The 56,131-nt window shown below is 69.0% G+C and carries 50 protein-coding genes (2 of these 50 cut by a window edge); 30 read left to right on the top strand and 20 right to left on the bottom strand.

The features are described from left to right. Window positions 1–1,618 carry the 5' portion of a DsbA family protein gene (locus G4D83_RS42185; protein ID WP_163870607.1) on the bottom strand. 347 nt of this gene lie to the left of the window's left edge, so the window shows 1,618 of its 1,965 coding nt (coding positions 1–1,618); its start codon is at window positions 1,616–1,618; its stop codon lies beyond the left edge, outside the window. Window positions 1,619–1,844: 226 nt separating this feature from the next. On the opposite strand from G4D83_RS42185, the gene G4D83_RS42180 reads away from it, so the two are divergent. Beyond that, window positions 1,845–2,075, top strand: a complete 231-nt coding sequence (locus G4D83_RS42180; protein ID WP_163870606.1) for a sulfurtransferase TusA family protein — start codon at window positions 1,845–1,847, stop codon at window positions 2,073–2,075. Window positions 2,076–2,085: 10 nt separating this feature from the next. Here G4D83_RS42180 and G4D83_RS42175 read toward each other — a convergent pair whose 3' ends face one another. Both G4D83_RS42175 and G4D83_RS42170 read right to left on the bottom strand, forming a co-directional pair. Next, on the bottom strand, window positions 2,086–2,994 hold the full coding sequence (locus G4D83_RS42175) for an ABC transporter ATP-binding protein (protein WP_163870605.1): 909 nt from the start codon (window positions 2,992–2,994) through the stop codon (window positions 2,086–2,088). Continuing rightward, a complete protein-coding gene (locus tag G4D83_RS42170; protein WP_240357121.1) occupies window positions 2,991–3,878 on the bottom strand; it encodes an ABC transporter permease in 888 nt (295 codons plus the stop codon). The genes G4D83_RS42175 and G4D83_RS42170 overlap by 4 nt, the downstream gene beginning before the upstream one ends. A gap of 154 nt (window positions 3,879–4,032) precedes the next feature. Between G4D83_RS42170 and G4D83_RS42165 the strand changes: the two genes are divergently transcribed. Further along, the gene (locus G4D83_RS42165) at window positions 4,033–5,553 is read left to right on the top strand and encodes a penicillin-binding transpeptidase domain-containing protein (RefSeq protein WP_176435763.1); all 1,521 of its coding nucleotides are present in this window, start codon (window positions 4,033–4,035) and stop codon (window positions 5,551–5,553) included. Window positions 5,554–5,650: 97 nt separating this feature from the next. Here G4D83_RS42165 and G4D83_RS42160 read toward each other — a convergent pair whose 3' ends face one another. Beyond that, a complete protein-coding gene (locus G4D83_RS42160; protein ID WP_163870603.1) occupies window positions 5,651–6,811 on the bottom strand; it encodes a DUF4388 domain-containing protein in 1,161 nt (386 codons plus the stop codon). 21 nt (window positions 6,812–6,832) lie between these two features. Between G4D83_RS42160 and G4D83_RS42155 the strand changes: the two genes are divergently transcribed. The 8 genes from G4D83_RS42155 to G4D83_RS42120 all read left to right on the top strand — a co-directional run bounded on the left by G4D83_RS42155 (window position 6,833) and on the right by G4D83_RS42120 (window position 16,482). After that, window positions 6,833–7,111 (top strand): glutaredoxin family protein, encoded by a 279-nt coding sequence (locus G4D83_RS42155; protein WP_163870602.1) that lies wholly within the window; start codon window positions 6,833–6,835, stop codon window positions 7,109–7,111. 120 nt (window positions 7,112–7,231) lie between these two features. Then, window positions 7,232–8,185, top strand: coding sequence for a GGDEF domain-containing protein (locus G4D83_RS42150; RefSeq protein ID WP_240357122.1), 954 nt, complete (start codon window positions 7,232–7,234; stop codon window positions 8,183–8,185). 44 nt (window positions 8,186–8,229) lie between these two features. After that, window positions 8,230–9,876 carry a sigma-54-dependent transcriptional regulator gene (locus G4D83_RS42145; RefSeq protein ID WP_163870601.1) on the top strand — a complete coding sequence of 549 codons (1,647 nt, stop codon included), beginning with the start codon at window positions 8,230–8,232 and terminating at the stop codon, window positions 9,874–9,876. 51 nt (window positions 9,877–9,927) lie between these two features. Beyond that, the gene (locus G4D83_RS42140; protein ID WP_163870600.1) at window positions 9,928–11,241 is read left to right on the top strand and encodes a GNAT family N-acetyltransferase; all 1,314 of its coding nucleotides are present in this window, start codon (window positions 9,928–9,930) and stop codon (window positions 11,239–11,241) included. Window positions 11,242–11,426: 185 nt separating this feature from the next. After that, window positions 11,427–12,242, top strand: coding sequence for an ActD protein (locus G4D83_RS42135; protein WP_163870617.1), 816 nt, complete (start codon window positions 11,427–11,429; stop codon window positions 12,240–12,242). Further along, the gene (locus G4D83_RS42130; RefSeq protein WP_163870599.1) at window positions 12,242–14,479 is read left to right on the top strand and encodes a caspase family protein; all 2,238 of its coding nucleotides are present in this window, start codon (window positions 12,242–12,244) and stop codon (window positions 14,477–14,479) included. The genes G4D83_RS42135 and G4D83_RS42130 overlap by 1 nt, the downstream gene beginning before the upstream one ends. A 145-nt stretch (window positions 14,480–14,624) precedes the next feature. Next, on the top strand, window positions 14,625–15,191 hold the full coding sequence (locus G4D83_RS42125) for a tetratricopeptide repeat protein (RefSeq protein WP_163870598.1): 567 nt from the start codon (window positions 14,625–14,627) through the stop codon (window positions 15,189–15,191). Between the two features lie 172 nt (window positions 15,192–15,363). Beyond that, window positions 15,364–16,482, top strand: a complete 1,119-nt coding sequence (locus G4D83_RS42120; protein ID WP_163870597.1) for a 3-deoxy-7-phosphoheptulonate synthase — start codon at window positions 15,364–15,366, stop codon at window positions 16,480–16,482. Between the two features lie 5 nt (window positions 16,483–16,487). Here G4D83_RS42120 and pheA read toward each other — a convergent pair whose 3' ends face one another. From pheA to G4D83_RS42105, 3 genes are read right to left on the bottom strand one after another with little or no spacing between them, the layout of a single operon-like run. Further along, window positions 16,488–17,321, bottom strand: coding sequence for a prephenate dehydratase (gene pheA / locus G4D83_RS42115; RefSeq protein ID WP_163870596.1), 834 nt, complete (start codon window positions 17,319–17,321; stop codon window positions 16,488–16,490). Next, window positions 17,314–18,453 carry a bifunctional chorismate mutase/prephenate dehydratase gene (locus tag G4D83_RS42110; protein WP_163870595.1) on the bottom strand — a complete coding sequence of 380 codons (1,140 nt, stop codon included), beginning with the start codon at window positions 18,451–18,453 and terminating at the stop codon, window positions 17,314–17,316. The genes pheA and G4D83_RS42110 overlap by 8 nt, the downstream gene beginning before the upstream one ends. Beyond that, on the bottom strand, window positions 18,450–18,911 hold the full coding sequence (locus G4D83_RS42105; RefSeq protein WP_163870594.1) for a GNAT family N-acetyltransferase: 462 nt from the start codon (window positions 18,909–18,911) through the stop codon (window positions 18,450–18,452). The genes G4D83_RS42110 and G4D83_RS42105 overlap by 4 nt, the downstream gene beginning before the upstream one ends. Before the next feature lie 72 nt (window positions 18,912–18,983). Here G4D83_RS42105 and G4D83_RS42100 point away from each other — a divergent pair, with 72 nt between their 5' ends. Genes G4D83_RS42100 through G4D83_RS42085 form a run of 4 tightly spaced genes read left to right on the top strand, consistent with a single transcriptional unit; the run spans window position 18,984 to window position 22,299 of the window. Continuing rightward, on the top strand, window positions 18,984–19,538 hold the full coding sequence (locus G4D83_RS42100; protein ID WP_163870593.1) for an RNA polymerase sigma factor: 555 nt from the start codon (window positions 18,984–18,986) through the stop codon (window positions 19,536–19,538). Then, window positions 19,535–20,155 (top strand): hypothetical protein, encoded by a 621-nt coding sequence (locus tag G4D83_RS42095; protein WP_163870592.1) that lies wholly within the window; start codon window positions 19,535–19,537, stop codon window positions 20,153–20,155. Before G4D83_RS42100 ends, G4D83_RS42095 begins: the two co-directional genes overlap by 4 nt. Further along, window positions 20,152–20,742 carry a periplasmic heavy metal sensor gene (locus G4D83_RS42090; protein ID WP_163870591.1) on the top strand — a complete coding sequence of 197 codons (591 nt, stop codon included), beginning with the start codon at window positions 20,152–20,154 and terminating at the stop codon, window positions 20,740–20,742. Before G4D83_RS42095 ends, G4D83_RS42090 begins: the two co-directional genes overlap by 4 nt. 51 nt (window positions 20,743–20,793) lie before the next feature. Next, window positions 20,794–22,299, top strand: a complete 1,506-nt coding sequence (locus tag G4D83_RS42085; RefSeq protein ID WP_240357120.1) for an amino acid permease — start codon at window positions 20,794–20,796, stop codon at window positions 22,297–22,299. Here the strand turns inward: G4D83_RS42085 and G4D83_RS42080 are convergent. Beyond that, window positions 22,262–22,690 carry an EVE domain-containing protein gene (locus G4D83_RS42080; RefSeq protein WP_163870590.1) on the bottom strand — a complete coding sequence of 143 codons (429 nt, stop codon included), beginning with the start codon at window positions 22,688–22,690 and terminating at the stop codon, window positions 22,262–22,264. The two genes, G4D83_RS42085 and G4D83_RS42080, sit on opposite strands and share 38 nt — an antisense overlap. Before the next feature lie 104 nt (window positions 22,691–22,794). Here G4D83_RS42080 and G4D83_RS42075 point away from each other — a divergent pair, with 104 nt between their 5' ends. Continuing rightward, window positions 22,795–23,589, top strand: a complete 795-nt coding sequence (locus G4D83_RS42075; RefSeq protein ID WP_163870589.1) for an SDR family NAD(P)-dependent oxidoreductase — start codon at window positions 22,795–22,797, stop codon at window positions 23,587–23,589. A gap of 93 nt (window positions 23,590–23,682) precedes the next feature. Here the strand turns inward: G4D83_RS42075 and G4D83_RS42070 are convergent, their stop codons facing one another. Further along, on the bottom strand, window positions 23,683–23,880 hold the full coding sequence (locus G4D83_RS42070; protein WP_163870588.1) for a hypothetical protein: 198 nt from the start codon (window positions 23,878–23,880) through the stop codon (window positions 23,683–23,685). A 379-nt stretch (window positions 23,881–24,259) separates the two neighbouring features. Between G4D83_RS42070 and G4D83_RS42065 the strand changes: the two genes are divergently transcribed. The 9 genes from G4D83_RS42065 (at window position 24,260) to G4D83_RS42025 (ending at window position 34,496) form a co-directional block, all read left to right on the top strand. Continuing rightward, window positions 24,260–24,832: a polysaccharide biosynthesis/export family protein gene (locus G4D83_RS42065; RefSeq protein WP_163870587.1), complete on the top strand. Its 573-nt coding sequence runs from the start codon at window positions 24,260–24,262 to the stop codon at window positions 24,830–24,832. A 65-nt stretch (window positions 24,833–24,897) separates the two neighbouring features. After that, a complete protein-coding gene (locus G4D83_RS42060) occupies window positions 24,898–26,049 on the top strand; it encodes a hypothetical protein (protein ID WP_205522848.1) in 1,152 nt (383 codons plus the stop codon). Window positions 26,050–26,082: 33 nt separating this feature from the next. Next, on the top strand, window positions 26,083–27,492 hold the full coding sequence (locus tag G4D83_RS42055) for a GumC family protein (protein WP_163870586.1): 1,410 nt from the start codon (window positions 26,083–26,085) through the stop codon (window positions 27,490–27,492). A 28-nt stretch (window positions 27,493–27,520) separates the two neighbouring features. Next, window positions 27,521–28,261: a CpsD/CapB family tyrosine-protein kinase gene (locus tag G4D83_RS42050; RefSeq protein WP_163870585.1), complete on the top strand. Its 741-nt coding sequence runs from the start codon at window positions 27,521–27,523 to the stop codon at window positions 28,259–28,261. Between the two features lie 105 nt (window positions 28,262–28,366). Then, entirely contained in the window at window positions 28,367–29,734 is a 1,368-nt protein-coding gene (gene exoE / locus G4D83_RS42045) for a polyisoprenyl-phosphate hexose-1-phosphate transferase ExoE (RefSeq protein ID WP_163870614.1), read from the top strand. 95 nt (window positions 29,735–29,829) lie between these two features. Then, window positions 29,830–30,921: a gluconeogenesis factor YvcK family protein gene (locus G4D83_RS42040; protein WP_163870584.1), complete on the top strand. Its 1,092-nt coding sequence runs from the start codon at window positions 29,830–29,832 to the stop codon at window positions 30,919–30,921. Window positions 30,922–30,956: 35 nt separating this feature from the next. Next, window positions 30,957–32,075, top strand: coding sequence for a GNAT family N-acetyltransferase (locus G4D83_RS42035; protein ID WP_163870583.1), 1,119 nt, complete (start codon window positions 30,957–30,959; stop codon window positions 32,073–32,075). Next, entirely contained in the window at window positions 32,063–33,241 is a 1,179-nt protein-coding gene (locus tag G4D83_RS42030; protein ID WP_420826703.1) for a DegT/DnrJ/EryC1/StrS family aminotransferase, read from the top strand. Before G4D83_RS42035 ends, G4D83_RS42030 begins: the two co-directional genes overlap by 13 nt. Before the next feature lie 52 nt (window positions 33,242–33,293). Further along, window positions 33,294–34,496 carry a GNAT family N-acetyltransferase gene (locus tag G4D83_RS42025; RefSeq protein ID WP_163870582.1) on the top strand — a complete coding sequence of 401 codons (1,203 nt, stop codon included), beginning with the start codon at window positions 33,294–33,296 and terminating at the stop codon, window positions 34,494–34,496. Between the two features lie 84 nt (window positions 34,497–34,580). On the opposite strand, the gene G4D83_RS42020 is transcribed toward G4D83_RS42025, so the two are convergent. Next, a complete protein-coding gene (locus G4D83_RS42020; protein ID WP_163870581.1) occupies window positions 34,581–36,272 on the bottom strand; it encodes a cysteine peptidase family C39 domain-containing protein in 1,692 nt (563 codons plus the stop codon). Window positions 36,273–36,460: 188 nt separating this feature from the next. Here G4D83_RS42020 and G4D83_RS42015 point away from each other — a divergent pair, with 188 nt between their 5' ends. From G4D83_RS42015 to G4D83_RS42000, 4 genes are read left to right on the top strand one after another with little or no spacing between them, the layout of a single operon-like run. Next, entirely contained in the window at window positions 36,461–37,909 is a 1,449-nt protein-coding gene (locus G4D83_RS42015) for a hypothetical protein (protein WP_163870580.1), read from the top strand. Continuing rightward, window positions 37,899–40,100 carry a hypothetical protein gene (locus G4D83_RS42010; protein WP_163870579.1) on the top strand — a complete coding sequence of 734 codons (2,202 nt, stop codon included), beginning with the start codon at window positions 37,899–37,901 and terminating at the stop codon, window positions 40,098–40,100. The genes G4D83_RS42015 and G4D83_RS42010 overlap by 11 nt, the downstream gene beginning before the upstream one ends. After that, window positions 40,097–41,431 (top strand): hypothetical protein, encoded by a 1,335-nt coding sequence (locus tag G4D83_RS42005; RefSeq protein WP_163870578.1) that lies wholly within the window; start codon window positions 40,097–40,099, stop codon window positions 41,429–41,431. Before G4D83_RS42010 ends, G4D83_RS42005 begins: the two co-directional genes overlap by 4 nt. A gap of 45 nt (window positions 41,432–41,476) precedes the next feature. Beyond that, window positions 41,477–42,049, top strand: a complete 573-nt coding sequence (locus G4D83_RS42000; protein ID WP_163870577.1) for a tRNA-uridine aminocarboxypropyltransferase — start codon at window positions 41,477–41,479, stop codon at window positions 42,047–42,049. Between the two features lie 88 nt (window positions 42,050–42,137). On the opposite strand, the gene G4D83_RS41995 is transcribed toward G4D83_RS42000, so the two are convergent. From G4D83_RS41995 to G4D83_RS41950, 10 genes are all read right to left on the bottom strand, one after another. Further along, a complete protein-coding gene (locus G4D83_RS41995) occupies window positions 42,138–43,112 on the bottom strand; it encodes a tetratricopeptide repeat protein (RefSeq protein WP_163870576.1) in 975 nt (324 codons plus the stop codon). A 3-nt stretch (window positions 43,113–43,115) separates the two neighbouring features. After that, a complete protein-coding gene (locus tag G4D83_RS41990; RefSeq protein ID WP_163870575.1) occupies window positions 43,116–43,631 on the bottom strand; it encodes a cytochrome c-type biogenesis protein in 516 nt (171 codons plus the stop codon). Between the two features lie 116 nt (window positions 43,632–43,747). After that, window positions 43,748–45,334, bottom strand: a complete 1,587-nt coding sequence (locus tag G4D83_RS41985; RefSeq protein WP_163870574.1) for a hypothetical protein — start codon at window positions 45,332–45,334, stop codon at window positions 43,748–43,750. After that, on the bottom strand, window positions 45,331–47,430 hold the full coding sequence (locus G4D83_RS41980) for a hypothetical protein (protein WP_163870573.1): 2,100 nt from the start codon (window positions 47,428–47,430) through the stop codon (window positions 45,331–45,333). Before G4D83_RS41980 ends, G4D83_RS41985 begins: the two co-directional genes overlap by 4 nt. A 10-nt stretch (window positions 47,431–47,440) precedes the next feature. Then, the gene (locus tag G4D83_RS41975; RefSeq protein WP_163870572.1) at window positions 47,441–48,034 is read right to left on the bottom strand and encodes a peptidoglycan-binding domain-containing protein; all 594 of its coding nucleotides are present in this window, start codon (window positions 48,032–48,034) and stop codon (window positions 47,441–47,443) included. A gap of 247 nt (window positions 48,035–48,281) precedes the next feature. Then, window positions 48,282–51,422: an efflux RND transporter permease subunit gene (locus G4D83_RS41970; RefSeq protein WP_163870571.1), complete on the bottom strand. Its 3,141-nt coding sequence runs from the start codon at window positions 51,420–51,422 to the stop codon at window positions 48,282–48,284. A gap of 5 nt (window positions 51,423–51,427) precedes the next feature. Beyond that, entirely contained in the window at window positions 51,428–52,984 is a 1,557-nt protein-coding gene (locus G4D83_RS41965) for an efflux RND transporter periplasmic adaptor subunit (RefSeq protein ID WP_163870570.1), read from the bottom strand. Then, on the bottom strand, window positions 52,985–53,260 hold the full coding sequence (locus G4D83_RS41960) for a hypothetical protein (protein ID WP_163870569.1): 276 nt from the start codon (window positions 53,258–53,260) through the stop codon (window positions 52,985–52,987). A 159-nt stretch (window positions 53,261–53,419) separates the two neighbouring features. Beyond that, entirely contained in the window at window positions 53,420–53,722 is a 303-nt protein-coding gene (locus G4D83_RS41955) for a hypothetical protein (RefSeq protein WP_163870568.1), read from the bottom strand. A 35-nt stretch (window positions 53,723–53,757) separates the two neighbouring features. Further along, window positions 53,758–54,222, bottom strand: coding sequence for a TlpA family protein disulfide reductase (locus tag G4D83_RS41950; RefSeq protein ID WP_240357119.1), 465 nt, complete (start codon window positions 54,220–54,222; stop codon window positions 53,758–53,760). 193 nt (window positions 54,223–54,415) lie between these two features. On the opposite strand from G4D83_RS41950, the gene G4D83_RS41945 reads away from it, so the two are divergent. Beyond that, window positions 54,416–55,882 carry a serine hydrolase domain-containing protein gene (locus G4D83_RS41945; protein ID WP_163870566.1) on the top strand — a complete coding sequence of 489 codons (1,467 nt, stop codon included), beginning with the start codon at window positions 54,416–54,418 and terminating at the stop codon, window positions 55,880–55,882. 56 nt (window positions 55,883–55,938) lie between these two features. Beyond that, window positions 55,939–56,131, top strand: the 5' portion of a protein-coding gene (locus G4D83_RS41940; protein ID WP_163870565.1) for a hypothetical protein. It continues 86 nt past the right edge of the window; the window shows 193 of its 279 coding nt (coding positions 1–193); its start codon is at window positions 55,939–55,941; its stop codon lies off the right edge, out of view.

Here is a 56,131-nt window from a genome sequence, read left to right as displayed (position 1 = left end):
TGGCGTTGGCGTGCATGGGCAGCGGCTGGTTCTTGAAGGCGACCTTCACCTTGCCGCCGTACTGGTCCTCAATCTGCTTGAGCGTCGGGACGACGCGGCTGCAGAAGGGGCACTCGAAGTCGGAGAAGGCGACGATGGTGACGGGCGCGTTCTTCGGGCCCTTCACCGGGGCGTTGCCCACGTCCACCTTCTGCACGGGCGGCTCGGAGGGAGCGGCGCCCGGGGGAGGCGCGGCCGGGGCCTCGGCGACGTTCTGCGCGTTCAGCTTCGCGTACAGCTCCTCGGCCTTGGTGCCGGAGGCCAGCAGCTTGTCGGCCTTGGCGATCTCCTCGTCGATGAGGCGCTTGAAGGAGTCGAAGGGCTGCGCGCCCACCAGCTCACGGCCGTTGACGAAGAAAGTCGGGGTGCCACTGGCGCCCACGGCGCTGCCGGCGGCGCTGTCCGCCTCGACCTTCGCCTTGAACTTGCCGCTGTCCAGCGCGGCCTTGAACTTGGCGGTGTTCAGACCCAGCTCCTGCGCGTACTTCTCCAGGGAGGCCCGGTCCAACGCCTTCTGGTTGGCGAAGAGCTTGTCGTGGAACTCCCAGAAGCGGCCCTGCTCGTGCGCGGCCTCGGAGGCCTCGGCGGCCAGCTTCGCGTTGGCGTGGAAGGGCAGCGGCTGGTGACGGAACACCACGCGCACGTCCTTCGGGTAGTCCTTCTTGATCTGCGCCAGCGTGGGGCCGGCGCGGCTGCAGAAGGGGCACTCGAAGTCGGACCACTCGACGATGGTCACCTTGGCGGTGGCGGGGCCGAAGGCGGCCGCATCGGCCGGCACGTCGATCTTCTTCACGGACGGGGCCTGCTGCTGCGGGGCGGCCTTGGGCGCGGCGCGCTCGGCGCCCTTCTCGATGATCTTCGCGTAGACCTGGCTGGCGGGGACGCCACCCTTCACCAGGGCCTCCGCCTTGCCCATCTCCTCGTCGATGAGGGCCTTGAAGTTGTCGATGGGCTGCGCGCCGGAGAGGAAGCGGCCGTTGATGAAGAAGGCCGGGGTGCCGCTGGCGCCGAGCTGGCTGGCCAGGGCCTGGTCCTGCTGGATGGCGTCCGCCAGCTTGGGGCTGGTCAGGTCGGCCTTCCATTTGTCCAGATCCAGACCAATCTCCTGCGCGAACTGCTGCAGGGAGGCGTCATCGAGCTTCTTCTGGTTGGCGAAGAGCTTGCCGTGCATCTCCCAATACTTGCCCTGCTCACCGGCCGCGAGGGCGGCGAGGGCCGCCGGCTTGGCGCGGGGGTGGAAGGACAGCGGGTTCTGGCGCATCACCACGCGCAGCTTCTTGCCGTAGTCCTCTTCCAGCTTCTCCACCGTCACGTTGGCGCGGCTGCAGAAGGGGCACTCGTAATCCGAGAACTCCACAATCGTGACAAGGGCATCGGCGCTACCCCGGGTGGGGGAGCCTTCGATGGGAACCTTGAACACGGTGGGGTCCACCGGGCGGCGCGCGGCGGGGTTGGCCTGACCAGCAGCTTGCGCGGCGGGCTTGGCATCAGTCTTCGAGGACGGGCCGCTGTACACACGGCCGCCAACGAAACCAAGCACCAGGCCGACCAGCAGGGCCACGATGATATTGGGCTTCATGGGTGGGTTCTGCTCCTTCGCCATAGGTCCGACTCCGGCCCCGAGCGTGGATGTACGAGAAAGATTGAGAGGGCCGGGGTACTTAACAGAGGGATTTCCAGACACGCAAGCCGAGTGGAGGCACGCTCCGCTCGTCAAACAGTCCCCTCAGCGGCCCGGAAACTGGGCGGTTCTCGGAAAAATTCCGCATGCTCGGATCTGCGTGGTGCAGGAGAGAACAAACCCGATGGAGAACGCAGTGCGAGTGGACACCTCTGGGGCGTATTGCCCCATGCCCATCCTGGAGATCGCCAAGGTGATGCGACGCCTGCCCGCGGGGGCCCTGGTGGAGCTCATCTCCACGGACCGGGGATTGGAGGCGGATCTGCCCGCATGGTGTGAGGCCACCGGCCATGAACTCGTCCGCCTGGAGCGCCGGGGGACGAGCTACGTGGGCTGGGTGCGCAAGGCGGGCTGAGAGGCCCGCGCTAGAGCAACTGGAGGACGCGGTCCTCGAGACGACGGCCCCGACTCACGCCGAGGATGAGCACGCCGCTCTGGAGCAGGTGCGCCACCACGCGGCTGATGACCTGCTCCGGCTTCGCCTGACCGCCGAAGCGCACCACGAGGATGCTCTCGCCTTCCATGCGCGCGTCGGTGACGTCGGGCAGGGTGGTCAGCTCCGGGGGGATGACCGTGCCGCTGGCGATCTGCACGCGGAACTCCGCGCCCTGGCCCGTGAGCTCGGACATGGAGCCCGCCTGCGCCAGCGTGCCCTTGTCGAGGATGGCCGCCGCGTCGCACAGCTCTTCCAATTCCTGGAGGTTGTGGCTGGAGACCACCACCGTCTGTCTGCCCTTCATGTCCTTGATGACCTGACGCACCTGCGCGGCGATGCGCGGGTCCAGGCCCGCGGTGGGCTCGTCCAGCAGCACGAGGGGAGGGCGACCCATCAGCGCCTGCGCCATGGCCGTGCGCTTGGCCATGCCGTGGCTGAGCGCCTGCGTCTGGACCTTCCAGGCGTCCAGCAGACCGACCTGGTCCAGCGCTTCGCGGGCCTCGTTCTCGGGAGTGGCGAGGCCCGACAGCTTCGCCCAGTACGTCAGGAGCGCGCCCACCTCCCAGCCCGGGGGCAGCACCGCGTCCTGCGGCAGCGCGCCCACCCGGCCCTTGAGGGCGCCAGGCGTGGAGGGGTCCACGTCCATGACCGTGAGCGTGCCCTCGGAGGGATAGAGATAGCCACACATCATGGAGAAGGTGGTGGTCTTGCCGGCGCCGTTGGGGCCGATGAGGCCATACACCGCGCCGCGTGGCACCGAGAAGCTGACGCCGTTGACGGCGACCTTGGGGCCGAAGCGCTTGGTGATGCCGAACAGTTCAATCGCCAGGTCGCTCACAGGTCCCTCGCGCGCAGGGCGCCGTAGGCACCGAGGAGAAAGAGGGTCGCGAAGGCCGCGTAGGCCGCGCCGCTGACGCCGAACTCGGTGATGTTCGGGTGCAGCAGATCCCCCGCGTAGTTGGAGGGAGACAGGTAGCGCAGGAAGCGCAGCGCGCCCGTCTCTCCCGAGGCCCGGCCCACGGTGTCCATCAGCCAGAAGACGAACAGGAGGATGAAGTTGAAGACCAGGCTCACCCCGGGCGTGCGGAAGACGCTGGAGCACAGCGTCGTGAGGGCCACGTACGCCAGCGAGAAGACGATGGCGGCCAGCCAGAACTTGAGCAGGTTGAGGCTCATCGCCGCGAAGCCGAAGTCCGGGTTGGCGATGCGCGCGTAGACGAAGATGGCCAGGTCGATGACGAGCACCAGCCCCACCAAGAGCGCCGCCTGCGTCAGGAACTTGCCCAGCAACACCGAGGAGCGCCGCGCCCGCACCGTCAGGTAGCGCATGGAGCGGGGGGCGACCTCGCCGCTGATTTGATCGAACCCCATCAGCGCGACGTAGGCGGGCAGGAAGAAGAGGGTGACCTTGAAGACGAGGAGCACCTCGATGGGGACCTGCGCGAGCGCCTCCATCATCGAGGTGTCGTTGCTGGTGAGGAAGCCCAGCACGCCCTTCCGCGTCTCCTCCATCATCCTCGCGGTCGACTCCGCGTCGGCGCCGGCACCGGCCAGTCGCTCGTTCATCGTCGCGCGCAGGTCGCTGGTCAGCTTGCCAATCACCAGCAGCACCAGCGCGGAGAACATGCTGTAGAGCCCGAGCAGCACCACCGCGCGACCACTGCGCACGGCCCGGCGGAACTCGGCGCCGAAGATGACCAGGGTTTCTTTCAGTCCGTCCAAAGTGTGGGTGACCCTATCGGACTTGCACACTCCGTCGCCAAGTTTCTGACAGGAGCGGCAACCAGGCGGACGGGGAAGCGTCCATGGACAGCGAGCCTCCAGTCGGTAGGATTCGCGTGCAGCCCTTGCCCCCTCAGCCCCCCTCGCGCCGCACATGACGATTCGCCGCCGCCTCCTGTCCGCCGCAGCGCTGCTTCCCCTCGCCCTGCTGTTGGGGGCCCAAGAACCGGTGCCAGGTGGTGCCACTCCCGAGGTACCGGCCGCGAGTGATTCCGGCGCTGTCGCTCCCGAGTCGGCGCTCCCGGCGAAGGACTCCCTCGTGGTCGCCTCCGGAGCCGAAGGGGTCGCCGACGGGGTCGGGGATGCGGGCCATGCGCCGGGGGCTCATGCCGGTGGTGGAGGCACCCTGGCATCCCCAGCTTCCATGGGTGGGGCGGATGGGGGGACGAGCCCGGAGGCCGACGCGGTGGCGGCCGCGGCGGTGCAGGGCGGGACGGATGCGGGGTTGGTGACGCTGGTGACGGTGCCGGGGCTGGTGCCTCCCGCGCCGGTGCCCTCGCGACTGACGGCTCCTCCCATGGCGAAGCTCCAGACGATGCCTCGCGCGGCGGACCTGCTGGCCCGGGCGAAGCTGCAGGGCGAGCGGTTGGTGGTGAAGGAGAAGGACGGCCACACGCGTGCGCTCACCGTGGACCCGGTGCTCCAGGCCTCGTTGACGAAGATCCTGCGGGACTACGAGGTGCCGTATGGCGCCGCCGTGGTGCTGGAGCCCTCGACGGGGCGGGTGCTGGCGCTCGCGGAGCACTCGCAGGCGCAGCCGGAGCTGCGCGGACTGCCCTATCGCGCGGTGTTCCCCGCCGCGAGCATCTTCAAGATCGTCACCGGCAGCGCGCTGCTGGAGGCCGGTGTCACCCCGACGATGGAGGAGTGCTTCCACGGCGGCAAGCGGCGGCTCACCGAGAAGCACCTGGAGGACAGTGAGCGCGATGGTGCCTGCTATTCGCTGGCGCTCGCGATGGGCAAGAGCGCGAACGTCATCTTCGCCAAGCTGACGCAGAAGCACCTCACCGCGGATGTGCTGCGTCGCATGGCCGCGCGCTTCCACTTCAACCGCGAGATTGATTTCGTGGTGCCCACGGACGTGTCGCTCGCCGCCGTGCCGGAGGATGGCTTCGCGCTGGCCAACACCGGTGCGGGCTTCGGAGATGTCTATATGTCGCCGCTCCACGGCGCGCTGGTGGCCGCGGTGGCCGCCAATGACGGGCGGTGGGTGGACCCCGTGCTGGTGGAGCCGGAGCAGGGTTCGCTCTTGCCTCCCGAGGGCGAGCGCGTGCTGACGTCCGAAGCGGCCAAGGCATTGACGGACATGCTGGAGGCGACCGTCACGCACGGCACCGCGCGCGGCATCTTCCGGGAGCGCAACTTCCGCGTGGACAACGCGGTGGGCAAGACGGGCACGCTCGCGGACCGCAATCCCTTTCGGGACTACTCGTGGTTCGTGGGCTTCGCGCCCCGGGACAACCCTCGCGTCGCGGTGGCCGCGCTCATCGTCAACGACCCGAAGTGGCGCATCCGTGGCACGTGGCTGGGCCGCGAGGCGCTTCGGCTCGGACTGGAGCGCGTGCCCGCGCCCGTGGAGCTGACCGCGCCGGCCTCGGCTGCGGGCAAGCACTGAGCTGACGCGAGGACCGAAGTGCGAAGCGCTTCACCGGCGCCAGGAGCCAGTCGGTGCTGGCCCACCGCACCACCAGGGACGACCCCTCGACGCGCCGCTACCTCGCGGTGAGCTTCACCAGTCCCATGTCCACGAAGCCGTGGAAGAACTTCAGCGCGTCCAGCTCCTGCAACGGCGACACGTTGACGATGGCGGCGATGTCGCGGCGCCCGTCGACGCGTGAGAGCAGGTAGCGCTCGGGCGCGGTGAGCTGGAGCGTCTTCAGGTGCGACGGCGCCACCTGGAGCGCTGGCACCTTCGAGGCATCCATCAGCTCCCGCCGCAGCTCCTTCAGCAGCTTCTCCTGCGCGGTCTTCAACAGCGCCGCCGAGCGGGGCGACGGAGACATCTCGTGCGCCTGTCGCGCCAGGGCCTCGCCGTCGCGCACGTTGCCCGCATCGATGAAGAGCTGCGCCGCCTGGAGCACCTCGTCCGACGACGACTCCGAGCCGATGACGCCCGCGTCCTCCGGCTTCTCCTCCTCAATCACCGCGGACGTCACGGGCACCGGCGCCTCGTCCGACACCTTCACCGCGTCCAGTCGGTAGAGCGCGTACAGGCGCTGGTAGAGGAAGAAGTCCGTGGCGTGAAGCGCCCGGGCCAACCCATCGATGCTCAGCCCGTCCTGGATGAGCTGGACGATTCGCTCGTCCATGCTGCCGGGCTTGCGCTCGGGCAGCTTGCGTTCATCCACGGACAGCCGCACCCCGCCGGAAGGGAACACCGCGCGGATGGCCTCCCACGCCGTCTCCCGGAACTCGCCCTCGCGGTGGATGTCCATCAGGTCCACCTCGACGTCGAGGCCGGCGATCTCCGGCGCCGTGTCCGATGCCTCGAAGGTGAACTCGCCTTCCCGCCAATGGAAGGCATCCAACATCATCTCCCGGAACTTGTGGCTCAGCGTCGAACGCGCCGTCGCCTCCTGCACCACCCCCATCGTCACCAGCACCTTGCCCAGGAAGACTCGCGTCTGGGCCTGCGTGCCGAACGCCTTCTCGAGCTGGGCCTCCGTCACATGCCCCATGGTGATGAGGAATTGACCGAAGTACTCCCGCGGCTGATTGGAGCTGGCGCAAATCACCTGGCCATCGCGGAGGACCCATTGCTTGCGGACCTCCCCACGCTCCACCTTCAGCGAGCCGGTGGCTCGACGGTTCCCGAGGTAGACGACGAGGTCCTTGAGGGGCATCGTCGGAAAGTCACCAGTCAGACCGCGCATCGACCGTCCATCCTGCCCGCCATGAGAGTCGAGATCTACTCGAAACCCAAATGCTCCCTCTGCGACAAGGCCGCCGACGTCGTGGACGCCGTCCGCGCTCGCATCCCCTTCGAGCTGAGGCTCATCTCCATCCTGGAGGACCCGGCACTCTTCGAGCGCTGGCGCTACGACATCCCCGTGATCGTCATCAACGACGTGCCCGCTTTCAAACACCACGTCACGGAGGCCGAACTGGAGGCCCGGTTGCGTGAGGTCCAAGGTGGCATGTCCATTGCTAAAACCGGTGCCCAAGATGGGTAGCCGAGTGCCCTTCCCTTGGAATTCCGGGGGGATGAAGAGAGCGGGGAAGGGCTTGGGACTGTAATTCCGGGCACGTGCCGGGGGAGTGGTGGAGAAAATTCTGGTGGGGAGGCTGACGTGGTGGGCGTGAGACGCAAGCGGGTGGGGAAGGCGGCGCAGCCGCCCACCGTGCTGCTCATCGAGCCGCGGGCGGACGACCTGGAGCGGAACCGGATGCTCCTCGGGGAGGCCGGCTTCCGGGTGGTTCCGGTGACGCGCTTCGACGCGGCGGTGCCGCTGTTCGAGGTCATCCGTCCGGACGCGGTGCTGCTGGCGGTGCAGGCGCCGGATTATGGCGCCGTGCAGGTGGCGAGGAGGCTGCGGCAGATCAGCCGGGGCACCGTGCCGTTGCTCTACATGGTGGACCCGCACGACGTGGGGGCCTACCAACACTGTCTGGAGAAGGGGCAATGCGTGGACGTGGTGCCACGCTCGGGCAGCGGCTCGGAGCTGGCGGTGAAGCTGCACGCGCAGCTGCGGCTGAAGGCGGCCGTCCTGCGGGCGGCGTCAGGTGAGGAAGAGGACACGGCGCTGGCGCTGCATGACCCGGTGACGGGCCTGTACAACAAACCCTTCCTGCTCTCGTTGCTCGGGCTGGAGGTCCGCCGGTGCGAGCGGTATGGCGGGTCCTTCTCCGTGATCTCCGCGGAGGTCGGTGGCTGGAGCTCGATGCGCAAGGAGTACGGGCGCGGCATGGCGGAGCGTCTGCTGGTGTACAGCGCGGTGGTGCTGGGGCAGACGGTGCGGGAAGCGGACGCGGTGGCCCGGGTGGACGAATGCCAGTTCGCGTTGATGTTGCCGGGGACTCCGGCGGAGGCGGTGCCGGTGATGCTGTCGCGGGTGGCCGCGCGCTTCGAGTCGGCGCGTTTCCAGGTGGACGGTCGGGTGGTGCGCACCACGCTGGAGCTGGGGGCGGTGAGCTTCCCGGACACGGTGGGGACGCCTCAGCAGCTTTTGAACGCGGCGCAGCAGGACATGCGGCGCACGCGTGAGTTTCGTCGGATGACCGGGTCCATGGCCCGGCTCTCGGTGTGAGGATGGGCGGAGGTTCGATGCAGAGGGCGAGCGGAGGCGAGGGGATGGATCGGATCGCGGTGCTGGTGGTGGATGACGAGGAGTCGGTTCGCACCTTCATGTCCGAGTTGCTCGGCAGCGCGGGTTATCAAGTGCGCTCGGCGGGGAGTGGCGCGCAGGCGCTGGAGATGCTCGCGGGGGGCTCGTTCGACGCGGTGTTGCTCGACGTCGTGATGCCGGAAATGAGTGGCCTGGAGGTGCTTCGTCGCTACCGGGCCCAGGGGGGTAATGCCCCCGTCGTCGTCCTCAGCGGCCTGACGGGCGCGGATGACGCCGTGCGCGCCATGAAGATGGGCGCCACCGACTATCTGTCGAAGCCCCTGGGCAACGACGAGCTGCAGGATGCCCTGGCCCGTGCGCTCGGCACGCGCGTGCCGGACCGTCAGGTGGTGCCTCCACCCCTGGCTCCGCGTCCGGCGGCGGACCCCGCGGGGGATGCCCGGGTGCTCATCTCCTCGTCTCCGTCCATGCGACGGGCACGGGCGCTGGTGGAGCGCATCGCGAACGAGAACGTCCCGGTGCTGCTCCTGGGCGAGTCCGGCACGGGCAAGGAGGTCATCGCGCGGGAGATTCACGCACGCAGCCAGCGTCGCGGTCGGCCGTTCATCAAGGTGAACTGCGCGGCGCTTCCCGGCGAGCTGCTGGAGAGCGAGCTGTTCGGCCACGAGCGCGGCGCCTTCACGGGGGCCACGGCGGAGAAGCCCGGCAAGTTCGAGCTGGCGGACCAGGGCACCATCTTCCTGGATGAGATTGGCGAGATGGCCATCCGCCTCCAGGCCAAGCTGCTCCAGGTGCTCCAGGACGAGGAGTTCTTCCGCGTCGGTGGCAAGAAGAGCGTCCGTGTGGACAGCCGCGTGGTGGTGGCGACCAACCGCGACCTCGAGAAGGAGATCGCGCTCGGCAACTTCCGCGAGGACCTCTACTACCGCCTCAACGTGGTGGCCATCCGCCTGCCGCCCCTGCGCGAGCGTCGCGAGGACGTGGTGCCGCTGACGGACCACTTCCTCAAGAAGTACGGCCGCCAGTACATCTCTGGCATCGCGGAGCTGCCCACCGAGGTGCTCCAGGCCTTCGCGGACTACGACTGGCCGGGCAACGTGCGCGAGCTGGAGAACATGGTGCGCCGGCTGTGCGTGCTGAAGGACCCGACGCTGGTGCTCGACGAGCTCAACGCGGCGGGCCGCTCTCCGGCGAGCGCGCCGTCCCTGCCCACGTCGTACGCAGGTGACGACAGCGGCTACAACCACCGCGCGGTGGAGGAGCACGTCCGCGCGCCCGCGTCCTCGTCCGTGCAGGTGCTGGAGATGCCCTCTCGTGGCGTGTCTCCCACGACGGCGGCGGCGCACACCCAGGCCCATGCGGGCGCGGTGATGGAGCCGTTGAACTCCGTGATTCCGGCGCCGCGCTACATCAATCCGTTCGATGTGCCGCAGCCTCCGCCTCCTCCGCCTCCGGCCGGGGAGCCTTCGCTGAAGGACATCGGCAAGCGCGCGGCGATGCTGGCCGAGCGCGAGGCCATCCTCGCCATGCTCCAGCGCACCGCGTGGAACAAGCGCCGCGCGGCCGGCAAGCTGCGCATCAGCTACAAGGCGCTGCTCTACAAAATCAAGGAGTGTGGAATCATCGACCCGCGCTCCAGCGCGGAGCTGTAGCCCGACGTCACTGCTTGCCATCGCCCCCCGGCTTTCGCTATCGCGGGGGGCATGACAACGCCCCTTGTCCTTCTGGGCTCTGGTTACACGCTGACGCGGCTCGCGGTGGCGCAGGCGCAGGCGGGACGAGAGGTCCTCGCCTCCACGCGCGACACCGCCCGCCGCGAGGAGCTGACACGCGCGGGCGCCCGCGTCGTCTCGCTGGAGGACGCACTCCTCCAGACGCAGGGCGCGCACGTGGTCGTCTCCGTTCCACCCGAGGCGGGGCTGGATGGCGCCATCGCCAGCGCGCTCGTGGCCCGGCCTCCCGCGCGGCTCATCTACCTGTCCTCCACCGGCGTCTACGGCATTGCCCGCGGCGAGGTGGACGAGGACACGCCGGTGGATGTCACCTGGCCTTCGTCACTCCCTCGGCTGGAAGCGGAGTCGCGCTACCTGCCGCTCGGCGCCATGGTGCTGCGCATCGCGGGCATCTACGGCCCCGGGCGCGGTGCCCACTCGCGGCTGCTGTCCGGCAACCTTCGCCTTCCCGAGAAGGGAGGACGCATCTCCCGCGTGCACGTGGACGACCTGGGCGCGGCCATCCTCGCCGCGCTGGAGCAGGGCTCGCCTGGCGCGCTGTACTGCGTGGCGGATGACCGGGCCGCTCCGCTGGAGGAGACCGTCACGTGGCTGGCGCATCGGCTGGCCATGTCGGTCCCCCCGCGGGTGCCCCTGGAGACGCTGCACGAGTCCCTGCGAGGAGACCGCGCCATCTCCAACGCGCGGCTCAAGGAGCTGGGCTGGGTGCCTCGCTACCCGGATTTCACCGTGGGCTTCGCCGCGGTGCTGAAGGAAGAAGGCCGCACGAGCGGGGAGGGCGACATCGTCATCCGCCCCGTGTTTCCCGACGAGATGGAGGCCTTCCGGGCGATGCGGCTGCGCTCGCTGACGGAGCACCCGGAGGCCTTCGGGTCCTCGTTCGAGGAGGAGTCTCAATTCGGGCTGGAGGTGTTTCGCGGGCGGCTGGAGGCGACGGATTCGCAGCGGGTTCTGGGCGCCTACGACGGGACGCGGCTGGTGGCCGTGGTGGGCGTGCGGCGGGAGCCTCGTCTCAAGTCCGCGCACAAGGCCTTCGTCTGGGGCATGTACGTGGCCGAGGAGGCGCGCTCGCGCGGTGTCGGCCGACGACTGCTCGTCGCCATCCTGGCAGAGGGCCGAAAGCTCCCCGGCGTCGAGCAGCTCCTGCTGGCCGTCGTCTCCGGCAACGCAGCCGCCCACACCCTGTACCGGTCCGTCGGCTTCCAGACATATGGCGTGGAGCCTCGGGCCCTGAAGATCGGCGGGGCCTACGTCGACGAGGAGCTGATGGTCCTCACGCTCTGAGCTGGCCCCGGACGCACACCGTCGCACCCGGGCCTGGCGCTTCGTATCGGGCCCGCGACGTCCGGTTTGTTTGCGCCACTTGGGATGGGTGGGTGACAGATCCACGACGCCCGGGTGTTCCAGGCAGCGGAGGACGCGTCGCTGGCCTGGGTGGCCGTGCCGACCGCGCTGGAGGCTTCGTGAGCATGGCCCTGTGCACCCCTGACTGGCTGCTGGAGCGAATCGCCCTGGGCGAGCTGCCCTCGGACGCGTTCACCGCCGCCCGCGCCAAGCTGGAGCAGGAACCGCACGGGCTCGCGCGGCTGGCCCGGCTGGAGACGGACTCGGTCGAGACGCTGGCCCGCCACCCTCCCGAAGCGGTGGCCCGGGAAGTGGCCCGTCGGCTGCGGACCTCCGCGCACATCGAAGCCCACTTGGCGCGGCAGCCGGAGCGCCAGGGCTGGCACGGGCTGTCGATGGGCATGCCGGTGGCCGCGTGCCTCGTGCTGCTGTTCCTGTCCACCCAGCAGGAGCTGGCCGTGGAGCCGCCCTCGCTGGTGCCCGTGCGTGTCGAGCTGCTGGAGACGGTGGGCATCAAGGGCGATGCGCGGCTCATGGTGTACCGCCAGGACGAAGGCGAGGCGGAGCTGCTGTCGGACCACTCGCCCGCACGGCGTGGAGACCTGCTCCAGCTCAGCTATATCTCTGGAGGCCGCCGCCACGGCGTGGTGGTCTCCGTGGACGGACGAGGCGCTGTGACGCTGCATCACCCCACCACGTTGGTGGGACCCACGAAGCTTCAGTCGGGAGACGCGGTGTCCTTGACGCATTCCTATGAGTTGGACGACGCCCCGGGTTTCGAGCGCTTCTTCCTCGTCACCGCGGATTCACCGCTGGATGTGAGCACCGTGCTGGAGGCAGCGCGCCTGCTGGCTCGTCACCCCACCGAGGCAAGCACCCGGCCGCTCCCGCTTCCGGGTACCGTGGCCCAGACCTCCTTTACGTTGGAGAAAGTGCCGTGATGCCGCGGTCGCTCCTGTTCCTGTCCCTGCTTCTTCCCTCGCTCGTCCTGGCGGCTCCCGCCACGCCCGCGCCCGTCGCCGTCCGCCGCTTCGCGCTGCTGGTGGGCGTCAACGATGGTGGCCCTGGCCGCGCGCGGCTTCGCTACGCCGTCACCGACGCGAGCTCCTTTGGCAACGTGCTGGAGGAGCTGGGCGGGGTGTTGCCGCAAGACCGGCTGATGATGCTGGAGGGAGACCGCGCGGCGCTGGAGCAGGCGCTGGCGCGCTTCAAGGCCATGGTCGCCGCGGCGAAGTCGCCCGGCTCGCGCACCGAGGCGCTCATCTACTACTCGGGCCACTCGGACGAAGAGGGCCTGCTGCTGCACAAGGACCGCTTCGGCTACCGCGAGCTGCGCCAGGCGCTGGAGCAGCTCCCCGCCGACGTGCGCATCGCCATCCTCGACTCCTGCGCCTCCGGCACGCTGGCGCGGCAGAAGGGCGGCGTGCGCCGTCCCGCCTTCCTCGTCGATACGTCCTCCGCCGTGCGCGGCCACGCCATCCTCACGTCCTCCTCCGAGGACGAGGTGTCGCAGGAGTCCGACCGCATCGGCGGCTCGTTCTTCACGCACAACCTGGTGTCGGGCCTGCGCGGCGCCGCCGACTCCACGGGCGACGGGCGCGTCACGCTCCACGAGGCGTACCAGTTCGCCTTCCACGAGACGCTCGCGCGCACCGAGCGCACGCGCGCCGGCGCGCAGCACCCCGCCTATGACATCGAGCTGGCCGGCACGGGCGAGCTGGTGATGACGGACCTGCGCACCACATCCGCCGTGCTGGTGGTGGGCGAGGGCGTCGAGGGACGCCTCTACGTTCGCGACGAGCCCGGGCGCCTCGTCGTGGAGCTGAACAAGCTGGCCGGCCGCGCCACGGAGCTGGGCCTGCAGCCGGGCCGCTACACGGTGATGCGCGAGTCGCGCGGCGCCTCCTCCCAGGCGGTGCTGATGGTGGGCGACGGCGCGCGCACGGTACTGGCCGATGCCGCCTTCGTGCCGGTGATGGGCGAGCTGACCGCGATGCGCGGCGGCGCTCCTCTCGCGGGCGCGGGTTCGCAGCCGATGGTGATGCCGATGGACGGCTCGGGGCGCCCCTATCGCTTCCTGAACCTGGGGCTCATTCCGAAGCTGCAGACCAACGACCTCTTCGGCCCGAATGGCGAAGTGGACAACGCCCTCTCCGTGTCGCTGGGCGTGGCGAGCCTCGGGCGGCTGAATGGCTTCGCGGTGGCGCTGGGCGCGAACTGGAACTCGGCCTCCATCCGCGGCGTGCAGATGGCCATCGGCGGCAACGTGGTGCGCGGCGAGGTGAGCGGCATGCAGCTCGCCGTGGGTGGCAACTGGGCCAGCGGACGGGTGGGCGGCGTGCAGGCCGCGGTGGGCGTCAACGTCGCGCGACAGGGCGGAACGGTGGGGCAGCTCGCCGTGGGCGCCAACGTGTCCAGCACGTCCATGTCCGGCCTGCAGATGGCGGTGGGCTCCAGCTGGGTGGATGGCGACTTCGACGGCTACCAGGCCGCGGTGGGCCTCAGCATGGTGCGTGGCAACATGTCCGGCGTGCAGATGTCGGCGGGCATGAACTGGGCCGACTCCGCGCGCGGCGCGCAGCTCTCGCTCATCAACATGGGCGGTGACGTGGAGGGCATGCAGTTGGGCCTCATCAACATCGCCGGGAAGATGAACGGCGTGCAGTTGGGCCTCATCAACGTGGCGCGGAATCTGGAGTCCGGCGTCCCGGTGGGCCTCTTGAACATCGTGCAGAACGGCCAGTTCCACGTCGAGGCATACGGCAGCGACGTCAACTTCGCCAACCTCGCGCTCAAGGTCGGCAGCCGCTACCTGTACACCACGCTCGTCGCGGGCGTGGGCTCGGTGACCAACTCGCGCGGCCCCAGCCACTGGACGATGGGCGTGGGCATCGGCGGGCATGTGCCGCTGACCGAGCGCTTCTTCTTCGACGTGGACGTGGTGACGAACAGCATCCACGAGTGGGGCGGCTCGTTCGAGGACAACCGGCTCTTGCACCAGGCCCGGTTGATGGCCGGCTTCCAGCTCGCTTCCCGCTTCGCCATCATCGCGGGCCCTACCTTCAACGTCATGCACACCACGGACGGTGAACCCGTCACCGCGCTGAGCCAGTTCTCCAAGACGACCGACCGGGACATCCTGTTCTGGCCCGGTGTCCAGGTGGGCCTGCGCCTCTGACGGGCCGTCCGGAGTGGAGCGGATGGCTCCCATCAGCCGGACGAACTCGAAGAACCCCAGAACGCCTTTCCACCGGGTGCTTCCCGGTGAGAGGCTGGCCGAACGGCCGTTGGCATGGCCGGGCAACCCTTGCCCTGGGGGCACGATGTCCAAGTTGCTGTTCGCGGCATTCAACGAGGGCGCCAAGCTCTCGATGACCGGACAACATGACGCCGCGATCTCCGCCTTCGACAAGGTCCTCGCCGTGGACCCGAAGCACTTCCCGGCCCTCACCGCCAAGGGCTCGTCGCTCGCCCTCCTGGGCCGCACCGAAGAGGCCCTGCGCTGCTTCGAGCGCGCCATCGAGGTGGACCCCTCCGCCGCGGACCCGCATCGCGACGCCGCCCTCTGTCAGCTGGAGCTGGGCGAGCCCGAGGCCGCCGCGGAGTTGATGGAGCGCGCCGTCCAGCTCAACGCGGACCCCGGCTATCGCGAGGCCTCCGCCATCGAAGTCTACGAGCGGGGCAATGCGCTGCTCACCCGGGGCCCCCGCCGCCCCGACAAGGCCCGTTACCGGCAGGCTCGCCACACCTTCGAGCTGGCGCTGGAGCTGTCCCCCGCCTACGTCGAGGCAGCCAAGGCCCTGGCCGACGTCTGGGAGCACCTGGGCGACACCGCCCAGAGAGACCACTACGCCCAGCTCGCCCTCCGGCTGCGGCCCGTGACGGGCTGAGCAGACGGCGGGACGGGGGGACGCGCCCTCCGACGCGGCGACTCGCTCGCCTTCGCGAGGAGGATGCCCCTTCGCGGACGCATCGCCGCGTTTGCGCTGTTACCCCTCCGCGCGGACGTTCCGCGCTATAATTCAAGATTAGTCCGACAACACTGCCCGGAGAACCCAGAAGATGATTGTCATGCTCGAGCCGGACTCCCCCGAGTCCGTGGTGTCCGCCGTCCTCCAAGTCGCCTCCCAGTACAAGGGCGTGACGCCCCGTCCCCACGTCATGGCGGGGGCTGAGTACACCGTGACGGAGGTCTATCTGCTGGGCCCCACGGCGCAGGTTCCGACGGAGGTCTTCGAGCAGATTCCAGGCGTGCGGCAGGTGGTGCGCGTGTCGCAGAAGTACCGCGTCATCGGCCGGCACAAGGGCCAGCGCGCGTCGACGGGCTTCGACTACAACGGCGTGACGTTCGACGAGAAGAGCGTGCAGTTGTTCGCCGGCCTGTGCGCGGTGGACACGAAGGAGAACGTGGAGTCGATGATGGCGGCGCTCGCGCGCTGCGACATCCGCACCACGCGCATGGGGGCGTACAAGCCGCGCACCAACCCGTACGAGTTCCAGGGCCTGGGCGCCGCGTGCCTTCCGTGGGTGTTCGAGTCCGCGGGCAAGCACGGCATCAAGGTGGTCGCCATGGAGGTGACGCACCCCCGGCACATCGACGAGATTCGCGACGCGCTGGAGCGCTCGGGCAACGCCACGGGCGTCATGCTCCAGGTGGGCACGCGCAACGCGCAGAACTTCGAGCTGCTCAAGTCCATTGGCCAGCAGCGCATCTTCCCCGTGCTCTTCAAGCGCGGCATGGGAATCACCCTGGAGGAGTCCCTCAACGCGTGCGAGTACATCGCGAGCGAGGGCAACCCGAAGATTGTCTTCTGCCTTCGCGGCGTGAAGACGCACCTGGGTGACCCGCACCGCAACATGGTGGACTTCGCCCACGTGCCGGTGGTGCGCCGGCTCACCCGCATGCCCGTGTGCGTGGACCCGTCACACGCCATCGGCCGCGCGGATGCTCCGCCGGACGGCCTGCCGGACATCTTCCACTCCATTGGCCAGGGCCTCATCGCGGGCGCGTCCATGGTGCTGGTGGACTTCCACCCGCACCCGGAAGCGGCGCTGTGCGACGGCCCGCAGGCGCTGCGGCTGGAGCAACTGGCGTCGCTCCAGCGCTACACGCAGATTGTCCGCGAGGCGTACCTGTCCGTCGTGAAGAACGGCGACGGCAGCCAGCCCACGACGGCGTAGCCGCTTCAGGCCACGCCGTAGCTGCCGAGGACTCGCAGGGTGATGCAGGCCGCCTGGGCGGCTTCCACCGCCTCGCGCACCCGCGGGTCCTCCAGCGCGCCGTCCACGTCCAGGCACCACACGTACTCCCACGCGCGGCGCTGGGGGCGGGACTCCAGGCGGGACACCTCCAGCCCCCGTCCTGAGAAGGCCCCCAGCACGCGGTACAGCGCGCCGGGCTCGTTCTGGACGGTGAAGGCCAGCGCCGTCTTGCGCCGCTTCCACGCGCGCGGCGGCGCGGTGCCCACGGTGATGAAGCGCGTGTGGTTGTCCGGCGAGTCCTCCACGCCTTCCTCCAGCACCGTCAGCCCATACAGCTCCGCGGAGACGCGGCTGGCGATGGCGGCCGTGCGCGGCGGGGCCTCCTTGGCGACCTTGCGCGCGGCGATGGCCGTGTTGGCCTCCGCCACCGGTTGGATTCCGCGCCGCCGCAGATAGCCCGCGCACTGCGCCAGCGCCTGGGGATGCGACAGGACCCGCTCTACGTCCTCCAACGCGAGGCCCGGCGGCGCCACGAGGCAGTGGTGGATGCGCAGCGACAGCTCGCTGGAGACCTCCAGGTCGTGCTCCAGGAGCAGGTCCACGTTCTCCACCACCGGTCCGCCCAGTGAGCTCTCCACGGGGAGCACGCCCGCTTCGACGCGGCCCTCGGCCACCGCCTCGAAGACGGCGCGGAAGGTGGGGTAGGGGACGGCTTCCACGTCCGGGCCGTAGAGCGCGCGCAGCGCCTCCTCGCCGTAGGCGCCGTGTTCTCCCTGGAACGCGACGCGGCGCCGCTGGGACGACGACGGCTCAGCCATGGCTCCCCTCGGCGCGGCCATACGTGCCCAGCACGCGCAGGAAGGACGTCAGCGGACGGATGTCCTCCAGCGCGGCCGTCAGCGGCGCGGAGGCGGCGTGGCCCTCCACGTCCACGTAGAAGCGGTACTGCCAGGGGCTGCCCGGAATGGGGCGCGACTCCAGCTTGCTCAGGTTGACGCCGCGCAGGGTGAGGCGCTGGAGCATCTCCCCCAGCGTGCCGGGCTTGTGCTCCAGCACCATCAGCAGGGACGTCTTGCACGGCACGCCCGGGGCCAGCGGCGTGGCCTCGCGGCCCACCTCCACGAAGCGCGTGTAGTCGAACTCCGGCTGCAGCTCTCGCGCGAGCACCTCCAGGCCGAAGCGCTGCGCGGCCGTCTCGCTGGCGATGGCGGCGACGGTGAAGTCATTGCGCTCACGCACCTTCTGCGCCGCGCCGCCCGTGTCGGCGTCCGGCACCGCGCGCGCCCACGGCAGCTTCTCGCGCAGGAAGGCCTCGCACTGGGCCAGGGCCTGCGGATGCGAGAGCACCTCGCGCAGCGTCTCCAGCTTCGCGCCCGGCAGACCCAGCAGCCGGTGGTCCACCTGACTCACCAGCTCCGCGGTGATGACCACGCCGCCCTCGGCGAGCAGGTCATATGTCTCGTTCATGCTGCCGGCGGTGGTGTTCTCAATGGGCAACAGGGCCAGGTCCATCTCCCCGCGACGCAGCGCCTCCACCAGCTCTCGCGAGTGGTCGAACCCGGTGAGCAGCACGCCCCCGGCGCGGCCCGAGTAGCGGCGGCGCGCGGCCAGGTGGCTGTAGGAGCCCTCGACGCCCGGGTAGCCCACGCGCAGCGGCGTCGTGTCCAGCCGCGTGACGAGCGCCTGCTGCCGCGCGACGGACATGTCGATGACCAGCCGCCAGAAGCGCTCCACTTCATGCGGGTCCAGACCGTGCTCGGCCGCGCGGGTGCGGATGCGGCGCAAGAGGAGGTCCTCGCGGCGTTGGTCCCTGAACGGCGCGGCCGTGGCCAGCTTGGAGCGGGCCACGTCATCCGCCAGGTCCATGCGGCGGCGGAGCGCATCGAGGATCTCCTCGTCGATGTTCTCGATGGCCGTCCGCAGCGCGTCCAGGTCCAACGGTGAGCTCATCGCGCGGTCTCCGCGAGCTCCCGGGACATGAGGTGATGCGCGCCGATTCCCGGCAGCTCGAACGGCTCCCCATGCGGGACGAAGCCCAGCGAGCGGTAGAAGCCCGAGGCCGTCGACCGCGCGTTGCACCACAGCTGCGTGCCCTTCTGTGTCACGGCGTGCTCCATGCAGGCCTTCAGCAGGGCCGCGCCCAGGCCCTGACCCTGTCGTCCCTGCTCCACGGCCATGCCCCGCAGGCGCCACGCGGTGATGGCCTTCAGCGCGTAAGGTGGCGGCTCCCGGTACAGCGAGGCCACTCCAAGCAGGCGGCCTTCCGCATACAGGCCCAGGTGGAGGGTGTCCTTGTCGTCATCCCCTGGATAGACGACGGCCTCGGGCGGCTGGTGGGGGCGAAGCACGGCGCGGCGCAGCCCGCGCGTCTCCGTGGCCGGAATCCGGCGGATTTCTGATGAGCTCACGAATTCGAGTATGCCGGTTTCCGACCTCGTGCGTCCTCATTCCGTGGAAGCCGTCGAGGAGGCCTTTGCACCGTGAAGGGTACCGTCATCCTGGAGGAGCCTGGAAATCCAGCGCGCGCCGCGGCCGCGTGGGATTTCGACGCGCTCCTGGAGGCGGAGCAGGCCGTGCTGCTGCGGCTGGCGCGAAGGCTGGTGTGGGACGGGGAGGAGGCGAGGGACCTGGTGCAGGCCTCCCTGGCTGATGCCTATGAGAAGCGTCATTCGCTGAAGGACGCGAAGGCGGGACCCGCATGGCTGCGGCGCATCCTGGTGTCCCGCGCGATGGGCCACCTGAGACGGCGGCGCGTGTGGAACGTGCTGCGCGAGGCGCTGGATTGGGGCACGCCGCTGGCGCTCTCCCCCGAGGAACAGTTCGTCGGCGCGGAGAAATGGCGCGCCCTGGGCCACGCGGTGCGGGCGCTCCCCGCGCAGCAATCCACGGCCTTCACGCTGCGCTACCTGGAGGGTCTGGAGTTGGATTCCATCGCGGAGGCCATGGGCATCGGGCGCGGCACCGTCCGCATCCACCTGTATCGCGCGCTCAAGAAGCTCAAGGCCGAACAGGCCCTGGAAGGAGACTCGCCATGAGATGCCACGACGTGGCCACCGTCCTCCTGGAGTCCTCGCCGCCGTGGGCTCCGGAGATTCGGGTCCACCTGGAAGGCTGCGAGGATTGTCGCGCGCTGGCCCGGGGACATGCCTCGGCGTCCGGGCTGCGTCTGCCCCAGCCTCCGCCGCTGGCCCCGGTGCCTCGCGAGGCCGTGCTGCGCGAGGTGCGCCGTCGCAAGGTGCGCCGCCGTATCGCCGCGGGCGCCGTCGCCTCCTGCTGTGTCGGATTGCTGACGTGGCTGTCGGGCCCGGGCGCTCCTTCGCCGGAGCCTCATGACTTTCAGGAAGAGCACGCCGAGGTGTTCGAGCCCGGCACCGTGCCGCATCCCGAGCTGGGGCTGCGGCGCGCCGAGGGGGCGGATGATGTCGACCTCGACTCCCTGGCGCGGCTCGTTCGCGAAGAGCGTGGCTCGCTGTCGTGGCTCGTCACGGAGGTGCGCGGCTACTCGCGCCGGGACGTGGTGGCCCGCGACGACACCTACAAACCTTTCGGGACGATGGCCGCCTGGCTGCGTCCCCCTGATTCCCGCGCGCTGGAAACCCCGCCGTTCCGAACGGCGGTCCTCTCATTCGATTCACAGGAGTCGTTGCCATGAAGAAGACACGCATCACCGCGCTGCTCACGGCCGCGCTGGCCCCGCTGCTGCTGTCGCCCACGTCCGCCCTGGCCCAGCCGGACGATGACTTCGTCCTCCACCGCGCGGCGCCCGGCGCCACCGTGATTCACGACGGGCCCGGCGGCGGCGCGCTGCCTCCCGGACAGTTCCCCGCCGCCGCTCACGGCATCCCCCCGCACCTGGTGGAGAAGCTCGGCGTGCCCCGCGAGGTGGCGAAGCAGGTGCAGGAACTCACGTTCGACGCCAACGAGGCCATCATCCCGCTGGAGGCGGACCTGAAGCGGGCGCAGCTCCAACTCGAGCGACTGCTGAGCGCTGACTCCACCGACGAGAGCGCCGTGCTCAAGCAGGTGGAGGAGGTGGGCCGCGCGGAGACGGCGGTGCGCCGCAACCGTCTGGGATTGATGGTCCGCATCAAGCGGCTGCTTGGACCCGAGCTGTGGCGCAAGCTGGAGGCGGAGATGGGTTCGGTGCGGATTCACAAGCGCATCGAGATTCGCAAGGGTCCTCCGGGAGACGATGGGCCCGGCAGCCCGCCGCCGCCCCCGCCGCCGCGCAAGCCGTAGCGTTCCGGACAGACGCGGGCCCATTCGACCTACCTCTCCAAGGTGTCGCGGATGGGCCCGCGTATCCTGGGCGCCATGGCCAACCCGCCGGACCATGAGCGTCAGCTGGAGGAGGATGCCGCCCAGCTTCAACGACTGGGATACGCGCAGCAGCTCTTGCGTGGCATGGGCGGCTTCTCCAACTTCGCCGTCTCCTTCTCCATCATCTCCATCCTCACCGGAGCGGTGACGCTCTACGGCCACGGGCTGCGCTTCGGCGGCCCGCTGGTCATGGGCGTGGGCTGGCCGCTCGTCGCTGTCATGACATTGGCGGTGGCGGCGAGCCTCGCGCAGCTCGCGTCGTCCTTCCCCACCGCGGGCGCGCTCTACCACTGGGCCGCGATGCTCGGCGGCCCCCGGGTGGGCTTCTTCACCGCGTGGCTGAACACCCTGGGCCAGTTCGCCATCACCGCCGGCATCGACTACGGCCTCGCCGAGTTCCTCGCGGACATGCTCGGCTGGCCTCGTGAGCGCATGTCGGTGCTGCCTCTCTACGCCGCCATCCTCCTGTCCCACGCGGTGCTCAACCACGTGGGCGTGCGAGTCGTCGCGTGGCTCAATGACTTCTCCGCCTGGTACCACGTCGCGGGCGTGGCGGTGCTCATCGGCGCGCTCGCGCTGTTCGCTCCGAAGCAGGACGCGGGCTTCCTGCTCACGCGCTTCAGCTCGGAGACGCCTTGGTATGCCTATGGTTTCCTCATCGGCCTGTTGCAGGCGCAGTGGACCTTCACCGGCTACGACGCCAGCGCGCACATTTCAGAGGAGACCCGAGACCCCACGCGCAACGCCCCCTGGGGCATCTTCCTGTCCGTGGCCGTCAGCGCCGTGGCGGGCTACCTGCTCCTGGGCGCGGTGACGCTGGCCATCCAGGACCTGCCGACGACGGCCGCCGCGGCCAATCCGTTCCTGTACGTGCTGACGCAGGCCCTGGGGCCCGCGCTCGGTGGCGCGCTGGTATGGGTGGCCATTGGGGCCATGTGGTTCTGCGGCCTGTCCTCGGTGACGTCCAACTCGCGCATGCTGTTCGCCTTCGCTCGGGACAACGGACTGCCCGCGTCGAAGTGGCTGGCCCGGGTGTCACCGCGCTTCCGGAGCCCCGCGGTGGCGGTCTGGGTGTCCGTGGCGGGCTCGGGCGTCGTCGCGCTGTGGGCGGAGGCGTACGCGGCCATGGTGGCCCTGAGCACCCTGGCGCTCTATGCGTCATATGCCTTGCCCGTCTGGGTGGGCTTCCGCGCCCGCCGAACTGGGACGTGGTCCCACCGGGGGCCCTGGGACTTGGGCCGCGCGTCGCCGTGGATCAACGGCGTGGCGCTGGCGTGGAGCGCGGTGGTGATGGTGCTCTTCGTCCTGCCACCCAACCAGCTCGCCGGCTACACCTTCGCGGGCGCGCTGGTGCTGCTGGGGCTGTACTGGGCGCTCGTCCAACGCCACACCTTCACGGGGCCGCAGGTGACACTGCTGCGGCCTCCAGCGGCCACGGCTACTTCGGCAGCGCCGTCTTCCCCATCTTCAGGATGAGCTTGAAGTGCGCGGCGGTGACGGGCGCCACGCTGAGCCTGCTGCGGGTGACGAGCGGGAAGTCCTTCAGCGTGGCGGTGGCCTTCACGGTGGCCAGGTCCACGGCCTGCTTGAAGGGGATGACGGCCGCCACCTTCACGGAGGCCCAGTCCTCCTCGGGGGCCGTGGAGTCGGGCGTCGCCGAGGTGAGGACCTTCGCCACCCCCACCACGGCCTTGTCTTCATTGGAGTGGTAGTAGAGGCAGAGGTCGCCGGGCTTCATCGCCCGCAGGTTGTTGCGCGCCTCGAAGCTGCGGATGCCCGTCCACTCCGTCTGCTGGTCCTTTTCGAGCTGCGCGTACGCGTAGACCGACGGCTCGCTCTTGATGAGCCAGTACTGGGGGTTCGCCATGGCGGCGCACCATAGAGCAGGAGCGGGTGGGGTGGGGCACCGGAGAATCGTGCGGAAGCTTCCAGCCTGCGTTACCAAGAAACGCCTATTTCGAGAGGGAACGGATGGACCTGGATTTGAAGAACAAGGTTGCGCTGGTGAGCGGCTCCACGGCGGGCATCGGCCTGGCCATCGTCGAGGCCCTGGCCCGCGAGGGCGCCGAGGTCATCGTCAACGGACGCACGAAGGAGCGCGTGGACGCGGCCGTCGCGGAGGTCCGCCGCAAGCTGCCCGACGCGAAGCTGCGCGGAGTCCCGGGGGACCTGGGCACGAGCGAGGGCGCCGCCCAGATGGTCAAAGCCGTTCCCCATGTGGACATCCTGGTCAACAACCTGGGTGTCTTCGAACCCAAGCCCTTCGAGGACATCTCCGACGAGGACTGGCTGAAGACCTTCGACGTCAACGTCATGAGCGGCGTGCGGCTGTCCCGGCACTACCTCAAGGGCATGCGCGAGAAGAACTGGGGTCGCATCGTCTTCATCTCCAGTGAGTCGGGCGTGCAGATTCCGGTGGAGATGGTCCACTACGGCGTCACCAAGACGGCGCAGATCGCCGTGGCGCGCGGCATCGCCGAGGGGTTGTCGGGGACGAACATCACCTCGAACTCCATCCTCCCCGGCCCCACGCGCTCGGAGGGCGTGGAGGAGTTCCTCAAGAGCCTGTCGAAGCAGCAGGGCGTGGACGTGGCCACGGTGGAGCGCGAGTTCTTCAAGAGCGCGCGGCCGTCGTCGCTGCTCCAGCGCTTCGCGCGCGTGGACGAGGTCGCCTCGCTGGTGGCCTTCGTGTGCAGCCCCCAGGCGTCGGGCATCAACGGCTCCGCGCTGCGCGTGGACGGCGGAGTGGTGCGCGCCATTCCTTGAGGTCGTCCCCTCGCCAGGGTTGACGTCCGGAAGACAAAAGGCCCGATGTCCTCGCGGGCATCGGGCCTTCTACTGACATCTCGAGTCGAAACGTCAGGTCTGGTTCGCCATGCCCCGCGTCGTTTCCTCGGCCGTCTTGCCGCTCATCAGCGCGCTGCTCGCGTAGAGGGCCAGCCCCACCACCCCCAGCGCCGCCGCTTCCGTCTGGGTCGCGAAGGCGACGCCCATCCACGTCATCACTCCGGTTCCCATCGCGAACGCCGCCGCCACCGCCCCCGCTGCCTTCCTCATCCGCTCGCTCCCTGTCTGCCGGGCCAGGGGCCCGTTGTGGAACCAAAACTCCTCTCCCTCAACAGTCTTCAATTCGCGTGCCGCGCACACACCGTGCGGAAAGGGAAGCCACGTGCCCCGCATTGGGAAAATGTCTTCCATCAACGGGTGGAACCCTGTCGAAAACACCAGCCCACCCCCCCGTCCGATGCCAGTAATTCTTCCCGGAGCGGGCGAGCTTGATCCGCTGGGCATTTCGTAACCCACGGAGAACCATGGGTTTTCCCTCCCAGGGTTGGATGGCACACCCGCTGCTATGGCAACCGCGCCGAGTAGGACGTGAACGGGCCCCGCGGGTGCGGGACTCCGAAAGACATCCGCAGCGACGAGGGAGAGGACGATGGGCAAGACGAGCGCGGGGTTCTGGACGGTGTTGGGAGTGATGCTCCTGGGCGGGTGTGCGCACCAGCCGGCGGTGAAGGTGGACAACTCCGAGCAGCCCTACCGCATTGGACGGGAGGATGTGCTGGACGTGGCGGTGTGGCGCGACGCGGAGCTGTCTCGCACGCTGCCGGTTCGCCCGGATGGCTACATCTCCATGCCGATGGTGGGAGAAGTGCTGGCGGCGGGCAAGACGCCGACGGAGCTGGCCGAGGCATTGAAGAGCAGCTTCCAGCCGTATGTGCAGGAGCCTCGCGTGACGGTGATTGTCCGCGAGGTCAACAGCAGCCGCGTGTTCGTCACCGGCGAAGTCACGCACCCCGGCGCCTATCCGCTGCGCGGCCGCGTGTCGCTCATCCAGGCCATCGCCCTGGCGGGCGGCTTCACCGACTTCGCCAACTCCGACGGCATCGTGGTGATTCGCAGCGACGGCAACGGCGGGCAGATTCCGGTGCGCTACAGCGACCTCATCTCTCCCGACGGTGGTCAGGACGTCATCCTGCGGCCCGGTGACACCATCGTCGTGCCGTGAAGCAGCGACTGAGGCTGGGTGAAGAGTCCATGGACGGTGGGTGGCGTAGGCGAGGGAGGACGACGGTGAAGGGCACCTGGAAGAAGTGGCTGCTGACGGGCCTCATGCTCACCGCGCCGGCCGTATCGGCGGCGACCGTGTGGGAGCCTCGGCTTCGCATCTCCGCCGAGGAACGTTACGACGATGACCTGCGCCTGGGCGCGGGCGCCACGGGCGGCCAGCTGATGACGAAGCTGTCGCCGCGCCTGGGAGTGGAAGGGCAGGACGAGCGGCTCAACCTCAACAGCTACTACGCCGCGGACGTGCTGATGCGGCACGGCTCCGGCAAGGTGACGCTGGACCACCGAGGCGGACTGGAGCTGCGGCACCTCTTGTCGCGGCGGCTCCGGGTGGACACGAACGTGCGCGTCTTCCGCGTCACGGACCCCACCTCGCTGCCTCGAGACGGCCTGGCCCGCTCGACTTCGCCCACGTTCTTCACGCAGGCCCGGCTGGGGCTCACGGCCCGGGCGTCGGAGCGGGTGGACGTGCGCGTGGCCTATGGAATGGAAGTGGTGCGCATCCTCGAGAACGGTCAGGAGCCGGGCTATGCCCACACGCCGTCGCTGGAGGTGATGTTCCGCACCACGCGCCGGCTGACCCTGGGGATGGAGTACCGCTACCAGGGCTTCTTCTACGACAACTCGCTGGCCCAGGCGCATGGCGCGGCGGCCACGCTGCGCTACCGCCTGACGCGGCCCACCACGTTCATCGCTCGCGGTGGACCGGTGCGCTACCTGGCCCCGGATGGCCAGGAGGGCGGGTGGGTGCCTCGCGTGAATCTGGAGCTGGCGCGCGAGGGTGAGTGGTTCGACCTGGGCGTGGCGGTGGGGCACGACCTGGTGGGCGCCAGCGGCTTCGCCACGGCGCTGTGGGCGGACTACGCGTCGCTGATGCTGGCGCGCAGGTTCGACCACCAGTTCTCGGCGTTTGGCGCGGCCAGCTTCTTCCGCAACGGGCGAGCGCCCTCGCGGGACTGGACGACGTTTGGCAGCACCCCCCTGGTCTCCCAGGGGTACGCGGTAGGTGCAGGGGTGGAGTACCGCTTCAACCGCCAGGTGGCGGCTCAGGGAGCGGTGGACAGGATTGCCCAGGTGGGCGTGGCGGAGTCGGCGGGCGCTGCGGGAGATCTGACGCGCAACGTTTTTGCTGTCCGCCTCATCGTGACGGCGTGGTGACAACACGTGAGTGGGTTGGTGGAGGAGCGGATCATGGAGCGTGGGATGACGGCGGACCAGCTGTTGGCCTCTCTCTGGCGCCGCAAGGCGTTGGTGGGAGCCATCACAGCAGCGGTATTCGCGGTGGGAGCGGCCATCGTGATGACGCGGCCGAGCATGTACGAAGCGTCGGCGGTGGTCCGCGTGGAGCCGCAGCGGCCAGGGGAAGACATGGTGCAGCGAACGGTGAGCGAGCTCATCGAACAGCGACTGCTCACGGTGCGCCAGGAACTCATGGCACGCCCCGTGCTCCAGAAGGCCATCGAGGAAATGAACCTCTATCCGGACATCGTGTCCGAGAAGGGCATGGAGTCGGCAGTCGCGCAGATGCGCAAGGATTTGCAAGTGCGCGTGGAGGGTGAGACGGCGTTCGAAATCACCTACGCCAACCGCGACCCGCAGGTGGCCGCGCAGGTGGCCAACCGGTTGCCCACCATCTTCTCCGAGGAGACGCTGAAGCTGCGTCAGGCGCAGGCGGCGCGCGCCACGGACCTCTTCAACGAGGAGATGGGCAACATGGGCAAGGCGGTCTCCAACTGGGAGCGGAAGATTGCCCAGTTCAAGGTGGACCACCTGGGTGAGCTGCCCGAGCAGATGGAGATGAACATGCGTGGGCTCGAGCGCGTGTCGCACGAGCTGCAGACGAAGTCGGAGGAGCTGCGCGTGGCGGAAGCGCGTCGCTCGGACCTGGCTCGGGCTCGCAACGCGGTGGACAGCGAGGCCGGTCGGCTGGAGTCCGCGGAGAGCGGGCTGACGCGGGCCCTGGTGAATGCCAAGACGCAGTGGACGGATGACCACCCGGAGGTCAAGCGCATGCAGTCCGAGCTGGAAGGCATGACGACGCGTCGCAAGGAGGCCGAAGGCCGCCTGTGGGCGGAGCGCGCCGAGCGCGGCCGGGTGGCGGGGCTCATCGAGGCCATCCAGAAGGACATCGTCGACCTGCAGGGCAAGGCGGAGGCGTACCAGTCCCGGCTGAACAACACGCCGAAGTGGGCGCACGAGCTGGGTGTCATGAACCGCGACTACGAAATCACGCGCACCAAGTACCAGAGCGTGGTGAGCCGCAAGGTGGAGGCGGAGATTGCCCAGGAGCTGGAGGCCAAGAGCTCCAAGAGCCTGTTCAACGTCATCTCCCCCGCGGGTGTGCCGGTGACGGCGGCGCGGCCGGACCGGATGTCGGGGCTCGCGATTGCACTGCTGGTGGCGCTGGGTCTGGGCGTCCTCACCGGTGCGATGCTGGAGATGCGTGACGACAGCCTGCGCGATGGCACGGAGGTTCGTCAGCGCCTGACGCTGCCGGTGCTGGCGGTGGTGCCGGACATGCAGGGCAAGACGGAGCGGCGCGTGCTGATGCCCTCCCAGGGCGGGCGCAACAGCGTGTCTTCCCCCAACTCACTGAACTGACACCCACAGGAAAGGACGGAAACCGAACATGGACCAGACGATGGAGCGGGCGGGCAACTTCCTCCCCCGCGTGGATGAGAACGCGACGAACCCGAACGCGGTGGACCGGCGGGTGGTGACGCTCACCGCGCCGGCCTCGGCGGCGGCGGAGCAGTACCGCAGCCTGTATTACCGGCTGGAGCGGATGCGGGAGCTGCGGCCCATGAAGGTCGTGGCGCTGACGTCGGCGATGCCCGGTGAGGGCAAGACGGTGACGAGCGTCAACCTGGCGATGGCGGCGGCCCGGGCGAATCCGGACCGGCGCATCCTCCTGGTGGACGCGGACCTGCGGCGCGGCGGAGTGGCGGCCACGCTGGGGGTGCGCAACAAGACGGGCCTGGCGGAGCTGTTGTCGGGCGAAGTCGAGGTGCGGGACGTGGTGCGTCGCTTCGCGGCCACGCGCCTGGCCCTCATCCCCGCGGGCGCCACGCCGGAGGATCCCTCGCAGGTGCTGGCGAGCCCTCGGATGAAGCAGTTCCTCAAGGCCGTGCGCGAGGGCTTCGACGAGGTGTACATCGACCTGCCGCCGACGCTGCCGTTCGCGGACGCGGCCATCCTGGGCCACCAGGTGGACGGGGTGCTGATGGTCATCCGCGCCAACGTCACGCCGGGCAAGACGGTGCACCAGGCGGTGGAGCAGCTCGCCGGCGCGCCCGTGCTGGGGTGCGTGCTCAATGGCGCGGAGGTGCACGCGACGCCGTACCTGAAGAACTACGAGAAGCAGAAGTAGCCAGAGGGCGGTGACCTCCGCCCCTCCTCTCCGGAAACGGGAGTGGGGCGGAGGTGAGGATTCCAGGGGGCGGTCGTGAGTCGGGCGGGTGGGTTGGAGGGGCATGTGCTCCGGGTTTTTCACCATTATTTTTCTGCCAAGAAGCTGACGTTCTTCCTCGCCGAGAGCTCGGCGATCGCACTGGCCTGCGTGATGGGCGCGGCGGCCTGTGCGGCACTCTTCGCGCCTGCTGGGACGCGGCCGCCGCTGGTGGCGCTGTGGCCCACGCTGCTGGGGCTGGGCGCGGCCTTCGTCGTCACGTTCCAGTTCACGTTGTACCTGTTGGACCTGTATGACTTGCGCGTCGCCGCGGAGGACCGGGCGCGGGGCTACCGCTTCCTGAAGGCCGCGGGTGTCACGGCGATGGTGACGGGCGGGGTGATGCTGGTGGCCCCGCTGGTGTTGCCCGTCGCGCTGCCTCCGGGCGCGCTGCTCGGTGGCGCCATGGGCGCGCTGGCTGGCACCCTCGTCGTCCGGGTGTCGATTCGCGCGCTGGTGGGGGCGCCGCACGCGGTCCTCATCGTCGGCGACGGCCTCAAGGCCCGCGCGGTGGCGACCGCCATCGAAGCGGGCGGCGAGGGCAGCTACCGCGTCGTCGCGCTGGTGGACCCTCGCAAGACGGAGGAGCCCCTGGAGCACATGGCGGCCCGGATGGGCGCGGCATATGTCGTGCAAGCTGCTGACGACATGCGCGGGGCCAACTGGGTGGACTCACTGCTGAGCTGTCGGCTGCAAGGCCGCCGCGTGTATGACGCGACGGGCTTCTGCGAGCGGGTGCTGCGGCGGATTCCGGTGCAGTTCCTCCGCGCGAGCGACTTCGCCTTCGCGGACGAGCTGACGGTGTCTCCCTTGCGGCGGGCGTTCAAGCGGGCCTTCGACCTGGCGGTGGCGTCGCTGCTGCTCGCGCTGTCGGCACCGTTCCTGCTTCTGGTGGCGGTGGCAATCAAGCTGGACTCGAAGGGGCCCGTCTTCTACCAGCAGGAGCGCACGGGCCTGGGCGGAGTGACGTACTACTTGTGGAAGTTCCGCAGCATGCGGACGGACGCGGAGAAGAACGGCGCGGTGTGGGCTCGTGCGAACGATGACCGTGTCACGCGGGTGGGCAAGTTCATCCGCCGCACGCGAATCGACGAGATTCCCCAGGTGTTCAACGTGTTGATGGGGGAGATGAGCTTCGTGGGCCCGCGTCCGGAGCGGCCCGTGTTTGTCGAGCAGTTGAAGCAGCAGATTCCCTTCTACGGGTTGCGTGAGGCGGTGAAGCCGGGCCTGACGGGCTGGGCCCAGATTCGCTACCCCTACGGAGCCTCCGTGGAGGATGCGCGCAACAAGCTGGAGTTCGACCTGTACTACGTGAAGAACGGCTCGCTGTTCCTGGACGTGGGCATCATTTTCCACACCGTGAGGCATGTTTTGCTCGGGCGTGGAGCTCGGTAGGCACACCTCCCGTCGGCCTTCCCTCGAGGAAGGGAAGGCCGGGCGGGGACTCGCCAGGGGTGGCGGGTTTGGGCGTCGTGGATGGGGGTTGGGTCATGGTGGGCATGGACATGGATTCGCCGCTCCCGGAGTCTTGGGACGAAGCACGCGCCCGTCGGGAGCGTGAGCAGGAACGGGAGAGGGACCGCAACGAGCTGTTGCAGCCGCACCTGGAGCGACCCACGCGCATCGTCGCCATCGGCGGCGGCACGGGGCTCCCCATGGTGTTGCGAGGGCTGGCGAAGCGCGCGCAGCCCAAGCCGGGCGACCCGGGCGTGGACATCACCGCGGTGGTGGCGATGAGCGACGACGGGGGCAGCTCCGGCCGCCTGCGTCGCCTGCACGGCGCGCTGCCTCCGGGCGACATCCGCAACTGCCTGGTCGCGCTGGCCGGCGGGCGCAGCGCCCTGAAGGAAGTTTTTCAGTTCCGCTTCGGTGGAGCCCGGGGCCTGGCCGGCCACGCGGTGGGCAACCTGCTCATCGCCGCGCTGGCGGAGCTGAAGGGCGACTTCATGGAGGCGGTGCGCATGTCCGGCGAGCTGCTGGGCGCGCGCGGCACGGTGCTGCCGTCCACGCTGGCCTCCGTGCAGTTGGTGGCGCAGATGCACGACGACACCGAAGTCGTGGGCGAGCGCAACATCTGCAAGGCGCAGGGACGCGTGCGCAAGGTGTCGCTGAGTCCTCGTTCTCCGCCGCCGGTGGAGGGCCTGCTGGAGGCCATCTACACCGCGGACCTGGTGGCGATTGGCCCGGGCTCGCTGTACTCGAGCCTGTTGCCCAACCTGCTGGTGGACGGCGTGGCCCAGGCGCTGAAGGAGACGCGCGCGCTCAAGGTCATGGTGTCCAACCTCATGACGCAGCCGGGTGAGACGGACGGCATGTCGTGCCTGGACCACGTGCAGGCGGTCAGAGACCACGTGGGCCCGGTGCTGGATGCGGTGCTGGTGAACGGCACGCTGCCGACGCCGGATGCGATGCGGCGGTACGGCCGACGGGGCTCGTTCCCCGTGGACGTGGACACGCGCGAGCTGATCGCCGCGGGTGTGGTGCCGGTGCGGGCCGACCTCCTCAAGGAGGGGTCCAGGATCCGACACGACAGCCGCAAGGTCGCCGCCTGCCTGTTGAAGATGGCTCGCAGCGGCTTGTAGCCACGCCACCCCGTCACCACCTTGGGCGCCCGAACATGGAAGCAACCCTGATCAGCCCCGGGCCGCAGGTCGTCGAAGTCGGCGACCGCGCGGCCTTCATGGCCCTGGAGTCGGAGTGGAACGCGCTGGTGGAGGCCACCTCCCACGAGGTGTTCTACCGGCACGAGTTCCTTCGCATCTGGCTGGACAACTTCGCCCCCGGCTCGCGCCTGCGCGTGCTGACGCTGCGGGACGAGGACGGCCAACTGAGCGCGGCGCTGCCGCTGTGGGAGGAGCGCACCACGCTGTACGGCGTGCCGGTGCGTCAGCTCTCCGGCGCGGCCAACGCGCACTCCTGTCGTTTCGATGTGCTGGCCCGTGAGCCGGACGTGGCCGCGGCCCTGTTCCTGGCGCACCTGCGCGCGCGGGGCGGGTGGGATGTGCTGCGGCTGACGGACGTGCCGGACGGCGGCGCGGCGTGGCGGCTGCACGGGGCCGCGCACAGCGCGGACATGCCCGTGGGGGCCTGGGAGTCGCTCCAGTCGCCGTACATCCCGCTGCCCGCGACGCGGGAGAAGTACCAGGCGTCGCTCCAGGCGAAGTTCAAGGCGAACTGCCGGCGTCGGCGTCGCAAGCTGGAGGAGAAGGGCCGCGTCACCTTCGAGCGGGTGGACGGCGGGCTCGACCTGGAAGGCGCGCTGGAGGAGGGCTTCCTGCTGGAGCAGAGCGGCTGGAAGGGTGAGCGCGGCACGGCCATGGCCCAGGACTCGGCGACGCGAGGCTTCTACACGGAGCTGGCGCGCGACGCGGCCTACCGCAAGAAACTGGCGCTGTACTTCCTGCGGCTCGACGGCAGGGCGGTGGCCTTCCACTTCGGGCTGGAGGATGACGGGCGCTACTTCCTCCTGAAGCCCGGCTACGACGAGCAGCTTCGCGAGTGCAGCCCGGGCCAGCTCCTCATGGAGGAAGTGGTGGGGGCTTGCATCGACCGGGGTCTGCGCGAGTTCGATTTCCTGGGGCCAGACATGGTGTGGAAGCGCGACTGGACGGAGCAGGTCCGGCGCCACACGTGGCTCTACATCTTCAATGACTCCGCCTTCGGCCGGGCGCTGTGCGCGGCCAAGTTCCGGTGGAGCCCGGCGGTGAAAGAGGTGGTGGCGAAATGGAAGCGATGACTCCCCCGGGCAAGATGTTCGTGCCGTCCCTGCCCACGCTGTGGCCGAGCATGTTGCTGTCCAAGCCTCGGCCCGGAGCACTGCCGCCTTTCTCCTCGCCCAACGTCCGCTACTTCTACTTCGCCCGCAACGCCGTGTGGCTCACGGTGAAGATGCTGGGGTTGGACAAGGGCGAAGTCCTGATGCCGTCGTACCACCACGGCGTGGAGGTGGAGGCGCTGGTGGACGCGGGCGCCACGCCGCGCTTCTACCGGGTGGGCAGCCGCTGGGATGTGGACCTGGAGGACGTGGCGCGGCGCATCGGTCCGAAGACGAAGGCGCTGTACCTGACGCACTACGCGGGCTTCCCGGGCCCGGTGGAGGAGATGCGCAAGCTGGCGGACCAGCACGGGCTGGTGCTGATAGAGGACTGCGCGCTGTCGCTCTTGTCTTCGGACGGCTCGGTGCCGCTGGGGACGACGGGCGACGTGGGCATCTTCTGCCTCTACAAGACGCTGCCCGTGCCGAATGGCGGCGCGCTGGTGGTGAACGGGCCCCGCTCCTACAGCCTGCCGGAGCCGCCTTCGCCGCCGTCCGCGTCGACCTTCAGCCACACGGTGTCCGCGCTGCTGCAGAACCTGGAGCTGCGCGGCGGGGTGGCGGGGCGCACGCTGCGCGGCCTGGTCCGCACGCTGGGGCATGGCACGGTGAAGGCGGCGAGCATCGAGCGCGTGGCGACGGGCACGCAGCACTTCGACCGCAAGCACGTGGACCTGGGCATGAGCCCGCTGACCAGGCGGATTGCGCTGGCGCAGGACTTGGAGTCCATCGTCGAGAAGCGGCGTCGCAACTACTTCTACCTGCTGGGCCGGCTGCGGGACGTGGTGCCGCCGCTGTTCAACCAGCTTCCGCCGGGGGCGTGTCCGCTCTTCTTCCCGATGGTGGTGCAGGAGAAGGCGGAGGTGCTGGCGCGGCTGAGGGCGAAGGGCATTGACGCCATCGACTTCTGGAAGCGCTTCCATCCGGCGTGTGACGCGGGGGCGTTCCCCGAGGTGGCGCAGTTGCGGCGCAGCATCGTCGAGATTCCGTGTCACCAGGACCTGACGCCGGAGGTGATGGCGGACGTGGCGCTGGTGGTGCGCGACGCGGTGCGCGCGGAGAAGCGGACGAAGAAGCGCGCGGGATGAGTGGGACGGCGGCGGTGGGAGGGGCGACGTTCCCCTCCGAGGAGGTGGGACGGTGATTCGCGAAGACGAGCTGAGGCAGGGGCCGCGTGCCGCGCAGCGGCTGGACGTGAGCGCCGTGGGCAGTCTGTCCGCGCTGGCGGGGATGCGCGCGGAGTGGAACTCGCTGATGGACTCGAGCCACGCGGGGCCCTTCAATTCATGGGAGTGGCTGTACCCGTGGTGCCGGCGGATCGAGCCGGGCCGCAGGCCCCTGGTCCTCACCGCGCGCGACGCGGCGGGGACGCTGGTGGGGCTGTTGCCGCTGGGGTTGGAGACGCGGCGGGTGACGGGCATGCCGGTGCGGCGCCTGGGCTTCCTGGGCGAGACGCACGTGGGCAGCGACTACCTGGACGTCGTGGCCCGACGGGGCATGGAGCGCGAAGTGGCGGGGGCCTTCGCGCGGATGCTGGTGGCGCTGCGCGAGGAATGGGATGTGTTGGACCTGACGGACCTGCGCGAGGACTCCGTCACGGTGGACGTGCTGCGCGAGGTCTTCTCCGGACAGGACGTGCGGCTGTCGGAGCGGTACGTGTGTCCGTATGACGTGTTGGACCCTCGCGAGCCGTTCGATGCGTTCCTCAAGCGCACGGGCCGGCGCGACAACTACCTGCGGCGGCGCAAGTGGCTGGAGAAGCAGGAGGGCTACCGCATCGAGCGCACGGAGGCGCCGGGCGAGCTGGCCGGGCCGATGACGGACTTCTTCCGACTGCACTCCGCGCGGTGGGCGGAGGACGGTGGCTCGCAGGGCATCAAGGGCACGGGGGTGGAGTCGTTCCACCGGGACGCGACGCAGTTGCTCGCGGAGCGGGGACGGCTGCGCCTGTACACGATGAAGGTGGGCGGAAAGGCCGTGGCCTCGGTGTACGGCATCGTCCACGGCGACCGCTTCGTGTACTTCCAGTCGGGCTATGACCCGGAGTGGCGCAACCGCAGCGTGGGCCTGGTGCTGGTGGGCGAGACGTTCAAGGACGCGATGGAGGCCGGGCTCACCGAGTACGACTTCCTGCGCGGCACCGAGACGTACAAGTCCGACTGGGTGTCGAAGCAGCGGCGCACGGTGTCCGTGCGCGTGCACAGCGGGACTCGCGCGGGGGACTGGTTCACCCGAGCGGAGGAGCTGGCGCGCAAGGGGCGCAACGCGGCGAAGCAGCTGATGCCGGGCACGTGGGTGGAGAAGGTGCGTCGGTTCCGTCGTCGCCGCGCCGCGGTGAACTGAGTCTTTGTTCTCGAAGGGGGAGGGCCTTGGGACGTCGCCCGGACGGGTTCTGGACGACCACCGTGGGCCCTCCACCCGGGAGCCTCAGGGCGCGGGAGGCGGAGTCCAGTCGGGAGGCTTCGCGGCGACGTACGTGAAGCCGCTCTGGTCTCCAGGGCTGTTCCATGCCGTCTTGAAGTCGTCCCAGGAGTAGACCTCCTCGCGATTCTGATAGGGATTGTAGACGCGGACATACGTCTCGCCGTTCACCCCTTCCGCCACGTCGACCACGTTCACCCAATGGGTGATCTGGTCTCCCGAGGTCGCCTCCGATTTCAGCATGCCGTTGCTTGAGCCATCGATGTTGACGAGCACGAGCAGCGCGCCGCCGTTGGCGATCATGCGCTCCACGGCCTCGGGCGTGGGCTCGTTCCGGGCGTGGACGTTGAAGTAGGGCTCGGCGGCGTTGAAGACACCGTCGAGGTTCTCCATGCCCGTCTGGCCCGTGGAGGCTTCATCCTGGCCGGCGATGAGCCAGCCCTGGTTGTCGAGGAAGGCCACCAGGTCATTGGCGGTCGTCAGCAGTTGGTCGTTCGCGAGGATGCTCGCGAAGGCGGTGCTCTGCGCGCCGAAGGCCTTCAGCCCCTCTTCGATGCCGAACCCCAGGACGGACAGGGCCGCAAGCTCTCCGCACAGGTTGTGGTGGGTGGAGTCCTTGCCCTCGCCATTGATGATGAGTCCGACGTTCAGGTACTGGGCGACGTCGGGCTGGCCTTCGACGTGGAACTTCGACCATTCGCCCGCGCTGCCGGCGCCCCAGGGCCAGCCCTGCTCGGTGGCGATGAGGGGCTCGGTCGCCTGGGTCCCTCCGGCGGGCGCGCCTTCGAAGTAGAGGGACATCTCCTGTTGGACGAGGGTGTTCCAGGACTGCTCGGCCGTGGTGCGTTGCTGGGCGGGTGTCAGCTCGCTCCAGTTCTCCGTCATGGGCGGAGGTGACAGGGAGGGGTCTCGAATCCACGCGGGAGCCATGTCCTCGACGTGCTGGCTCCACTGCGCGCGGATTCCGTTCAGGACGCTCGCCTGGGTCGTCGCGTCCAGGTGGTGCCAGGCGCCTTGCATCCACGGTGGAGGGCCCCCCTGTTCGAGCCACGTGGGAACTGGGAGCGAGGCGCTCGTATCCGCCACCACCATGTTCGCGATGTCCGGCGGGAGGTTCGCTCGCGCGAGCGCGGCCTGTCGCTCCGGACCCGGTGGCGCGGAGAGAATCGTGTTCACCGTGCTCCCCGGCACGGAGCCCGCGACGGAGTACTCGGGGTGTTGCTTCAGGTAGTTCTCCGAGGCGGTCCACTCACGCGTCGTCGGGTCGTAGATGTTGTTGCCCTGGCGGATGACGACGTGGCCGGTGGTGCCCTCGGCGCCGGGGCGGCTGTCCTTCAGGAAGAGGACCTCCGAGCGCGCGCGGATGACAGCGGGCGCGAGGGACAGGAAGTCCGCGACGGCGTCCAGGCAGTTCACCCGGCCGTCCTTCGCGTTCTCGTTCGCGAGCGAGGTTCCGGGCGCGGAGGTTCCGTCCGTCGCGAGGTCCGGGCCGCGCGTCTGGGGTCGGGCGGTCTTGAAGGTATCGGGCTTCTGGATGTCCAGGCTCGCGGCCTGGGTGGCGAGCCGTGCCAGCTCTTCCAACATGCGCCGGGCTGCTTCTTCCGCCGCGCGTCTCGCGGCTTCCTCCGTGGCACGGCGGGCATGCTCCGCCGAGGCATTCGCGATGGGCGATGCATCCTTTGAGATACGAGTCGACATGTCTCCCCCTCTTCAGTCCCGGCGCTGCAATGCGGTCGCGATGTAACACTGTGACAGGACGCGAAATCAACCGCGTCCCGGTGCCAATCACTTCCATGCACGCGCCAGGGGTCTGACGCCATGTCGGACCGAGCTGGGACTCTCTTGCCCCTCTCCATCCCCAATCGGGGCCTTCACAGGAGGCGTCGATGTTCGCGCGTCGGAGCTGGGCCGTCGTGTTGTCGCTGCTGTTCTCCGGGACGGGATGGGCGGAGGAGAACGCCGCCGCTCATCGCTGGGAGGAGATGGAAGCCGCCATTCGCGAGCTGGAAGCGGCCGTGACGCCTGAGTCCGCCAGCGAGGACGCGGAGGCGCGACCCGATGAGGAGGCTTTGCTACCTGCCACGTCCGAATCGACGTCACCGTGGCCGAACGTGTTGAGCATGGAGGCCACGACCTGGACGCTGCTCCCTCGAAGGGGCGCGGGCGGCGCCGAAGGCTTCATGCAGGTGGAGCCCATGGTGGCCTGGGACAAGGGCGAGTGGCTTCGCCTCAACCTTGGAGCGCCTGTGCGGCTGCGGTTGTGGGGTGGCGGCGAAGGGGCCGGCTTCGTGAGGAAGGAGGACTGGGACACGCTGTCCGATTGGGGCCAGTTGGTGCGCCTCTTCACGATGGGGGGTGACGCGTCCGATTCGGTGTGGGTGGGGATGATGGACGGCTACTCCCTGCTGTCCGGGCACCTGGTGCGGCGCTACAGCAACCGAGCCAACCCCGACTACCACCCGGCCGGAGTGGTGGGGACGGGGACGCTGGGGCCGGTATACGCGGAGGGTTTCGTCTCGGACCTGCTGGGCGCTCGCCTGATGGGTGCGGAAGTCGCCCTGGATGTGCAGCATGCCCTCTTCGGCCGCCCTCCGGTTTCTGGCCGTTACACGCTGGCGCTGTCGGCGGTGCATGACTGGGGGAAGGCGGGAGGTCCTTCGACGCCCATGACGCTGGCGCACCTGGACGGTACCGCCGTGGTGCTGCGGCGTTGGAGCAAGGACAAGGGCCTCGAGCTGCATGTGCTGGGGGGGTGGGGCGGACGACCTGGTGAGGGTGGTGCGTGGGGCGCGGTGGCGGGTTTGGGAGTGGAGGCCGTGTCGCCGACGTTGGAGGTGCGAGCGCGCCTGGAGGGCCGCCTGCAACGCGGAGGATTCCGGCAGGGCGCCTTCGGTCCGGACTACGAGCTGTCGCGCTTCCAGGTGGCTGGCCCGTCCGCGGTGCCGCTGGCGGAGGCGTCTTTTCCGGAGGGAGCCTCGGCTTACGGCGAGGTGATTCTCGGTTGGGACGCGGTGCTCCTGAATGGCATGCGGCGGCGACACCTCTTCCTCTCCTTGGGCGTGGAGACCTTCACCTGGGGCCGGGTCGACGTGGATGGGCGCGTGGAGGCGCGATTCCTCCGTCAGGACTTGAGTCTGGGACTGAGGGGACAGGCGACAGGCATGGGCCAGGCGGGAGCGCGCTACCTCGTCTCGGGTGAGGCGCGGTGGCGATTCCTCGGAGGGCGGCTGTACGCGATGGGGCAGGGCGGCACGCTGTTGTTTCCCACGATGGAAGGGTCGCTGCGGCCGGGGGCGTTCGCGGCCGTGGGAATGGGGGTGGACAATGCGCGCTGATCGGCTGCCGTGGAGCGGAGTCGGCCTGTCGTTGGTTATGGCGCTCCTCACCGTGGGGTGTGCATCGAGGCCCGCTCGGAATGGGCCGGGGGCAACGCTCTCGTCCCTCTCGTCCCGGACGCCCATGTCGGCGCTGGGGAACAGCGCCGTCGCGAGCCTTCCAAGAGATGACGCGCCCGAGGACGTCTCCAACGTGGAGGCCGAAGTCGGGCCGTTGCTGCACCGCCGTCGAGCCCCGTCAGTTGCTCCGGGAGTGGTTCGCAGTGGAGGTGAGACGTCGGCCTTGCCCGTCGTCGACGTCAGGTCTGTCGCCTGTGGAGAGGTGCCCTCTGGATGGCCGCTCCTGTCCACGGACGAGGAGGTGCTGGCGCCCTTCCTGGGGTGCACCACGCCCGCGGCCTTCCTGGCCTTGCAGCGCACGGTGGACATGCCCCAACTGGTGGCGTCCCTCTCGGATTGGAACGCCGTCCGGCTGGGCGCGCTGGGCCCGTTGGAAGGCGAAGCCGCCAGTGTTCTCCTCAAGAAGCGTGTCGTCTTCCTCGCCACCGCCGCCGAGAAGTACGGCCTGGGCCAGGCGGAGGTCCTCGCCCTCTTCGTCCTCCACACGGCCTTCGACGACGAGGTGCGGGACGTGCTGCGCCTGCTGGCCGAGGACAAGCTGCTGAAGCGCGCCCTGGGAGGCATGGAGGGCGTCCACGCGGAGCTGCAGTGGAGGGGCCTGCGCTTGGAGGACTTCTCGGAGAGGGACTTCCGCGCCAGCGATATCGCACGGGGACTGGGGAAGGCAGCGGATGACGTCGCCTCGTCCATTCCCCTTGTCGGTGGAAGTCGAAGCGTGGAGGCCTCCTCGTTGCCTCGGCAGCTACCGCCGCCGTACCGCGAGGCGTACTGGGCGGTGGAGAAGGCGCAGTACCTGGGGGCCTTCGCGCCAGGCAACGTGGCCCTGGCGTCGTTCGACCACCTCACCTTCGGCGTGCCGCTGGGCTTCTACGCGTTGGCGGCCGGCACGGCGCAAGGCGGGGCTTCACTCGCGAAGGGAGAGTACGAGGCAGCCACGCGGCAGTTGGCGCCCGCGGCCCTCATGGTGGGCCTGTACGCGGGAGGAACGGGCGCGCGCGCCTTCCGTGAAGCTGGCTTCGCGAGGAGGGAGGGGGTGCGGCTCCAGGCGACAGTGTCTCGCGCGGAAGCGCTGAAGACCGTGCTCGACAGGTTGGAGGCGCAGGCGGGCGGGAGCGCGGTGAGCGAATTGGCCCGTCACGTCCAGCAAAGCCGGGAGGCGGCGCTCCTGGTGGCGGAGTGGGGCGAGGCCGGGGCGCTGGCCCTCCATGAGGCACGAGGCAACCCAGCTCAAGCGCAGGCCACGTTGGCGGTGCGGTATGGCGGGCCTTCGAGGGGCACGTCAAACAGGGGCGGAGCCGGGACGAGAAGCGGCAGGCCCTCGCTGCCGCCCGAGTCGGTCGGCATCCCCGCCGAGGTGGCGGAGGCGAAGTTCCGGCAGGTGGAGTCCGAGGCTGGAGGGGCACGCCTGTCGATGGACGTGGCTGCCCTGAAGAAACATCGCGAGGCGCTCCTGAAAACCGCGCCTCCTGGTGCCGAGGTGCATCCACACTGGTCGGACTACCTGTTCTATCTGGAGAAGAGGGCCGCCGAAATCGAGCAGGGCATGGCGTCCAAGGGACCGCTGCAGTGGGCCGGCTACCAGTTCGTGCGCGATCTGTTTGTGCGGGGCCTGGCCTTCGAGCGGGACATGGTCGTCCTCCTGGAGGCAGATGCGGCGTTGCCGCGGGCGCAGCGGCGCTGGCTCAAGGACTTCGAGAAGCCCCGCATCGAAACGCACGTGGGGGTGGCGAAGGCGGACCTGCGCTTCGCGGACGTGCTCGTCATCGAGGCGCGACCTCCTCCTGGTCAGTCACCTCGTGTGGAGACCTTCAGCTTCAAGAGCCGAGACCTGAGTTCGCTGGCTCCGAACGCGCTGGCTTCGCTGATGACCGCGGACGCGCGTAATGCTTGGAGGTACTACGGCGAGAAGCTGGACATCCGCAGGCCAGGGCTTGAGCGGATGGTAGAAGTGCAGAGGGTTCGATTGGTCTACGAGGGTGGTAGGCTCAAACCCGCAGACGTTCGTGAATTGAGGACTGCCTTGGATGCCGTCAAGGGCGAAGTAGAGGGAGTGGAGGTTCTGTTTCGATGAAATCGCTGACCCTGAAAGACTTGGACGCACAAGACAGCCTGCGACTTTCTTTCGAGGGAACCTTCGACCATCAGGCCCCGTTTGAACATGAGCTTGCACTCATGTTTCAGGCACTTGAAGAGTATGCGGGCGATTGGATGCCGGATGTCGTCGCAGGGAAGCGAAAGCGTAAGTACTCGCGTGATTCAATATGGGAGGCGCTAGCCGAAGAGCGACGAGACAAGAGTACCTCCATCGAACTGTACCGCTCGTCTTTTCCGGCTGTATCCATGACGCTATACGTCGGGTTCGCTACCCGACGGCCACGTTTGAACATCAGTCTATATGTTCAACCCACTTCGTTTTTCGCCGGCTCTGAGCGGTGCAGCATGTTCGTGGAACTGGTTCGCTCGTGGGCTGCGCGCTACCCGACTTCATATACGTTGGCGCACAGCATGGCCGACGATCAGTTGTCGGGCGCGCCCAATTTCGGCCGTGACGATGAGACCGAACAGCGCGACGGATTCGACAAGATCTACGAGCTGTATTGGCTCAACGTCTTCGGCCCGAAGCTGGTGGAGACGGTAGGCCGCGAGAGGATGCTTTCGACTCCCGCGCACCTCGTGGAAGAACTTCCGAACGGCTCCGTCCTCTTGGTGCTGTGGCCCACTGCCGCCGACTTCGCCAGTGACGAGGCCCGCGGGGTCCAGGCCCGCGCGCATGTCCACCTCCGACCGGACCTCGACTTCGACACGGTGCTGCGCACCCTGAAAGAGCGCAGCGCCGCGCTTGCTCCGGTGGAACCTCGCTTCCACGCGGACCTGGCCCCGCTCCTGTCACGGCTGCCAGATGAGGTCGCCATCAGCGAGCGGCAGCGGAAGATTGCTGAGCTCAACGCCTTCCGGCCGCCCGTGCCAGACGAGTGGCTCCCAGCCGTGCTTCCAGCGGACGTGGAAGGCCCGGAGCGCGTCCGAGACGAGTACGGCGACCTGTCTGAAAGCCTCGTGGCGGCGTTGCATACCAAGGTGCCAAGCATCTTCGAAGCAACGCCCGAGTCTCTCACGGACCTCGACTTCTACTTCTGGAGAGAGAACTTCCCGGAGCGCTACACGCGAGAGCTCATCGACGAGCACACCGTGCCGGCCTTGGGCGCCTATCTGGGCGGCATCCTGGTCCGACGGCTGGGCGGAACGTGGGTTCCGCGCCAGAAGCTGGAGGAGTCCCAGGTCAGCGTCGGCACGCGTGTCTGGTTGCCCTTCCTCCGGGCTCGTCGATACATGCAGTCACACAAGTCGCTGCTGGACTACTCGCTCACCCAGTTCTTCCGGGAGGCGGAAAGACACCGGGACTGAACGAGCGCTTCTCTTCGCCCGGCCCACGGAACAGGATGCGGGAGGATGTCTGTCCCTGTCTTCCGCCGGCCCCGTTGTGACCGCTGCAACCTCTCGCAGCACCTGTGCCTCTGCGCCGAGATTCCCCGGGTGGAGACGCGCACCCGCATCGTCCTGCTCCAGCACGTCGTGGAGACATGGAAGAAGAGCAACACCGGGCGTGTCGCCGCGCTGGCCCTGTCGAACGCGAAGCTGCTCACCTACGGCGCACCGGACGAGTCTTTCGACACGGCCGTCCTCTCCGAGCCGGGCACGTGGATGCTCTTCCCGGATGGTCCTCCGGCACCGCCGGATGCTCCCGCGCCCCGACAGCTCGTCGTGCTGGATGGGAGCTGGTCCCAGGCCCGGCGGATGTCTCAGCGCATCCCCGTGCTCCGGACGCTGCCCAGACTCGTCCTCCCCGCGCCCGAGTCCGGGATGCTCATGCTCCGCGAGCCCACGCACCCGTCCGGGATGTCCACCCTGGACGCGATTGCCCGCGCGGTGGCGATGCTGGAAGGACCCGAAGCGGCGGCGGAGCTGGAGCGTCTTGCCGCGCTGCGGGTGCAGCGCATCGCCGAGTGCGGCACGCTCAACTGACGTGCGTCGCATCGAGCCCGTCCACTCACGGGCCCGAATCAACAGCGACTTCAACCCCAGGGGCTTCCCGTGAGGAAGCCCAGGTCCCTCACGGAATCGCGGAGATCTCCGAGCGGAGCTGCGCGATGGCGGCCCCGAGCTGCGGAGGCTGCATGTTGCGCGGCACCTCGACGGAGAAGCGCTCGAAGTGCTCCAGCGCCTTGGGCTTGTCGTCGCGGCGCAGCGCCAGACTTCCCAGGAAGATGAGCGCCTCCTGCGCGTCGGGCCACGTGTTGACCAACTCGGTCAGCTCGGCCTCGGCGCCCTCCAGGTCTCCCCGGGTGGCGCGCAGCACGCCACGGTGCACCCGCAGCTCGACGTGGAACGGGTCCACCGCCAGGCCCTTGGCCGTCACCGTCGCGGCCTCGTCGAACGCCTGGCGACGGATCAACTCGTGGCTGAGCATGGACGCGGCGTCCAGGTCGAACGGGTTCGTCTCCAGCCGAGCGCGGGCCTCGGTCATCTCCGCGCCTTCCTGCTGCGAACCCATCATGCCGCCCTGCTGGCCCTGCGCCTGCGCGGGAGCACCCGGAGGCATGCGGCCCGTGGCCTCCTGACCATCCGTGCGCGCCTGCTGCTCGGAGACGAGCAGGTAGCCCAGCCCGCCGAAGAACAGGACGATTCCGGCGCCCCACAGCGCGCCCGACAACTGCGGATTGCGCGCCGACCAACCCGTGGGCGCGGGCGCCTGGTGCGTCCGGGCCCGAGGCTCACCACCACTGGCCGCCTTGCGCTTGAGGTGCTCGTCCTTGGCGCGGAAGGCCGCGGCGGCCTCGTGCTCCAGGCGGGACTTCTCCGTGGCGTACTGCTCGGCGGCCAGGTTGTGCTTGTCGGCCTCCAGCGTGCGGAGCTGGTCGATGAGCGACTGCGCGCGCTGGCTCAAGTCATCGAGGACGCCATCCTTGGGCTCGGGCGTGGAGAGCGCGCCCTTGCGGCGCATGAAGAGCAGCCACGCGGCGGCGGCGGCGAAGGCCACGGCGAGGACGATGATACCGGGCAACCAGTTGGTCGGCTGTTGCTGCATGGCTTAGCGCTCCAGCTCCCGGCGCACGGCCTGGAGGTAGGGGTCGGCGTCATCCGCCGCGGTAGAAGTGCCCGGCGTGGGGGCGGAAGGCGTGGCCGTGTTGGCCGCCGCGGCGGGCACCTGCGCGGGCGGCCCTTGTTGGACCTGTCTCCAGATGACGAACCCACCCACCATCAGGAGCGCGACGGGGCCCAGCCAGACGAACCAGTTGAAGCCCTCGGCCTTGGGCTCCAGGAGCACCCACTCGCCGTAGCGGGACACGAAGAAGTCGATGACCTCCTGGTCGCTCTTCCCCTCGGAGACCAGCTCGCGGACCATGTCGAGCTGGGCGCGCGCCATGGAGGAGGGGCTGTCGGAGACGGAGAGGCCCTGGCAGACCGCGCAGCGCAACGTCTTGCCGAGCTTCTGGACGCGGACCTCGAGTTCGGGCGCGAGGGGTTCGCTCGCCCCCTGCTGGGGCGCGAACTGGCCGGTGATGAGGCCGAATGCAAGGGTCAGGGACAGCAGGGCGGCGGTCATCGGAACTCCCGGGAGCCGTCTCTACCTAGCGCTACCGGGCCTGTGTTGGACAGCGAAACCTGAGCGCCGGACGCCCGCCCCGCCGCCTGGGCTGTAGGTGGGCATCCGTCACGGCGTCAGCGCAGCTGCTCGAACGCCGCTCCCAGCACCGGGTCCACCGTGAGCACATACGTGTCCCGGGCGGGGTACAGCTCGAGCGGCAGGGCCACCGGATGCCGGGGCGTCATCAGGCGCTCCTGCTTCGGGCTGGAGGGGCTCAGCAGGCGTCCATCCTCCAGCAGGATGGCCCAGAACAGCGCCCCCTGGCGGAGGTCCTCCGGGTGGAACCGGGCGATGGCCGCGCGAGCAGGCGCGGGGAGCTCCGCCACGGCCTTCACCCGAGGAGGCGCCTCCAGTCTTCCATCCGGCCGGTAGCGCACCTGCGCGAGCATGGCCCTGCGCGGGTGCTTCAAGGACAGGGCGATCAGCGCGACGTTCAGCCGCCCCGCCGGGTCGATCCACAATCCCGGCTCCGAGCCAGGCAGCGCGCTCAACCCGGGCAGGCGCGTGCTGGCCACGCGGGTGAGCCCTCCACCAGGTCGGGTGCGCACGAGGTGCAGGTCCAACCCCTCGGAGGTGTCATCGACGAGCACCACGCTGATGGCGTCACCCATCGAGTCGGGCTGGATGGTGGCACGCGAGGCGACAGGCCGTGCCGGAAGGCGCACGCGTCCGACCTCGCGCCCGGGCGTGACTTCCGTCGCATCCACCGTGGAGTGGAAGCGCAGCATGCGAAGCTCGCGCCCGCCCGCGGCGATGACGGGGATGAAGAGCGCTCCAGAGGCCGTCTGGAGCGGTGGGCGCACCAGGTGCTCGGGAGGCGCTTCCAGGTCGATGCGGAACGGATGCTCGGTGGTGGCGGGCGAGGCCAGCGCCATGACCGAGGCGCCGTTGCGCCAGACCACCCAGTCGACACACGGCGCGCCCTGCGTGTTGTTGGACCACGGTGCCAGGGCATCGCTGGAGCCGGGCTCGACGGGGCCTAGTATCGTCGCGGGTCGCCACCGCACGCCCCACTCGCTGTCGTCCGTCGCGTCCGCGTAGACGCCGGCCACGAGCATCGGCCGACCTTCGATGTCCTGGATCCACGTGGCCATGACGCTGCTGTGATATCCGGCGGCCACGTCGCAGCCCAGGGACGCGGGGCCCGGCGTGGACGCGACGATGTCGAACTCGACGGGCGTGGACTTCACCGTGAGGGACGGCTGCTCCAGCCGCGCCTCCAGGCGATAGCGGCCGGGCTGGGTGACGGGGAGCCACTCGTGCAGCTCCAGCACGGACTCGAGCGCTTGTCCCGCGCCGAGTCGCACGCGCGGGGCGGCCTCGGGCCCGACGGCGTTGTCTGGATTGCGCAGGGTGACTTCGCGTCCGTTGGCGCTGCGGCCCTGGGGATACTCGGGGCCCGTCAGCGTGTACGTGAGCGTGGCATCGGAGTTGCGGAACGGGTCCGCCAGCTCCACCGGCGCGGTGCCTTCGTTGCGCAGGGTGAGGCGCAGGCTGCGGTCCTCGATGGCGGTGAAGCGCTCCTTGGACAGCTTGAACTGGATGCGCACGGAGGAACCTCCAGCAGGAGTGCTCGGTGTGCCCGCGGTGGGGCGGGGCGGTGTGCTCGCGAGCGTGAGCGACACGAGGACCACGTGGCAGGAAAGGAGAATCGGGCTCATGGCCGGGCGTTCCGACTTCCGATGCTGCTCAGCGCTTGTTTGTTCCAGCCCCGCAGTCGTAGCAGGCACATGCCACAGAACCTTCGCTCCACCGAAAAGTCGTAGCCCATCAGACAGTCAGTCCCGTCCTGGTCATGTTGCTCAACCACGGCTCCCGTGGGCACGCGGTGGATGGGGAAGGGGGCATGCGGCAGGAAGAGTTGATGGCCGACCTCGTGGGCAATGGTCTGCACGAGCGAGTTGGCCCCGCCGCTGTAGTTCCTCGCGGTTCCGCATTGCACGACGGCGCAGCGAGCGCGGTCCTGCGAGGGAAACTCCTGGGAGAATCCATTGACTCGACTGCCCCCGGGTTCTGTCTCCAGGTTGTAGAGGCCGTCGAACTGCAAGAGCACGATGCCTGGCGTGTCACCGGTGGGCTCGTCGAAGGCCATGACCAGGATGCTCTTCGCCCAGTCCTTACAGAGACGATGGTACGCGTGTTCCTTGTTGTCCGTGCTCGCGATTGCGCCGGGCAGAAGCCAACGAGACACAAGCGTGCGACTTCCGCCGCGCCGCCGCTTCACTTCGTCGAGAAAGTTCGGGTAGGTGCGAAATGTGAGGGCATGCGGGCCCGCGGCGTATTGGTCCACGAAGGGGTCGATGGCGGCGCGGACCTCCGGCGGCATGGCGGCGACGGCACGGGCGATGCGTGCGTTGTAGGTGAGGGCGTCCATCGCGGTGACGCCGCCGCTGCGGTCTTCCAGTCGGAGGAAGGCCCGGGCGAAGCGTTGCTGGACGTCCGCCAGACTGACGCCGACGACACTCGGATGTTTCCGAAGGACCCGGGCGATGTGGACCTCGCGCCAGGACTCGAAGATGCCGGTGCGGGCTCTCACGGCGGCGGGAAGGGGCGCGTCGTCCTCCACGTCCAGGACGACACCGCCATCCTTCCGCTTGTCATAGGCAAGCTGCACCGTCACGCGCCACGCATCTCCGGCGATGCGCGAGGGCTGGAACAACACGCCCGTGCGTCCCGCGAAGGCGCCGCTCGTCCACGGCAGGCTGTACGCCGCCCACTTGCGCTTCGTGCAGGGGACGACGCGGAAGGGGAACTCACCGTCCTGGGGCTCGGCCCGGGGTGTGTAACCGGTCTGCCTTGGGAACACCGTGGCGCTGGGCTGGCCCCGCTTGCCGCCCACGTCGCGGTGCGCGTTGTCGCCCTTGGGGCGCGATGTCTGGCATTGGCGCGCCAGCGCGTGCTCCAGATAGGCGCGGGCCAGCGGCGAGTGAGAGGTGAGGTCCTCGGCTTCGTCCTCCCAGTCCCAGAGGAAGCGCACCTTGCCGAGCGCGCGAGGTGCATCGACGCGCCGGTTCCGTGAGTCCTTGAGCCACGCGCGGGCGAAGATGGGGACGTCGGGGCCCATGCCCCAGGCGCGACGGTATTGCTGGAAGTCGGTGTCGTCTCCCATCTCCGCGCTGCGCGTCTTGAAGAGGTTGCTGACGAGGCGTATCTCGGCGCGCTCCGCTTCGGAGGGAAGCCGTCCGAGCGCGGTGGCCACGTCGCGGTCCCTCTGGCGCGAGAGCACGCGGGAGTCGCCGAGCTCCAGCTCAATCCCATCCACCAGGACATGGAAGTACGTCCAGGCCACGGGGCACTCCGCGAGGCCCGAGCCCTGGAGCGTCAGCTTGAGCTTGTAGGGCGAGTGCTCCACGGTGACGACGCCGTCGGGAAAGGCCTCGCACGCGGTGACGGTGCCGTCCCAGGGCAGGCGGTGCTCGCCGCCCGTGAGCTCCTCGGCGGACAGGTCTCGCGTCCACAGGGGCTTCTTCGCGTGGCGGGTGAACAGCTCCAGGCGCCCGACGCGCACGAGGTTGGCGTCATTGGAGAGCTGGTACGTCAGCTCCGCGGGCTCCACTTCGGGCACGAAGTGGAAGTCATCTTCGGGCGCCTCGGGAGTATTTGAAGGAAGTCCCGGACGGTGGAAGCGCGACGTCGCGCCACCGGGGATGGACAGTCGGAAGTCCGTGACGCCGAAGCTGGCGAGACGGAGCCGGTTGCGATTGCGTCCACTGGGAGGAGTGAGCGCGACATGGGCCGAGAGTGCGAGGCGTGCCATGGCGGGAGGCTCAGGTGTCGTGGCGGCGAATCAGCTCGCGTTGCACGTCGGCGAGCTGCCCTGTCTCTGTCAGTCCATGGTGGCGCTGGAAGGCGCGCACCGCGGCACGAGTGCGGGGGCCGGGTGCGCCGCGCTCGCCTTCAATGAGGAAGCCCAGGTTGTGCAATCGCTCCTGGGCCGCCGTCATCGCGTCCGCGTCGAACGTCGCGGGAGATTCCAGGTGCAGTGCCCAGCTCAGCAGGTCGGGCGGGGACTCCGCAGGGGCGCGCGTGTCCATGAAGTCACCCGCGCAAATGGACGGGGGATAGCGAGGGGGCTGGCCGGGCCGGGTCGCCGCTGGGGGCGGTGGCTCATCGGGGCCAGGGTCTGGCGGAGGCAGGTGCAACAGCAACTCGCCGGTGGCGAGGCCGGGGACCTCGTGCGAGAGCGAGCCGTCGGACGCGGTCGTGCCGCAGTGCTCGGTGCGTCCCACCCGGAGGACGTATTCACGTCCCGCGTAGGGCCTCTCCCTCGGGTCCAACAGGATGATGTGCAGGCGCCGTTGCTTCAGCGTGAAGGTGCTCGTGTTGCCTGTCCGGATCGGTGCCGTCCTCGGACTGACCATGCCGCGTCCCCCGTGCTTCGACTCGCCCAGGTGCCGTCACCGTGATGCCGTTGTTGCCAAAATAAGCGCAGTGCACCTGAACCCGGAATCACGTGACAGTGAGGAATCCACAATTCTGTCGGTTGGGTGAAACCCGCCGAACCTGCCAGGTCATGGAGGTGACGTGCCCATGGCCTGGTGGGTAGGGCGAGTGATCGCTGCTCGACGCGGTGTGTGCCTGGAGGAGGACGTGCCCGAGCAGGTGGGGTCAGCTCGCCGCTGCTTCGTGGGGGGCGGAAGGCGCCTCGCCGGGTGACGGAAACGCTTCCTCCCGAGGCCGAGGGGGCTGTTGCCGTCCGGCTCCGAACACGGCGTAGAGGACGGGGAGGACGACGAGGGTGAGGAGGGTGGAGGAGAGGATGCCGCCGATGACGACGGTGGCGAGGGGGCGTTGGACTTCGGCGCCCACGCCCGTGTTGAGCGCCATGGGCAGGAACCCGATGGCGGCCACGGCGGCTGTCATCAGCACGGGGCGCAGGCGGGAGAGGGCTGCTTCTCGGAGGGCGTCCGCCAGCGCGTGGCCTTCCGCGAGCAATGCCCGCACGCGCGAGACGAGCACCATGTCCCCGAGCACCGAGACACCGGACAGGGCGATGTAGCCCACGGCGGCGGAGATGGAGAAGGGCATGCCCCGCAGCAGGAGCGCGAGCACGCCTCCCACCATCGCGAAGGGCACGCCCGCGAAGATGCGCACCGCGTCCAGGACGCGCCGATACGTGAGGTAGAGCAGGATGAAGATGAGGGCCAGCGCCAGGGGCACGACGATGAGCAGACGTGCCTGGGCGCGCTCCAGGTGCTCGAACTGTCCGCCGAAGCGCACGTAGTAGCCGGAGGGGAGCTCCAGCTTTTCATCCAGGGTTCGGCGCAGCTCCTCGACGAAGCCGCCGAGGTCCCTGTCGCGCACGTTGGCCTGGACGACGATGCGACGCTTGCCCCACTCGCGCTGGAGCGTGGTGGGACCGGACACCTCGCGGATTCGGGCAAGCCGGCCCAGCGGCACGCGTGCTCCCCCGGGCGCTGTCACCGGTATCGTGGCCAGCATCGCCGGGTCGCTCCGAAACTCCTCGGAGAGGCGCACGGCCAGGTCGAAGCGCCGCTCGCCCTCGCGCACCTCTCCCACGGTGCGGGTGCCCACCGCCTCCACCACGTCGAGCACCGCGCGGGTGGAGATGCCGTGTCGAGCCACCGCCTCCCGGTCCACCGTCACCTCGAGCACGGGCTGTCCGGTGAGCTGCTCCACGGTGACTTCCGTGGCGCCAGGGAGCGCCTTGACCAGGCCCTCCAGCTCACGGGCCTTGGCCTTCAAGATGTCCAGGTCGTCCCCGAAGAGCTTGATGCCCACGTCGCCGCGCACGCCGGCGATCATCTCGTTGACGCGCATTTCAATGGGCTGGAGGAAGGCCATGCGCATGCCGGGCAGGTCCGCCAGCTCCGCGCGCATCTCGGCCACCAACTCGTCCTGTGTCGTGGCGCGCTTCCAGGTCTCCCGTGGCGTCAGGGTGATGAAGACGTCGGACAGCTCGATGCCCATCGGGTCGGTGGCCACCTCCGCCGTGCCGGTGCGCGTCCACACGCGGCGCACCTCGTCGGGGAAGCGGGTGAGGAGCACCTTCTCGATTTGCGTGCCATAGCGGACGGACTCGGTGAGGGACACCTCGGCCAGCCGCACGGTGTTGATGACGAGCGCGCCTTCGGACAGCCGTGGAACGAACTCGCCGCCAAGCCGCGTGGCCGCGGCGAGCGAGCCCACGATGAGCACGCCGGCGCCGATGAGGACCGTGCGTGGATGCGCCAGGGCCTGGTCCAGGACGGGCCGGTAGCAGCGCTTGAGGAGGGAGACGAGGCGCGGCTCGCGGGAGTGCCCTCCACCTTGCTTCAGCGCGAAGGACGCCAGCACCGGCATCAGCGTCATGGAGAGCACCGCGCTGCCCAGGAGCGCGAAGATGACGGTGAGCGCCATGGGGCGGAACAGCTTGCCCTCGACGCCCTCCAGCGCGAGCAGGGGCAGGTACACCACCAGGATGATGAGCTCACCGAAGAGGGTGGGGCCGCGCACCTCGACGGCCGCGTCGCGCACCACTTCGAGGAGGGAGCGGCTCCCCTTGGCCTCGGCGAGCCTCCGCTCCGCGTTCTCCACGAGGATGACGGACGAGTCGACGACGAGCCCGAAGTCGATGGCGCCCAGGGACATGAGGGTGCCGGCGATGCCGAAGCGCAGCATCGCGTTGAAGGCGAACAGCATGGACAGCGGAATGGCCGCCGCGACGATGAGCCCCGCGCGCCAGTTGCCCAGGAAGAAGAAGAGCACGGCGATGACGAGCAACGCGCCTTCCATGAGGTTCGTGCGCACCGTGCCCAGCACGTGGTCCACCAGCTCGGTGCGCTCGTAGACGGGCTCCACGGAGACGTCCTGGGGCAGGGTGCGCTTCACCTCTTCGAGCCGCCGGGCCAACGCCCGCGTCACCGTGTGCGAGTTCTCACCGACGAGCATGAAGCCCAGGCCCAGGACGGCCTCGCCTTCACCATCGGCGGTGGTGGCGCCCCGACGGATTTCATGGCCCACCTCCACGCGGGCGACATCCCGGATGCGCACCGGCACGCCCTCGTGCGCCGCGACGACGACGTCCTCCACGGCCTTGCCGCTCTCCAGGATTCCGACGCCGAGGACGAGGCTCGCCGCGCCCCCGCGCTCCACCACGCCGCCCCCCACGTTCGCGTTGTTCTCCTCCAGCGCCCGGTAGACGTCCTGGAGGGATACGTTGAACTGTTGCAGGCGGCGCGGCTCCACCACGACGTGCCACTGCTTCTCCTCGCCGCCCCAGGCGTTCACCTCGGCGACGCCGGGAACGCCGCGCAGCCGTGGCGCGATGACCGAGTCATGCAGCGTGCGCAGCTCCTCCAGGCTCTTCGTGCGGCTCTTGACCAGATAGTGGAAGACCTCGCCCAGGCCCGTGGCCACGGGGCCCAGCGTGGGGCGCTCGATGCCCTTGGGAACCTCCACCCGGCCGAGCCGCTCGGCGACCTGCTGTCGCGCGAACCACAAGTCGGCGCCGTCATTGAACTGGAGCGTCACCTGGGACAGGCCGAACTTGGAGATGGAGCGCAGCTCCCCGAGGCGCGGCAGCCCCGCCAGGGATTGTTCGATGGGGATGGTGAGCTGCCGCTCCACCTCGATGGGCGTGAGCGCCGGCGCCACGGTGTTCACCTGCACCTGGGTGGGCGTGGTGTCTGGGATGGCGTCGATGGGCAGCGCGCGGAAGGACAAGAGCCCCGAGACGACGAGGACTCCGGTGCCGACGAGGACGGCCCCGCGGTGCGCCAGTGACCAGTCGATGACTCGCGTCAGCATGGCGGCTACTGGCCCTCCGACGTCTCGCAGCAGCCCGCGCCGATGGACCCCTTGAGGATCTCCGTCTTGAGGAGGAAGGCGCCCGTGGTGACGATCTCCTGGCCCTCGGAGAGTCCCTTCACCACCTCCACCATCTCACGCGTCCTGGCGCCCAGCTCCACTGCGACGGGCTCGTAGAGGCCCGCGCCCTTCTTCACGAAGACGAGCGTGCGGCCCTCCGCGCGCTGGATGGCCTCGCGAGGCACGAGCAACGCCGGGTGCTCGGCGGCCACCTGCACCCGGGCTTGGAGGAAGAGGCCCGCCTTGAGGGCGCCCCCGGGATTGGGCAGCTCCACGCGGGCGCGCACCGTGCGCGTGGCCGGGTCCACGGAGGCGCCCACGCGGGTGAGGGTGGCCTGGCGTGTCTGTCCTGGCATGCTCTCGAAGGAGAGGGTGACGGGCTGGCCCGCGCGCACCTGGCTGGCGTCCGCCTCGGGCACCTCCAGCAAGGCCCACAGGGTGCTCAGGTCGGCGACCTCGAGGAGCGTCTGGCCCGCGCCCACCAGTCGCCCAGGGACGGCATCGCGGCTCACCACGGTGCCGGCGAACGGCGCGTTCAGCACGTGGATGCCTTCCTGCCCACGGGGGGAGGCTCCTGAAGCGACGAGAGAGACGGCGGCCGCGGCGCTTTCGGTCTCGGCGGCGACAAGGTCCGCCCGGGCCTGCTCCAGGTGCTTGCGCGCACTGATGCCGTCTGTGACGAGCGCCTGCTGGCGCATGAGCGCGGCCCTCGCGGCCTGGATCCGTGCTTGGGCGGAGACGAGCCGCCCCTGGTTCTCGGCCACCTCGCCTGACGTCACCACCACGAGCGGCTGCCCGGCCTCCACCTCGTCGCCGACGTCCGCTCGGACTTCGGCGATGCGTGCGTCGCCGCGAGTCGAGAGCTGGGCCCGTCGGTTGTTGTTGAAGTCGAGCTTTCCGACGACCTCCAGCGTGGGCGCGAAGGGCCGCTTCTCCACGCGACGGGTCTGGATGCCCGCCTCTCGCGCGGTCTCGTCCGAGGCGAGGCGAACGCGCGTGCCCGGCTCGGGAAAGACGGGAGGCGCCGCGCCCGCGGCCTTCACCAGGTCCGGGTGGCAATACGGACAGACGGACTCAGGGAAGCCGTGCTCCCGGCAGTAGTCACCGGCCTCGATGAACTTCGTGACGAGGGTGGGATTGCACTTCGTGCACTTCGACTCGGGAACCGCGTGCTCCTTGCACCAGTCCTTCGGCGCGGTGGCCAGCGTGGTGAAGTTGATGTTCGGGTTGCATTGGAAGCACTGTGACTCGGGCACTCCGTGTGCCGCGCACCAATCGTCTTGCGACTTGAAGACGTCGATGAGGTCCGGGTTGCATCGGGTGCACAGCTCGGCCGGCACCTTGTGTTCACATAGGGAGACGGGCTTGGAAGCTCCTCCCGCGACGGTCCGCGCCGTGGAGGGCTTCTCCGCCACCGCGGGCTTTGACTCCTTCGCGCAGCTCGCCGCACCCGCGAAGAGCAGGGCGCACAGCATCATCGGACCGGCGCGGGAGGCGGACATCTACTTCACGCCCTTCTTGGCGAGGTCGGGGTGGCAGAGGGAGCACTGGGACTCGGGGCGCTCGTGCTCCGCGCACCAATCGCCCTTGGCCTTGAAGACGGCGGCGAGCTTCGGGTTGCAGCGCGTACACAGGGACTTCTGCACGCCGTGCTCACACCTGGGCTTCTCTGCTTCGGCGGACTGGGACTTCTCCGCGGCCTTCGGTGCGTCTTCGGCCAGGGCAGGGGAGACGGTGAGCAGCGCGACGAGCACGAACAGGGGATGCAGTGAACGCATGAGGTGGCTCCAGCCGGGGCGGGTTGCCCACGGCGAGGTGAACCCGCGCGACAGGCGCGGGGAATGTGGACGGGCAGGGCTTGCAGATGACGAGCGCGTGCGTGCGTCCGCGCGCCCTGGAGGCATGCGGCGGACACACGTCTCCCGTGAAGGGAGTCGTCAGGCTCTAGGCGGCTGGAAGATGTCGGCGGCCAGTCCAGAGAGGACCGGCTCGGCCACGCGGCCAGGAACAGGGGGCGGAGCGGCCGCGGCGGCGAGGTCCTGCATGAAGGGAACTGGCGCCGGAGTGGCTCTCAGCGGACAGCAGGGACACAGGACGCAGTTGGGAGCGCAGTCGGTGCACTCATCGTCTTCGTCCTCCGCGCAGTCGGCGTGCGTGTCCGAGGCGAAGGCCAGCGTCTGAAAGACACCGCCCGTCATCAAGACGAGGAGCACGGCCAGGAATCGCAGGAGGAACCGCATCCACCCGCTGGCTTAGCCAGGACGGAGGGGCTGAGTCAATTCGCCGCGCCGGAGACCCGCCCCTCGACGGGGACGCTCAACTTCTCCAGGAGGCGCCGCATGGCCCGGGAGTCCCAGTCACGAGGGCCTGGGAAGCGGGCGACCAGTCGGCCCTCGACGACGAGGAGGCTGGTGGGGAGCAGCTCCACCCCGAAGGCATGGGCGACCTGCTTGCCGGGGTCCAGCCGCACGCGCAGCTCGGGAGGAGGAGGGCCCTCGAAGTACGCCTCCACGGTGGCGAGGTCGGTGTCGTGGCTGAAGACGACGACCTGGAGTCCCTCGGGAGGTGCTTCGGCCAGGGCTTGGAGCTGCGGTGTCTCCCTGCGACAGGGGGGGCACCAGGACGCCCAGAAAACCACCAGCAGCGCTCGTGCGTCCGGTGCATCCTCGATGACCGGCGCGGCGCCTTCGACGCGGACGTAGCTGGGGGGAGGCTCGCTCCGGCAGGCCCAGGTCATCATGGCGAGCACACAGAACGCCAGTGCTTGCCTGGGGGGATGGTTGCGCATCACGACTGAAGGTAGCGCGGGCCTGGGGCCCATGCCACGTCAGCACGCAATTGAAGTCGTCCCTGTTCGTGCCTGGAGGGGGATGTGGGTCTGGGCCGACCAATCCGGTCGATGCCGGCGGTTCGATGTTTCGAGGGAGCTCTGCATGAAGCGCGGATGGATGGATGTTGGAGTCGTCGCGGGAATGGCGCTGTTGCTCGCGGTGTCGTCGGCGAGCGCGGCGAGTCGGAAGGACTCGATTGACCGCCTGGCCGCGAAGTACCTGGAGCTGAAGCAGTTCAACGGAGCGCTGCTGGTCGCCGACGAGAAGGGCATCATCCTCAAGAAGGGGTATGGCCAGGCGAACTTCGAGTGGCAGCTTCCGGTGACGCCGGACACGAAGTTCCGCATCGGCTCCGTCACCAAGCAGTTCACCGCCGTGCTCATCCTGAAGCTCGTGGAAGAGGGCAAGGTGGGGCTCGAGGACCCCATCACGAAGCACCTGCCGGACTACCGCAAGGACACGGGCTCGCGCATCACCGTGACGCACCTGCTGAACCACACGTCGGGCATCCCCAGCTATACGGGGCGGCCGGACTTCGGTGAGAAGATCTCCCGCAATCCGTACACGGTGGCGGAGTTCGTGAAGCAGTTCGCCAGCGGCGACCTGGAGTTCGAGCCGGGGTCGAAGTACGCGTACAACAACTCGGGCTACTTCATCCTGGGCGCCATCATCGAGAAGGTGACGGGAAAGTCCTACGCGCAGGTGCTGCGCGAGCGGATCTTCGAGCCGTTGGGGATGAAGAACACGGGCTTCGACGTGTCGGCGACGGTGCTGGCCAAGCGCGCGAGCGGCTATGAGCGCAACCCGGATGGGTTCGTGAACGCGGCGTATATCGACATGGGCCTGCCGTACGCGGCCGGGTCGATGTACTCGACGGTGGAGGACCTCTATCTGTGGGACCGCGCGCTCTACGGAGACAAGGTGCTGTCGGCGGAGCTGAAGCAGAAGATGTTCACCCCGGGGCTGGCGGGGTACGGCTTCGGCTGGGACGTGTCGCCCATCAAGCTGGATGACGGGAAGACGGAGGTCGCGTCCACGAGCCACGGTGGTGGCATCAACGGCTTCAGCTCGTATCTGGTGCGCGTGCCGGAGAAGAAGGAGGTCATCATCGTCCTGAGCAACGTGGGGCGCGGGGTGAGGGCGCGCAGCATGGCGGTGGGAGCCCTGAGCGTCCTTCACGGCGTCACGCCCCAGACGCCGTTGAAGCCGATTGGCGAAGTGGTGTGGGAGTCGCTTGCCAAGGGACCCGCCACGGACGCCATCACCCAGTACAAGGCGGTCAAGGCGAAGAAGCCCGCTGAGTACTTCTTCGGGGTGGGAGAGCTCAATACCGTCGGCTATCGGTTGATGCAGGGGGGCCGCTTGCCGGAGGCCATTGAGATCTTCAAGTTCAACGTGGAGCTGTTCCCGCAGGATGGGAACGTCCATGACAGCCTGGGCGAGGCGTATCTGGCCCACGGTGACAAGGCCCAGGCCGTGACGAGCTACCGCCGCTCGCTGGAGCTGGATCCCACGAACACGAACGCGGAGAAGGTGCTCAAGGAAATCGGGCAGCCCGTGGCGAAGTAGCTCTGCCGCAGAGACTCCCGCGGGGGCTGGGCTCCGCGGGAGTAGGCTTCGCGTCCATGAGCGACTCGGTGCTGTACCGGCCCTTCGACATCGTCCGACGTCTTGGGGCCAACGTGGCAGTCGTCTACCGTTGTGTCGAAGTGCTTCCCGGACGCGGCTTCGTGGTCCAGAGCGCTGACTGGGTCAGGTTGCCCGTGGAGCGAGAGCTTCTCCGCCGCCACGAGCAGCAGTTCTGGGAGTTGCTTTGTG

Source organism: Myxococcus eversor, assembly GCF_010894455.1.
GTDB classification, from domain to species: Bacteria; Myxococcota; Myxococcia; order Myxococcales; family Myxococcaceae; genus Myxococcus; species Myxococcus eversor.
This window is presented reverse-complemented; position numbering and strand designations above follow the sequence as displayed.

Bases quoted from the DNA above. Each gene is read 5' to 3' on its own strand.
- G4D83_RS42080 (WP_163870590.1), bottom strand. From the start codon at position 22,690: ATGGCGAACCCCCAGTACTGGCTCATCAAGAGCGAGCCGTCGGTCTAC.
- G4D83_RS41965 (WP_163870570.1), bottom strand. From the start codon at position 52,984: ATGTCCGCCTCCCGCGCCGGTCCGATGATGCTGTGCGCCCTGCTCTTC.
- G4D83_RS42075 (WP_163870589.1), top strand. From the start codon at position 22,795: ATGGACCTGGATTTGAAGAACAAGGTTGCGCTGGTGAGCGGCTCCACG.
- G4D83_RS42085 (WP_240357120.1), top strand. From the start codon at position 20,794: ATGGGCCCGCGTATCCTGGGCGCCATGGCCAACCCGCCGGACCATGAG.
- pheA (WP_163870596.1), bottom strand. From the start codon at position 17,321: ATGGCTGAGCCGTCGTCGTCCCAGCGGCGCCGCGTCGCGTTCCAGGGA.
- G4D83_RS42135 (WP_163870617.1), top strand. From the start codon at position 11,427: ATGGCCCTGTGCACCCCTGACTGGCTGCTGGAGCGAATCGCCCTGGGC.
- G4D83_RS41995 (WP_163870576.1), bottom strand. From the start codon at position 43,112: ATGCAGCAACAGCCGACCAACTGGTTGCCCGGTATCATCGTCCTCGCC.
- G4D83_RS42010 (WP_163870579.1), top strand. From the start codon at position 37,899: ATGCGCGCTGATCGGCTGCCGTGGAGCGGAGTCGGCCTGTCGTTGGTT.
- G4D83_RS41955 (WP_163870568.1), bottom strand. From the start codon at position 53,722: ATGCGGTTCCTCCTGCGATTCCTGGCCGTGCTCCTCGTCTTGATGACG.
- G4D83_RS42005 (WP_163870578.1), top strand. From the start codon at position 40,097: ATGAAATCGCTGACCCTGAAAGACTTGGACGCACAAGACAGCCTGCGA.
- G4D83_RS42130 (WP_163870599.1), top strand. From the start codon at position 12,242: ATGCCGCGGTCGCTCCTGTTCCTGTCCCTGCTTCTTCCCTCGCTCGTC.
- G4D83_RS42090 (WP_163870591.1), top strand. From the start codon at position 20,152: ATGAAGAAGACACGCATCACCGCGCTGCTCACGGCCGCGCTGGCCCCG.
- G4D83_RS41970 (WP_163870571.1), bottom strand. From the start codon at position 51,422: ATGCTGACGCGAGTCATCGACTGGTCACTGGCGCACCGCGGGGCCGTC.
- G4D83_RS42015 (WP_163870580.1), top strand. From the start codon at position 36,461: ATGTTCGCGCGTCGGAGCTGGGCCGTCGTGTTGTCGCTGCTGTTCTCC.
- G4D83_RS41960 (WP_163870569.1), bottom strand. From the start codon at position 53,260: ATGCGTTCACTGCATCCCCTGTTCGTGCTCGTCGCGCTGCTCACCGTC.
- G4D83_RS41985 (WP_163870574.1), bottom strand. From the start codon at position 45,334: ATGAGCCCGATTCTCCTTTCCTGCCACGTGGTCCTCGTGTCGCTCACG.
- G4D83_RS41990 (WP_163870575.1), bottom strand. From the start codon at position 43,631: ATGACCGCCGCCCTGCTGTCCCTGACCCTTGCATTCGGCCTCATCACC.
- G4D83_RS42040 (WP_163870584.1), top strand. From the start codon at position 29,830: ATGGTGGGCATGGACATGGATTCGCCGCTCCCGGAGTCTTGGGACGAA.
- G4D83_RS42050 (WP_163870585.1), top strand. From the start codon at position 27,521: ATGGACCAGACGATGGAGCGGGCGGGCAACTTCCTCCCCCGCGTGGAT.
- G4D83_RS42055 (WP_163870586.1), top strand. From the start codon at position 26,083: ATGGAGCGTGGGATGACGGCGGACCAGCTGTTGGCCTCTCTCTGGCGC.
- G4D83_RS42020 (WP_163870581.1), bottom strand. From the start codon at position 36,272: ATGTCGACTCGTATCTCAAAGGATGCATCGCCCATCGCGAATGCCTCG.
- G4D83_RS42110 (WP_163870595.1), bottom strand. From the start codon at position 18,453: ATGAGCTCACCGTTGGACCTGGACGCGCTGCGGACGGCCATCGAGAAC.
- G4D83_RS42180 (WP_163870606.1), top strand. From the start codon at position 1,845: ATGGAGAACGCAGTGCGAGTGGACACCTCTGGGGCGTATTGCCCCATG.
- G4D83_RS42165 (WP_176435763.1), top strand. From the start codon at position 4,033: ATGACGATTCGCCGCCGCCTCCTGTCCGCCGCAGCGCTGCTTCCCCTC.
- G4D83_RS42030 (WP_420826703.1), top strand. From the start codon at position 32,063: ATGGAAGCGATGACTCCCCCGGGCAAGATGTTCGTGCCGTCCCTGCCC.
- G4D83_RS42035 (WP_163870583.1), top strand. From the start codon at position 30,957: ATGGAAGCAACCCTGATCAGCCCCGGGCCGCAGGTCGTCGAAGTCGGC.
- G4D83_RS42095 (WP_163870592.1), top strand. From the start codon at position 19,535: ATGAGATGCCACGACGTGGCCACCGTCCTCCTGGAGTCCTCGCCGCCG.
- G4D83_RS41975 (WP_163870572.1), bottom strand. From the start codon at position 48,034: ATGGTCAGTCCGAGGACGGCACCGATCCGGACAGGCAACACGAGCACC.
- G4D83_RS41980 (WP_163870573.1), bottom strand. From the start codon at position 47,430: ATGGCACGCCTCGCACTCTCGGCCCATGTCGCGCTCACTCCTCCCAGT.
- G4D83_RS42140 (WP_163870600.1), top strand. From the start codon at position 9,928: ATGACAACGCCCCTTGTCCTTCTGGGCTCTGGTTACACGCTGACGCGG.
- G4D83_RS42065 (WP_163870587.1), top strand. From the start codon at position 24,260: ATGGGCAAGACGAGCGCGGGGTTCTGGACGGTGTTGGGAGTGATGCTC.
- G4D83_RS41945 (WP_163870566.1), top strand. From the start codon at position 54,416: ATGAAGCGCGGATGGATGGATGTTGGAGTCGTCGCGGGAATGGCGCTG.
- G4D83_RS42160 (WP_163870603.1), bottom strand. From the start codon at position 6,811: ATGCGCGGTCTGACTGGTGACTTTCCGACGATGCCCCTCAAGGACCTC.
- G4D83_RS42125 (WP_163870598.1), top strand. From the start codon at position 14,625: ATGTCCAAGTTGCTGTTCGCGGCATTCAACGAGGGCGCCAAGCTCTCG.
- G4D83_RS42000 (WP_163870577.1), top strand. From the start codon at position 41,477: ATGTCTGTCCCTGTCTTCCGCCGGCCCCGTTGTGACCGCTGCAACCTC.
- G4D83_RS42145 (WP_163870601.1), top strand. From the start codon at position 8,230: ATGGATCGGATCGCGGTGCTGGTGGTGGATGACGAGGAGTCGGTTCGC.
- G4D83_RS42155 (WP_163870602.1), top strand. From the start codon at position 6,833: ATGAGAGTCGAGATCTACTCGAAACCCAAATGCTCCCTCTGCGACAAG.
- G4D83_RS42070 (WP_163870588.1), bottom strand. From the start codon at position 23,880: ATGAGGAAGGCAGCGGGGGCGGTGGCGGCGGCGTTCGCGATGGGAACC.
- G4D83_RS41950 (WP_240357119.1), bottom strand. From the start codon at position 54,222: ATGATGACCTGGGCCTGCCGGAGCGAGCCTCCCCCCAGCTACGTCCGC.
- G4D83_RS42120 (WP_163870597.1), top strand. From the start codon at position 15,364: ATGATTGTCATGCTCGAGCCGGACTCCCCCGAGTCCGTGGTGTCCGCC.